The following is a 55,774-nucleotide window of genomic DNA, read 5'->3' as shown; positions in this document are numbered from 1 at the left end:
ACGCCACCTTTTTCTGCGGATCCTGCGCGATCATCCGCCGCAAGGCACTGGAACAGACCGATGGCTTCGCGGTGGAGACCGTCACCGAGGACGCCCACACCGCGCTCAAGCTGCAGCGCAAGGGCTGGAACACCGCCTTCATCGCCGCGCCCCTGGCGGCGGGACTGGCCACCGAGCGACTGTCGCTGCACATTGGCCAGCGGATGCGCTGGGCCCGGGGCATGACGCAGATCTTTCGCCGCGACAACCCCTTGCTTGGGCGCGGGCTGAAGCTGCCGCAGCGATTGTGCTACCTCAACGCCATGATGCACTTCCAGTTTCCCCTGCCGCGCATCGTGTTTCTCACCGCCCCCATGGCCTTCCTGCTGCTGGGGCAGAACATCATCGCCTCGTCCGCCGCGGCGATTCTGTCCTATGCACTGCCGCACCTGGTTCACGCGATCATCACCAACGCCCGCATCCAGGGTCGCCACCGCTACTCGTTCTGGGGCGAAATCTACGAGACCGCTCTCGCCTTCCATCTCGTGCTGCCGACCCTGGTCACGCTGTTTGCGCCAAAGCGTGGCAAGTTCAACGTGACCGACAAGGGGGGGCTGCTGGACCGCAACTTCTTCGACCATCGGATGGTTCGTCCGCACCTGCTGGTCATCGCCCTGCTGGTTCTGGCGATCATCGTGGGACTGGTCCGCCACTACTGGGTCGAGGGCATGCCCTTTGGGTCCGACGTCCTGGTGATCAACATTCTCTGGGCCTGCTTCAGCCTGGTCACCCTGTTCGCTGCGGTGGCGGTGGCCAAGGAAAAACGCCAGGTGCGCACCGCCACCCGGCTGCCGCTGAGGATGCCGGCGACGCTGTACCTCGCCAATGGGCATACCTTGCAGGGCACTACCCAGGACGTGTCCATGGCCGGCCTCAACATTGTCGCGACCGCTGGCGAAGCCGAAGTGCTCGGGCAGATCGAGGACGTCGAACTGACGGGCTGGAATGGCCGCTCGACCCTGCTCCCGGTGGAGTTCACCGGGGCCGCCGATGGCCAGATCAGGGTGCGCTTTCTGCCGCTGACCATCGCCCAGCGGCGGACGCTGGTGCGCCTGGTCATGGGACGTGCCGATGCTTGGCTGCGCCAGGGGCCGATCGAACCCGACCGCCCGCTGCTGTCGCTGTTCGGCGTATTCAGAAATGCCGCCGGGCTGTTCCGGTCGCCGCGGCGCAAGCCGGCGGTCCGCCAGCCCGCGGCTCAGCCGGCCGGGCCCGTGCTTTCCCCTGCCAACCTCGGTTTGCTGCCTGCGCTGCAGCGAGGCCGCGCGGTGCCGACGCTGCTCGGTTTGCTGTTCCTGCTCGGCGGCTGCCTGGCCTGGTCCAGCGGGGTGCTCGCCGAAGAAGCCGCAGCCCCTGCCAAGCCGGCCGTCGTCTCACCGCAGATCGAATTCCTGCAGTTCAATCAGATGGGAATGAGCGGCAGGCTGACCCTGCGCGGCGCACGCGCCGAGGCAGGGCTGCCCTTCTCGATCCGCCGCCAGCAGGTGGTCACCGAGGCCCAGCTGTTTCTGCACCTGGAACACCCGGCGCACCTGCCTGCCGGCGCGCAACTGGAGCTGCTGCTCAATGGCGAAGCCCTGAGCACACTGGAACTGGCTTCGGACACGGCGGTGAACACCCTCGTGCAGGTGCCGGTCGACCCGCGCCTGCTGCTGCCGCGCAACCGCCTCAACCTGCGTCTGGCCAGCGCCGCTGCGCGTTGCGACGACCCGGAAAACTCCGACCTGTGGGTCACCATCGGCAGCGATTCGGCATTGTCGCTGGCGCTCGACCGGCTGCAGATGCACAACGACCTGGCGATCCTTCCCGCACCCTTCTTCGACGAAGGCCAGATGAGCCCGCTGGTATTGCCCATGGTGATGCCCGCCCAACCAGGCGAGGGCGTGCTGCGCAGTGCCGTGGTGGTCGCCTCCTATTACGGCAGCATGGCACGCCAGGTTGGCGCCGATTTTCCGGTGCTGCTGGATGAACTGCCGCCGGGCAACGCGATCGTCTTCCTGCAGGGGGAGGAGCCGGTGGCCGGCATTGCGCCACCCGAGAGCGCCACTGCCAGCCTGGCCATCATCAGCAACCCGAGCGACCCGCTGGGCAAGCTGCTGTTGGTCAGCGGCGGCACGCCAGAGGAGCTCTATATCGCGGCGGCGAACCTGGTCATGAACGAGTCCGGGCTGCGCGGCCAGCGGCTGGAGGTCGGGCGTCTGGAGCCCACCCCGCGCCACCCTTACGATGCGCCCAACTGGATCGCCAACGGCCGCCCGGTGCACTTCCACGAGATGGCCGACCAGCCACTGTCCAGCGACAGCCTGACACCACCGACCATGAGCATCAGCTTTCACGCCGCGCCGGACACCTTCGCCTGGAACGGCGCCAACATCCCCATGAAGCTGCACTACAGCTTTCCCGACGCCCCCTGGATCGATGCCAGCCGCTCGCGGCTGGACATTGCCCTCAATGGCCGCTACCTGACCTCGCTACCGGTCCTCAAGCAGGGCGTGGTGGAGAAGATCCGCAATCAGCTGGGCGAGCAGACGCGCCAGGTGGAAGCGGAAATCGAGATCCCTTCCAACCTGATCGTCGGCGACAACCGTCTCGACTTCTTTTTCAACATCAAGCAACCGGAAGGGGCCGACTGCCATTTCATTCCCGCCGCCCCGACCATCAGCATGATCGACGAGGGGTCCTACATCGACTTCAGCGAGACCAAGCACTTCACCCAGCTGCCCAACCTCCCGCTGTTTGCCCGTTCGGGTTTCCCCTATACGCGCATGGCCGACCTGTCCGAAACCGCAGTGCTGCTGCCGGCGACCCCGAGCCTCAGCGAGATCCAGGCGATGCTGAACATGCTCGGGCGCTTCGGCAAGACCACCGGCTATCCGGCGCTGGGCGTGGAAGTGCTTACCGGCGAAACGCGCCTGGCCGACGTGTCCGGGCGCGACCTGCTGGTCATCAGCCACCTGGACAGCGCCCTGGCGCTGCCGGACATGCTCGGCGGCATGCCCCTGCGCCTCGAGGGTGAAGGGCTGCAAGTGGCGTCACCGCCGCCGGCGGAACTGGCCAGGACCATGATCCTGCTGGGCGACTGGAACTACCAGCTGGACGAGGCGAGCCGTTACCTCTCGGGCAACCCGGAGTTTCGCGGACTGGTCGGCCGGCAATCGCCCTACGATCCGACGCGGGTAATGGTGATGGCGCTGGCCAGCGACGAGCAGTGGCTGCCGCGGATGATCGCCAGCCTCGAGCACCCGCGCGTCCAGGCCAACATCCGCGGCGACCTGGCGTTCTTCGAGAGCGAGGAGCGCGTCCACGGCTTTCGCATCGGCGCGCTCTTCGCCCAGGGCGAGCTGCCCTGGGCCATCTATGTTCGCTGGCTGCTCAGCGAGCGCCCGCTGCTGCTGATGACCCTACTGCTGACCTCCACCCTGCTGATCGCGGCTGGCCTGTACCCGCTTCTTCGTGAACACGCCGCCCGGCGGCTGAGCTGACAAGGAATTTCCATGACCAACGGAACGATGAAGAAGTTGCCCCTGGCCCTCTACCTGATGAGCGCCGTCGCCGCACCCTCTGCGATGGCTGCGGATGTCCGCGGCACCGACCTCTCGGCCCTGCTGGAGCAGGCCGAATTCTGGGAAGCGCGCAACCGTCCGGACCTGGCGAGGGAGAGCCTCGAATGGGCGCAGACGGTGCAACCGGACAGTGAACGGGTTCTCTATCGCCTGGGCCTGGCCTCGCTGAGTGACGACGAGGCCGCCACCCGCCGGTGGCTGCAACGGCTGCGCGAGATACACCCGCAGAGCCAGGGCGTCGCCTATCTCGAACAGGCACTGGCACACCAAGGGCTGGACCGGCGGCAGGTGGAGCCGATCCGCGAGCTGGCGAGCCGCGGCGACACCGAGGAGGCCGCACAAGCCTACCGGGCACTCTTTGCCGGCAGCCTGCCGCCACCCGACCTGGCGCAGGAGTACTACCAGACCCTGGCCGGCCAGGAAAACACCTGGGACGAGGCTCGCCAAGGCCTCGAGCAACTGGTCCGGCTGCAGCCGAACAAACTCTCGACGCGGCTGGCCCTGGCGCGCACCCTCAGCTACCGCGAGTCGACCCGGCGCCAGGCCATCGACATGCTCGCCGGGCTCGACACCCAGGTGCCGGGCCTCCGGGCGGAATGGCGCCAGGCCCTGCTCTGGCTGGATGCGAGCAAGGCGGACGAGGCGCTGTTCGCCCGCTATGTCAGCGTCGCCCCGGAGGACACCGAAGTGGCCGAACGCTTCGCCGAAGCGCTGGCGGCCAAGCGCGTCTCGCCATCCGACCGCGCACGCCTGGCCGGCTATGCCGCCCTGGAGCAGGGCCGCATCGACGCCGCCATGGCCAGCTTTCTCCAGGCCGTACGGCTCGAGCCGCGTGATGCCGAAGCCTGGGGTGGCCTCGGCATTGCCAAGCTGCGCCAGCATAATTACCAAAGCGCCGAGCAGAATCTTCACCAGGCCATCACCCTGGCTCCGGCGCAGCGCACCAAATGGGCCGATGCGCTGGCTGACGCGCAATTCTTCCAGCAGATCGAACAAGTGGAACTGGCCCGCGACGATGGCCGCCTCGAAACCGCCGCGGACATGGCCCGACGTATGGCGCAGGGCCCGGCCCGCCACGTACGGACGGCCCGGCTGATGGAAGCCGAGATCCTCCTGCGCCAGGGGCAGCCTGCCGAGGCGGAGCTGCTGTTTCGCGACGTCCTGGCCAGCGCCCCGGGTGACGAGTCGGCCCTGCTCGGCCTGTACGGCAGCCTGCAGCGCCAGGCACGGCATGGCGAGGCGCAACGCCTTCTCGCCGACCACCCGCGCCTCGATCCGGCTCGCCTCGCCGAGGTCCGCACCGTCGAGGCGCTGGAGCTGAGCAACCGTGCCGACCGGCTGCGCCGCGACGGCGATCTGGACGCCGCCGCGCGGCTGCTGGGCGAGGCCGCGAGGTTGGCTCCCGACAATGCCTGGGTGCGCCTGGCCCGTGCCCGCCACTACGCCAGTCTCGACGAAACCGAACAGGCGCGCCGCCAGATCGCTCCGCTGGAGCAGGCCGCCGACGATCCCGAAGCCTGGCATGTCGCCAGCCTGTTCGCCGTCGATGAGCGTCGCTGGAAGGACGCCGACGCCCTGCTTGGCCGCATCCCAGCGACCCTGCGCGACGCCCCCGATCATCGGGCACTGGCGCAGCGGGTGGCGATTGGTCAGCGCATAGACGCAGCACTCGACAGCCGGGGCCGCGGCGACCGCCAGGCCACCCAAGAGGCGCTGAGCGCCCTGCGCCAGCTGCAACCGGACGATCTGGCCAGCCGCGGCGAAATCGCCCTGGCCCTGGCTCAACTGGGTGACGCCGAGGGCGCCCTGGTGCGGGTTCGCAGCGACCTGGAAGAGCCAGCCCCGGAGGACGCCGCCGGATTCCTACCACATCTCTCGGTGCTGGTCATGACAGGCCAGCTCAACGAAGCGAGCAGTCTGATGCACAGCATCGAGCGGGGCAGCGACCTTGCCCCCGATGGCCGCCAGGCGCTACGCGCCCTGCGTAACGGCATGGTGGTGGCACAGGCAGACCAGATGCGCAATAGCGGCGACCTGCCCGGCGCCGAGGCCGCACTCGAGGCGAGCCTGGCCGAGACGCCCGAGGACGACCTGCTGTTGCTCGCCTTGGCGCGCGTCTACGAGGCGAAGCTCAGGACCCACGACGCCGCCGGCATTTATGCCCGGGTACTGCAGCGCTCGCCAGACAACCCCGATGCCTTGCACGGTGCGGTCAACATCGCCCTGGCCAACCGCGACCCCGAGCAGGCGGCGCGCTTGCTGGCCGATTCGGGCAGCGTGCTGGACGACCGCACCAGTCTGTTCCTGTCCGCCCGGGTAGCCGAGGCGCGTGGCGAATACCGGCGCGCCATCGCCCTGCTGGAAAGCGCCCGCGACGCCCAGCAGCTCCCCCGCCCGGGCCTCTTGCCGGTCAATCTCCCGGTGGAGGAGTTGCTGCGGCACAACCTCGACCGGCAGGACACTCGCCAGCCCAGCGCCGGCGCCATGCCGGGCCTGACACCCGGCATGGCCGGCACTACCCAGGCCTCGGATCTCGGCCGGGACATCGAGCGCATGCTCGACAGCCTGCAGGAGCGCACGGCGACCCGGCTGCAGGCCGGCCTCGGTATTCGTAAGCGCTCGGGCGACAGCGGGTTGTCCGAGCTGACCGAGATCAGCGCGCCCCTGCAGGCCTCGCTGGTGCCTCTGGAACAGGGCCGCCTGGAGCTCAGCGTCACCCCGGTGCGCCTGGACGCCGGCCGTACCCGTGGCGGCGATGCCCGCCTGTATGGCAGCCAGGCCCTGCTAGCCAACCCCGAGGCGGCGGGCCGACGCTCACAGGATGATTCCGGCGTCGGCCTGGAAGTGGGTTACACCACCGACGCGTTCAGCGCCGACCTGGGCAGCACGCCACTGGGCTTCGAGAAGACCAGTGTGGTCGGCGGCCTCGAGTGGACAACGCGCGTCGACGACCGCAGCGGGCTGACCTTCGGCCTCGAGCGGCGCGCGGTCACCGACAGCCTGCTGGCCTATGCCGGCGCACGTGATCCCATCTCCGGACGCAGCTGGGGCGGTGTCACCCGCACCGGGGCAAGCCTGCAGTACGCCTGGGACAACCAGACCGCAGGCTTCTACCTCGGCGGCGGCTACAACCACTACCGCGGCGACGGAGTCGAGAACAACAGTTCCACCGGGGTCAACGCTGGCGTCTACACCCGCCCGATACGCGGCCCGCTGCATGAGCTGCAGACCGGGATCGCGGTCAGTTGGATGAGTTACGACAAGTACCAGGGCGGTTTCACCCTGGGCCACGGAGGCTATTTCAGTCCCAGCAATTTTGTCGCGGTGTCGCTGCCGATCCAGTATTCGGGCCGTTCCGACCCATGGCGGCTGAAGGCACATATTGCGCCGGGTTACCAGTCGTTCCGTGAAAGCAGCGCGGACTTCTTTCCCGGCGACGCCGCCCTGCAGGCACAACTGATGGCAGGCAACGCCATCCAGGCCCGCTACGCCTCCAACAAGGACAGCGGACTGGCGCTCGGTGCCGGGGCGAGCCTGGAGTACCGGCTCGGTAATAGTGCCCGCCTCGGTGCCGCGCTTGGCTATGACAGCTTCGGTGATTTCTCCGAACGCAGCGCGCTGCTCTACCTGGCCTACAGCCTCTGACCGCCTGGCCCGGCCACCGTCCTCGACGGTCGGCCGGGCGCTCCGCGCACCGGGCCGCTGCAGCCGGTAGGCGCTTTTGATGCTAAGCTGCGCCGCCATGAACAACTTCAATTCCCGCCCCGTCGTCCTCTGCCTGTCCGGCCACGACCCCAGTGGTGGCGCCGGCCTGCAGGCGGATATCGAAGCCCTGCTCGCCCAGGGCTGCCATGCTGCCCCCACCCTCACCGCACTCACCGTGCAGGACACCCGCGACGTGGTGGACTTCCGCGTACTCGACCGCGCGTGGGTGCTTGCCCAGGCCTACGCCGTGATCGACGACCTGCCGATTGCTGCGGTCAAGCTGGGCATGCTCGGCTCGGTGGAAATGGTCGACACCGTGGTGCAGATCATGCAGCGCCTGCCCGGTGTCCCGCTGGTCTGCGATCCTGTCCTCCGGGCGGGTGGCGGCGGCGCGCTGGGCAAGGACGATGTCGGCTACGCCATGCGCGAACGCCTGCTACCGATCGCCACCATCGCCACACCGAACCTGCCCGAGGCACGCATCCTCGCAGAGCTGCCCGAGGGCACGGCCGACGAGTGCGCCGAAAAACTCCTGCCGTTCATCGAGCACCTGCTCATCACCGGCGGCCATGGCGAAGAGCAGCAGGTTCACAACCGGCTCTACTCGCGCCAAGGCGGGCACCACGACTTCACCTGCGCGCGTCTTCCAGGCAGTTACCACGGCTCCGGCTGCACCCTGGCCAGTACCCTGGCCGGTCGCCTGGGTCATGGCGAGCCCGTGATCAGTGCCGTGCGCAGCGCACTGGACTATACCTGGCGGACCCTGCGCGATGCCGAGGCTCCTGGACGGGGCCAGTACATTCCGCGCCGCCTGCCCCTGGATCTTCCTTGAAGGGACTCCCATGAGCCGTCAGACACGTGGTCTCTACGCCATCACCGACAGCCGACTGCTGGCCGATGGTCGCCTGTTCCCCTATGTCGAGGCTGCGCTCAAGGGCGGCGCGCGCTGGCTGCAGTACCGAGACAAGTCGGGCGACGAAGCGCGCCGGCTGCGTGAGGCGCAGGTGCTTCAGGAGCTCTGCGAGCGACACGGCGCCCAACTGATCATCAACGACGACGCCGAGCTCGCCGCACGCCTGGGCGTCGGTCTGCACCTGGGACAGGAAGACGGCTCGCTGTCTGCCGCCCGCGCCCTGCTCGGCCGCCGGGCGATCATCGGCGCCACCTGCCACGCGCGGCTGGATCTGGCCGAGCAGGCGCTGCGCGAAGGCGCCAGCTACCTGGCGTTCGGCCGCTTCTTCGAGTCCCATACCAAGCCTGGCGCGCCGTCCGCCACGCCCGAACTGCTGGAGCAGGCCCGTGCCCGCTTCAACCTGCCGCTGGTGGCCATCGGCGGCGTCACCCTGGACAACGCCGGTGAGCTCATCGCCCGTGGCGCCAGCCTGGTCGCGGTGATCCACGCCCTGTTCGCGGCCGACTCCGTCGTCGAGGTGGAGCGCCGCGCGCGCGCCTTCAGCGCGCTGTTCGCTACTTCTTCGCGTTGACGGCCCGCCGGCCGTCCGGCTTTACGAGAGGCTTTTGCATGTCCCGTTCCGAAATCCTGTTCAACAGCGCCCAGAAACACATCCCCGGCGGCGTCAACTCCCCGGTCCGCGCCTTCCGCAGCGTCGGCGGCACCCCGCTGTTCTTCAAGCACGCCGAAGGTGCCTACGTCATTGACGAAGACGACAAGCGCTATGTCGACTACGTGGGCTCCTGGGGGCCGATGATCCTTGGCCACAGCCACCCCGAGGTGCTCGACGCGGTGCGCCGCCAGCTCGAGCACGGCCTATCCTATGGCGCGCCCACCGCCATGGAAACCGAGATGGCCGAGCGGGTCTGCAGCCTGGTGCCGTCCATGGAGATGGTGCGCATGGTCAGCTCCGGCACCGAAGCCACCATGAGCGCCCTCCGCCTGGCGCGTGGCTATACCGGACGCGACAGCATCATCAAATTCGAAGGCTGCTACCACGGCCACTCCGACAGCCTGCTGGTCAAGGCCGGCTCCGGCGCCCTGACCCAGGGCGTGCCGAGCTCGGCGGGGGTTCCGGCGGATTTCGCCAGGCACACCCTGACGCTGCCGTTCAACGACCTCGCCGCGGTGGAAGCGACGCTTGCCGAAGTCGGTCAGCAGGTGGCCTGCATCATCGTCGAGCCCGTGGCCGGCAACATGAACTGCGTGCCCCCGGCGCCGGGCTTTCTCGAGGGCCTGCGCGCCCAGTGCGACAAGCACGGCGTGGTCCTGATCTTCGACGAAGTGATGACCGGCTTCCGGGTGGCCCTCGGTGGTGCCCAGGCGCATTACGGCGTGACCCCCGACCTCTCCACCTTTGGCAAGATCGTCGGCGGCGGCATGCCGGTGGGCTGCTTCGGCGGCAAGCGCGCCATCATGGAATGCATCGCGCCGCTCGGCCCGGTCTACCAGGCCGGCACCCTGTCGGGCAATCCGCTGGCGATGGCGGCGGGCCTGACCACCCTCAAGCTGATCAGCCGGCCGGGTTTCCATGACGAGCTCAGCGACTACACCCGAACCATGCTCGAGGGGTTGCGCGAGCGGGCCAAGGCGGCCGGGATCCCCTTCGTCACCACCCAGGTGGGCGGCATGTTCGGTCTGTACTTCAGCGAGGCCGAGGCGATCAGCACCTTCGAGGACGTGATGGCGAGCGACGTCGAGCGTTTCAGAAAGTTTTTCCACCTCATGCTCGAAGGCGGCGTGTACCTGGCTCCCAGCGCTTTCGAAGCCGGCTTTACCTCCATCGTCCATGGCGAGACCGAACTTCGGCTCACCCTTGACGCCGCCGAGCGCGCCTTTGCCCGGCTGAAGTGAGACCACCATGGAGCTCCTGCAACAGGCACTGCTGACCCTCAGCGCGGGCGCCAGCGCGGTCTGGGTCGGCCGCTACTGGCACCACGCCGATGGGCAGACCCAGCCACCGCTGTTCTGCGCCATGCTGGCACTGCTGCTGGCCACCGGTGCCGGGGCCAGTGCCAGCGCCCAGCTCATGGGCGTCGACAGCGGGGACGCCCGGGACTGGCTGGAACGCGCCACCTATCAGCTCGGCCTGCCCCTGGCGGCAGTCGCCTGCCTGAGCCTGGCGCGTGGCTGGCGCTGGAGCCGTTCGACCTGGGGCCGCCTGGTACTGGGCCTGTGTGCCTTCTTCGAACTGGCCCGCCTGCTGGACTGGAGCACGCCCTACGCGCTCGGTCTGGGACTGGCCAGCGCGCTGGTGGTGCTCTTCGCCGGACTGCAGCGTCCCGGCGCCACCACGCTTGGCCCTGCACTGGTTGCGGCCGTGCTGCTGCTGGGCACCCTGCCCTTCGCCGGCAGCCCGCTGGCCGCCTGGCAGGCGCTCCTGCTGGCCATCGCCAGCCCGCTGCTGGCATGGCTGGTGAGCCTGCCGCCGGCGCCGCCACGCGACCAGCCTCAGGTCGGCTGACACCCGTCGGCAGAAAATTGTCCGGCGAGGCTTGCAAAGCCTTTGTCAGCCAACCGCGGCTTATCCATAATGTGACGGTCGGCGCGTTCCTGTGCCGGCCATCGTCACTGCCTGGCACTCGAGGCTACTCGATCCATGATCCGCGCCGGCCGCATGCTGTCACTCGGCTGCCTGATGCTCCTCTCCCTGTGGGCCCATGCTGGCGGCAATTCCTTGCTGATACCGGCCACTGCCCGCTGCGCGCTGAACGCCATTCCCGAGGAGCTGCCCGAAGCCGTGCGTATTTGCCAGCAGGCCGCCAGCGAGGGCGATGTGCAGGCTGCCTACGAACTCGGCGACTTCTACTACAGCGGCCAGCGCGCGCCCAAGGACCTGCCGCGTGCTCGCCACTGGTTCGAACAGGCTTCGCTCAAGGGCCATCCGCAGGCCCAGCACCAGTTGGGGGTGATGTTCTTTCGCGGTGAAAGCGTGCCGGCCAACAACGTCCAGGCCTACATCGTGCTGAAAATGGCCGCCATCAATGGCGAAGACCAGGCGCTCGACACTGCCGACCGGGTATCCGAGCAGATGCGCCGCGACGAACTGGAGATCGCCACCCAGGTGCTGGGACAGATCTTCCGCAACTTCATGATGGATCTGCAGACCGCCGGCGAGCCGCGTTAGAACAGGCAAAAGCGGGAAAGAGCGGCTAGAGGCTGGTCGGATAAAGCGATCCGAGCCTGGCCTTGACACCGCGCCCACACCCGACGCCCCCGTCCAGCCTCTAGCCTTCAGCGCTTTGTATCGGCTTTTCGACCCCTCAGCCTCTGGCGCTTTCCTCGGCTTCTAAGCGCCCTTATAATCTCCGGTCATTTTTTGAGCAATCGCCGGAACGCCATGACCCGCAAGCTTTACATCGAAACCCACGGCTGCCAGATGAACGAGTACGACAGCTCGCGCATGGTCGACCTGCTGGGCGAGGATCAGCCGCTGGAAATTACCGATGATCCGGCCGAAGCGGATGTGATTCTGCTCAATACCTGCTCGATCCGCGAAAAAGCGCAGGACAAGGTATTTTCCGCACTGGGCCGCTGGCGGCCGTTGAAGGAACGCAATCCCGAGCTGGTCATCGGCGTCGGTGGTTGCGTGGCCAGCCAGGAAGGCAGTGCGATCCGCGACCGGGCGCCCTATGTGGACGTGGTATTCGGCCCGCAGACATTGCACCGCCTGCCCGAAATGATCGACGCCGCCCGCGCGACCCGACAGCCGCAGGTGGACATCTCGTTTCCCGAGATCGAGAAATTCGACCGCCTGCCCGAACCCCGGGTGGACGGCCCCTGCGCGCAGGTCTCGGTGATGGAAGGCTGCAGCAAGTACTGCACCTTCTGCGTGGTGCCCTACACCCGCGGCGAAGAAGTGAGCCGACCTCTGGCCGATGTGCTGGCGGAGATCGTCCACCTGGCCGAACACGGCGTACGCGAGGTCACCCTGCTGGGACAGAACGTCAACGGCTATCGCGGCGACATCGGCGACGGCCGACTCGCCGACTTTGCCGAGCTGCTGTACGCCGTCGCGGCCATCGAGGGTATCGAGCGGATTCGCTACACCACCAGCCATCCGCTGGAGTTTTCCGACGCGCTGATCCAGGCCCATGCGGAGATTCCCGAGCTGGTCAAGTTCATCCACCTACCGGTGCAGTCGGGTTCCGACCGGGTGCTCGCAGCGATGAAGCGCAACCACACCGCCCTGGAGTACAAGTCGCGGATCCGCAAACTGAAAGCGGCGGTGCCGGACATCAGCGTCAGCTCCGACTTCATCGTCGGCTTTCCCGGCGAGAGCGAACAGGACTTCGAGCAGACCATGAAACTGGTGCAGGACGTCGGCTTCGACTTCTCCTACTCCTTCGTCTACAGCGCCCGTCCAGGCACGCCGGCGGCCGACCTGGCCGACGATACCCCCGAGGAGGTCAAGAAGCAGCGCCTGCAGATCCTGCAGACCCGCCTGTCCCAGCAGGGCTTCGAGATCAGCCGGCGGATGGTCGGCAGCGTGCAGCGCATCCTGGTCAGCGATTATTCGAAAAAAGACCCGGGTATGCTTCAGGGCCGCACCGAGAACAACCGTATCGTCAACTTCCGCAGCAGCAATCCGCGGCTGATCGGCCAGTTCGTCGAAGTGCATATCGACGACGCCCTGCCGCATTCATTGCGCGGTAGCCTTGTCCACACAACTGAACACTCCGAGGCGGTCTGATCCTTCCACCGTCCGGGCTTCGACCAGCGTCGGCTTTCGCGTTGCGGGAACCGGCGCTATTCTCTATTCATCTCCATAAAAACGGTCTCTCCACAACCCTTGAACGCTCCCATAGAACCGCACCGCTTTACGCTCGAACCCTTCGAAGCCCAGCGCTTCGCCAATCTCTGCGGGCAGTTCGACGAGCACCTGCGGCTGATCGAAGAGCGTCTGGCCATCGAAATCCGCAACCGCGGCAATCAGTTCGAGTTGATCGGCCCGCTTGCCGTGGCCCGCTCCGCCGAGTCCCTGCTGCGGCGCCTCTATCGTGAAACCAAGAGCAGCGAACTCTCTCCCGACACCGTACACCTCTACCTGCAGGAGTCCGGCATGGAAGAACTGGCCAACCCTGCTGCGGCGCAGCACGCGGTGACCCTGCGCACCCGCAAGGGCAACATCCGCCCCCGCGGCGCCAATCAGCAGCGTTACGTCAAGGCAATCCTCGACAACGACATCAATTTCGGCGTTGGCCCGGCGGGTACCGGCAAGACCTACCTGGCAGTGGCCTGCGCGGTGGATGCGCTGGAGCGTGAACAGGTTCGCCGCATCCTGCTGGTGCGTCCCGCAGTAGAAGCTGGCGAAAAGCTCGGCTTTCTGCCGGGCGACCTGGCACAGAAGATCGATCCCTATCTTCGCCCCCTCTACGACGCGCTCTACGAGATGCTCGGCTTCGAACACGTGGCACGGCTGATCGAAAAGCAGGTCATCGAGATCGCTCCACTGGCCTACATGCGCGGCCGCACCCTCAACAACAGCTTCATCATTCTCGACGAGAGCCAGAACACCACGCTGGAGCAGATGAAAATGTTCCTCACCCGGATCGGCTTCGGCTCCACCGCAGTCATCACCGGGGACATCACCCAGGTCGATCTGCCGCGGGGCACCAAGTCGGGCCTGGCCCATGTGATAGAGGTGTTAAGGGACGTGGAGGGCATTTCCTTCACGCACTTCCAGCCCAAGGACGTGGTACGCCATCCGCTGGTGCAACGCATCGTCGAGGCCTACGAGCGCTTCGAAGATCAGGCCGGCAAGCCCAACGGACAGCGAGGCGCCGCGGGCGATGATTGAGCTCGACCTGCAGCGCGCCAGCGAGTCCGCAGCGCCCGACGAGGCGGACTTTCGTCGATGGTGCGAACTGGCACTACGTCAGCGTAGCGCCGACTCGGAACTGACCATCCGCCTGGTCGACGAACCCGAGGCACGCGAGCTGAACCGCACCTACCGCCAGCGGGACTACGCCACCAATGTGTTGTCGTTTCCGGCGGACATCCCCGACGGACCGGATGGCCCGCTGCTGGATATCCCGCTGCTCGGCGATCTGGTGATCTGCGTACCGGTAGTCGCCCGGGAGGCGGCGGAACAGGGCAAGGCGCCCGAGGCCCACTGGGCCCACCTGGTGATCCATGGCTGCCTGCACCTGCTCGGCTATGATCACATCGATGACGCCGAGGCCGAGGAAATGGAAGATCTGGAGCGCGGCCTGCTGGCGGAGCTGGACATTGCCGACCCCTATGCCGATGACGAACACTGAGGGCTTTCGAGTCAATCGAAATGAGCGAAGACCGATCGAGTAACGGGCAAAGATCCTGGCTGGACAAGATCACCCAGGCTTTTGCCCATGAACCCCGGAATCGCCAGGAACTGCTTGAGCTCCTGCGCGACGCCCACAGCAACAAGCTGCTGGACAGCGAGGCCCTTGCCATCGTCGAGGGCGCCATCCAGGTCGCCGACCTGCAGGTGCGCGACATCATGGTGCCGCGCTCCCAGGTCATCAGCATCAAGGCCAACACCAGCCCGCGCGAGTTCCTGCCTGGCATCATCGAGGCAGCGCACTCGCGCTATCCGGTGATCGGCGAGAGCATTGACGAGGTCATCGGCGTCCTCTTGGCCAAGGATCTGCTGCCGCTCATCCTGCAGGCGGACCAGCCCGGGTTCAACCTGAAGGACCTGCTGCGACCCGCCACCTTCGTACCCGAGTCCAAGCGGCTGAACGTGCTGCTGCGGGAGTTTCGTGCCAACCACAACCACATGGCCATCGTCATCGACGAATACGGCGGCGTGGCGGGACTGGTGACCATCGAAGACGTGCTGGAGCAGATCGTCGGGGATATCGAGGACGAACACGATATCGAAGAAGACAGCTACGTTCGGCAACTGCCCAGTGGCGATTATCTGGTGAAAGGGCTGACGCCGATCGAGCACTTCAACGAGTTCTTCGACACCGGGATACCCGATAGCGAATTCGACACCGTGGCCGGGCTGGTGATGAGCACTTTCGGCCACCTGCCCAAGCGTAACGAAATCGCCGAGATAGATGGCTTTCGCCTGCGCGTGCTCAATGCCGACAGCCGGCGCGTGCACCTGCTGAGGATCACGCGGCTGGAGGGTTAGGCTGAAGCGGCGCCAACCCGCCGGGACTGCCAGCGAGCCCGGGCCGGCACGCTACTATCCTGAGCCTCCGGCCCCAAGCGCATCGAGCCGGCTCGGTGCGCCGAGGCCTGCCGCTTTTCCAGCCTCCAGCTTCCCGGTGCTCTCAACGGCCTTTTTATTCTCCCGAGTATGCAGATGAAGTTGCTGTTCAACGCCGGCTGGCCCGGCCATCTGCTGGCGCTGGTCGCCGGCGCCCTGACCACCCTGTCCCTGGCTCCCTTCGATATCTGGCCAATGGCTCTGGTGTCGGTTGGACTGTTTTACCTCGGGCAGCGCAGCCTGAGCCCGGGACAGGCGCTCCATCGCGGCTGGTGGTACGGACTCGGGCTGTTCGGTTCGGGGGTCAGCTGGGTCTATGTCAGCATTCACGACTTCGGCGCCGCACCGCCGTGGCTGGCCGGGCTGCTGACCCTTGGATTGGTTGTCGGGCTGTCGTTGCTGCCAGCCCTGCTCGGCTGGCTATGGGCCCGCTGGCTGCGTCAGAAAGAGGCGCCGCTGAGCGACGCGCTGGTCTTCGCCGCCCTGTGGCTGGCTATGGACGCCTTTCGCAGCTGGTTTCTCACCGGTTTCCCTTGGCTCTACGTCGGCTACAGCCAGCTCGACGGTCCGCTGTCGGGGCTCGCGCCGCTGGGGGCCGTCTGGCTGATCACCTTTGTCGTGGCCCTGAGCGCCGCGTTACTGGCCAACTTGCCGCGCCTGCTGGCGCACCGGCGCGGCCTTGTCGCGGCACTGGTCGTGCTCGTCGCCCCCTGGGTCGCTGGCATGGGCCTCAAGGGCTACGCCTGGACCAGCCCCCTGGGCAAACCCCTGCAGGTCGCCGCCATGCAAGGCAACATCCAGCAGAGCCTGAAATGGGAGCCTGGCCAGCTCGAACGCCAACTGGTGCTGTATCGCGATCTCACATTCCAGAGCCGTCCGGTCGACCTGTTCGTCTGGCCGGAAACCGCCCTGCCGATCGTCATGGACCGCGCCGGCGGCTACCTGGAAATGATGGACAACTTCAGCCGTGAGCGTGGCGCAGCACTGCTCACCGGAGTCCCGGTACGCCAGCCCAACGAGCGTGGCGAACTGCGCTACTACAACGGCCTGACCGTGGTCGGCGACGGCGCCGGCACCTACCTCAAGCAAAAGCTGGTGCCCTTCGGTGAATACGTGCCGCTGCAGGACCTGCTGCGCGGGCTGATCGCCTTTTTCGACCTGCCCATGTCCGACTTCGCCCGTGGCGATCAGGACCAGCCCCTGCTCATGGCCCGCGGCCACCTCATCGCACCCTTCATCTGCTACGAGGTGGTCTACCCGGAGTTTGCCGCAAGCCTGGCAGCGCAAAGCGATCTCTTGCTGACCGTCAGCAACGACGCCTGGTTCGGCCGCTCCATCGGTCCCCTGCAGCACCTGCAGATGGCCCAGATGCGCGCATTGGAAGCCGGCCGCTGGATGATCCGTGGCACCAACAACGGCATCACCGTGCTCATCGATCCCTTCGGGCGCATCACCGAAAGGGTGCCGCAGTTCGAGGAGGTGGTGATGTACGGCGAAGTCCAGCCGATGCAGGGCCTGACACCCTACCTGCGCTGGCGCTCCTGGCCGCTGATCGTCCTCTGCAGCCTGCTGCTGGGCTGGGGTATCGTCAGACACCGGGCCGTAGGTCGGATTAGCGCAGCGTAACCCCAAGCCGTAGGTCGGATTAGCGAAGCGTAATCCGACGTTCACCAAAGCCCGGGAAGACCCCCCCGCGCGTCAGGTTACGCCTGCGGCTTACCTGACCTACAAGGCCCGATAACCCCACGCGCCGTAGGTCGGATTAGCGCAGCGTAATCCGACGTTCACCAAAGCCCGGGACGACCCCGCGCGCGTCAGGTTACGCCTGCGGCTTACCTGACCTACAAGGCCCGATAACCCCACGCGCCGTAGGTCGGATTAGCGCAGCGTAATCCGACGTTCACCAAAGCCCGGGACGACCCCGCGCGTCAGGTTACGCCTGCGGCTTACCTGACCTACAAGGCCCGATAACGCCACACACCGTAGGTCGGATTAGCGCAGCGTAATCCGACGTTCTCCTTCATCGGCCTTCCCGTAAAGCACCGGATACACCAACTGACCGGCCACCTCGTTCAGCAGCATCCCGTTCTGCCAGACGGCCTTGGACTCCGGCAGCCAGCCACCCAGCGGCCTGCCGTTGGGAACGCCGATGAAACCGACCGGGGCCGCGATGACTTCCAGGCCGTTGCGCTCGAAACTCCAGCGCGAGCGCGGCATGTGTGACGCCGAGGTCACCAGCACCACGCGGCTGATGCCAGCCTGGCGCAGGATCTCGGCGCTGAAGACGGCGTTTTCCCAGGTGGTTCGGCTGCGCTCTTCGAGCCAGCGGGTCTCGACAGCAAAGTCCTGGCTCAGGGTGTCGGCGAACAACCGAGCCTCGCTTGGCGGAAGGCGGCCGAAATGCAGCCCGCCGCTGACCAGGATCGGCAAGCCCGATGCCTTGGCCAGGCGCGAGGCGTAGCGCATGCGCTCCAGGGCGATATGGCTTGGCTGATCGCTGCCCCAGGCCGCATCGGCCAGTTCCCTCCCGGCCCCGAGGATGACGATGGCCTCAGCCTGCTGAGCCAGGCCCGGCCATTTTGCGGGAGGCAGCGCCGGCTCGTGCTCCATCAGCCGCGCGGCATGTTCTACCGTGACCGGCATGGCCATGATCCACAGTCCGCCGAATCCCAGCACAAAGCACAGCGCCGCCAGGCGCGGCGCCCGGCGTCGCAGCCACCAGGCGGCGAGCAGCAGCAGAAGGAGCCCGCCGGGCGGCAGGATCAAGTGCTTCAGAATGTAGCGAAGCGGCATGGGGTCGATCCCTGACACAGAAGGTGCCCAGACTCTACCAGCTCAATGCCGCCGATAACCCCCGGGCCGCTGCCGCGCACGCATCAGCTCGGAGCCGCAACTGGGGCAACTGGCGACACCGGCATGATCAGGCAAGCGCACCTCGCAGCCACAGAGCGCGCAATCGAGCTGCATCGCGGCAGCTTTCCCACGCAGCCGCGGAGAGCGGCGCAACGGACCGCCCGGGCGCACCGACGCGCGAAGCGACTGCCGGTTCATCAGGGCATGCTCCCGGGCCGCGGCATGCCAGCCCGACAGCCACTGGGCATCCTGCGACAGGTAAGCCTGGATCAAGGCCAGCTCCGCTGGCGTCAGGCCGTGCACGTCCAGTTCGACGCGGCCATCGGCCTGCGCCAGGGCCAGGGCGACGCGCTCCAGCACCCGTTCGTACAGGTTCTCGTTGTCGGCTTGCCGGATTCGTCCCATCACCGTTCCTCCAGGTTCTGCCCGTCCTGCAAGCTTAGTCCCGCGGCCGTCGATGCGCGCCGGCCGCGACGGATGGAATTTAAACGGGCAGCGAAATTCCCCCGGCCGAGAGGCCTCATGTATGCTACGGCGTTTCCATGCGCTCGCCTCGCCTCGGCTCGCCCGCGCGCGACGGCGCCCAGTCCCCTGCCAGCACAGTAGCCATGCACGAACAGTATCTGCCCCGCGAGATCGAAGCCGCCGCCCAGGCCCATTGGGATGCGAACAAATCCTTTGAAGTGGCCGAGCAGCCCGGCAAGGACACCTTCTACTGCCTGTCGATGTTCCCCTATCCCAGCGGCAAGCTGCACATGGGGCACGTGCGCAACTACACCATCGGTGACGTGATCGCCCGCTACCAGCGCATGCAGGGCAGGAACGTGCTGCAGCCGATGGGCTGGGACGCCTTCGGCATGCCGGCGGAAAACGCGGCGATGAAGAACAAGGTCGCCCCGGCCAGGTGGACCTACGAAAACATCGACTACATGAAGACCCAGCTCAAGTCGCTGGGCCTGGCGATCGACTGGTCGCGCGAGGTCACCACCTGCAAGCCGGACTACTACCGCTGGGAGCAGTGGCTGTTCACCCGGCTGTTCGAGAAGGGCGTCATCTACCGCAAGAACGGCACGGTGAACTGGGACCCGGTGGACCAGACCGTACTGGCCAACGAGCAGGTGATCGACGGCCGCGGCTGGCGCTCCGGCGCGCTGATCGAAAAACGCGAAATCCCCATGTATTACTTCCGCATCACCGCCTACGCGGAAGAGCTGCTGGCGAGCCTCGATGACCTCGACGGCTGGCCCGAGCAGGTCAAGACCATGCAGCGCAACTGGATCGGCAAGTCCCGCGGCATGGAAATCAGCTTCCCCTACGATGCCGCCAGCATCGGTAGCGAAGGCACCATGAAGGTCTTCACTACCCGCCCCGACACCCTGATGGGCGCCACCTACGTGGCCGTGGCCGCCGAACACCCGCTGGCCGGCGTTGCCCTTGCAAGCATGGCCGCCGACAAGGCTGCCGAGCTGCAGGCGTTCATCGACGAATGCAAGCGCGGCGGTGTCGCCGAAGCCGACATCGCCACCCAGGAAAAGAAAGGTCTCGCCACGCCGCTGAAGGTCCAGCACCCACTGACCGGCGAACTGCTGCCAGTATGGGTCGCCAACTACGTGCTGATGAATTACGGCGAAGGCGCGGTGATGGCCGTCCCGGCCCATGACGAGCGCGATTTCGCCTTTGCCGAGAAGTACAGCCTGCCGATCAAGCCGGTGATTCGTACCGCCGCCGGCGACCAGACGCCCGCGCCCTGGCAGGATGCCTACGCCGAACACGGCACCCTGATCAACTCAGGCGACTTCGACGGCCTGGACTTCGACGGCGCCTTCGACGCCATTGAAGTGGCCCTGCAGCAGAAGAACCTCGGCCAGGCCCGCACCCAGTTCCGTCTGCGCGACTGGGGTATCAGCCGCCAGCGCTACTGGGGCTGCCCGATTCCGATCATCCACTGCGACAGCTGCGGCGACGTGCCGGTCCCCGAAGACCAGCTGCCGGTGGTGCTGCCCGAAGACGTGGTACCGGATGGCGCAGGCTCCCCGCTGGCGCGGATGCCCGATTTCTATGAGTGCAGCTGCCCGAAGTGCGGCGCGCCGGCCAAGCGCGAAACCGACACCATGGACACCTTCGTCGAATCGTCCTGGTACTACGCCCGCTACGCCTCGCCGCAGTACACCGGCGGCATGGTCGACCCTGCCGCGGCCAACCACTGGCTGCCGGTGGACCAGTACATCGGTGGCATCGAACACGCCATCCTGCACCTGCTCTACGCCCGCTTCTTCCACAAGCTGATGCGCGACGAGGGGCTGGTCAGCTCCAACGAGCCGTTCAAGAACCTTCTGACCCAGGGCATGGTGGTCGCCGACACCTACTACCGGACCCTGGAAAACGGCGGCAAGGACTGGTTCAACCCGGCCGACGTGGAGGTCGAACGCGACGCCAAGGCCCGCGTGGTGGGCGCCAAGCTCAAGAGCGACGGCCTGCCGGTGGAAATAGGCGGCACCGAGAAGATGTCCAAGTCGAAGAACAACGGCGTCGACCCGCAGTCGATGATCGATGCCTACGGCGCCGACACCTGCCGCCTGTTCATGATGTTCGCCTCGCCGCCGGACATGAGCCTAGAGTGGTCCGACGCCGGTGTCGAGGGCGCCAGCCGTTTCCTGCGCCGGGTCTGGCGCCTGGCCCAGAGCCACGTCTCTGCCGGCCTGCCGGGTGCGCGCGACAAGAGCGGCCTGAGCGACGCCCAGAAGGACGTGCGCCGCGCCATTCACAGCGCCATCAAGCAGGCCAGCACCGATATCGGCCAGCACCACAAGTTCAACACCGCCATCGCCCAGGTGATGACCCTGATGAACGTGCTGGAAAAGGCTTCCACCGACAGCGAACAGGACCGCCCCCTGCTGCAGGAAGGCCTGGAAACCGTCGCCCTGCTGCTGGCGCCCATCACCCCGCACATCAGTCACGAACTGTGGCAACACCTTGGCAAGAAGGGTGCGGTGATAGATGCCACCTGGCCGCGCGTCGACGAGTCGGCGTTGGTGCAGGACACCCTGACCCTGGTGGTTCAGGTCAACGGCAAGCTGCGTGGCGAGATCCAGGTGCCGGCCGAGGCATCGCGCGAGTCGATCGAGGCAGCGGCACGGGACAACGAGAACGTGCAGCGCTTTACCGAAGGCCTGAGCATCCGCAAGGTGATCGTGGTGCCGGGCAAACTGGTCAACATCGTGGCGAACTGATCCGGCAAGGGTCGAGGAAGAGGTAGCAATGATCAAGAGGAATCTGGCGGTAGTGGGCCTGGCCCTGCTGCTCAGCGCCTGCGGCTTCCAGCTGCGCGGGAACGGTGGCGGCGAGCAGTTCGCCCTGCGTGAGCTGGACGTCCAGGCGCGCAACACTTACGGAGAGCCGGTTCGCGTGCTGGAGGAGATGCTCCAGAGCGGCGGTCTGCGCCTGCATCCAGGTGCCGACTACACGCTTCATCTGGTCCGCGAGCAGTCCCGCCAGCGTACCGCCAGTTACACCAGCTCCGCGCGCACTGCCGAATACGAGATCACCAGCAGCATCGATTACCAGTTCCTCGATCGCAACAAGCTGCTGCTGCTGGAAGACCGTGTCGAGGTACAGAAGGTCTTCGTCCACGACGCCAGCAACCTGGCCGGCTCGGGCCAGGAGGTTGACCAGCTGCGCGCCGAAATGCGCCGCGAGCTGTTGCAACAGTTGGTGGTGCGCTTGCAGCGGATCACTCCCGAGCAACTCGACGGGCTGCGCCAGACCGCCGAAGCGCGCGCCCGTGCCGAAGCCGAAGCCCGTGAAGCCCTGTCTCGCGAGACCGCCGCACCGCTGCAGTCGCCTATCCAGATACCGATGCGCTAGCTGAGCCGCGACCGCGCCCGATGAAGCTCTCACCGGCCCAGCTCGGCAAGCACCTGAACGGCGCGCTGGCTCCCATCTATGCGGTCAGCGGCGATGAGCCGCTGCTCTGCCAGGAAGCCAGTGACGCCATCCGCGCTACTGCGCGGCGTCAGGGCTTCGACGAGCGCCAGGTCTTCAATGCCGACAACAGCTTCGACTGGGGGCAACTCATCGAGGCCGGCGCCAGCCTGTCGCTGTTTTCCGAAAAGCGCCTGCTGGAGCTGCGCATTCCCAATGGCAAACCGGGCGACAAGGGGGCTGCAGCCCTGCTCGGGTACCTGGCCCGTCCTGCCGAAGACACCCTGCTGCTGATCAACCTGCCCAAGCTCGACGGCAGCGCCCAGAAGAGCAAGTGGGCCAAGGGCCTGATCGACAGCCCGCAAGTCCAGTTTCTGCAGATCTGGCCCGTCGACGTGGCCCAACTGCCCCAGTGGATCAATCAGCGACTGGCCCAGGCCGGCCTGGCAGGCACGCCTGAAGCGATCGAGTTGATAGCCGCCCGCGTCGAAGGCAACCTGCTCGCTGCGGCGCAGGAGATCGAGAAGCTCAAACTGCTCGCCGAGAACGGCCAGGTCAGTGTCGATACCGTGCAGGCCGCCGTGGCCGAGAGCGCCCGCTTCGACGTGTTCGGCCTGATCGACGCGGCCCTGGCCGGTCACGCGGCCCATGCCCTGCGCTCGCTCCAGGGACTGCGCGGCGAAGGCGTGGAATCGCCGGTAATTCTCTGGGCGCTGGCCAGGGAGCTGCGCCAGCTGGCCAACCTTGCCGGACTGCAGGCCCAGGGCGTCCCGCTCGATCGGGCATTCGGACAGATGCGTCCCCCGGTCTGGGACAAGCGCCGGCCCCTGGTGAGCAAGGCCTTGCAGCGCCACGGTGTGGGCGGCTGGCAGCAGCTGCTCATCGAAGCCCAGCAGATCGACGCACAGATCAAGGGACAGGCCCCGGGTGATCCCTGGACGGGCCTGGCCAGCCTGTGCCTGCAACTCGCCGGGCAGCGCCCACCGGTCGGCGCGCGGCACAGCTAGCCATCCGCTCTTCCACGCCGCACTGGCTGGCCTTACACTCGCGCCAGGCAACGCAGGAGGAGCCAATCATGAGTCAGAAGAGGCCGAACAAGGCCAAGTCCCTGGTGGCGCAACCGCTGTTTCGCAGCCGTCAGGAAAAGCCCCGCAAAGGTAAAGGCAGCTATCGCCGCGAAGCCTCCCGGTCCCAGGATCTGGAGGCTTCGGTCCTTCTGGCGGCCTGAAACGCCAAGCCCCTCAAAGCATGTTATGGTCTGCAGCCGATACCTTTTCGAGTTGCGGTTTCATGCTCCAAACCAACCTGCCCGTTCTGCTTCGACGTGTCGCTCTCGCCGGGGCTGCCCTGACGCTGATGGCGGCCTGCGCGGCCGAGCCGCTGCAACGCAGCCTCGAGACGACGGCACAGCCGACACCTGCGGCGAGCCCAACCCCGCCCTCCGCGCCCGGCCTGCCGGCGGCGACCCAGCAGAGCTTCGATCAATGGCGCGATGGCTTTCGCGTCGAGGCGCTGGCAGCCGGCATCCTGCCGCAGGTGTTCGACCAGGCGTTCGCCGGGGTAACCCCCGACTCGTCGGTCATCGAAGCCGACCGCAGCCAGCCGGAGTTTGCCCGACCGGTGTGGGAGTACCTGGATTCGGCGCTTTCCAGCCAGCGGGTCGGCAACGGTCAGCGCCTCCTGCGCCAGCACGCCCACACCCTCGACCGCATCGAGCGCCGGTATGGCGTGGAGAGGCATGCGCTGGTTGCGATCTGGGGGCTGGAGAGCAATTTCGGACAGATCATGGGCAACAAATCGGTGATTCGCTCGCTGGCTACCTTGGCACATGAGGGTCGTCGCCCCGAATTCGCCCGCAGTCAGTTGCTCGCCGCTCTGCGCATCCTGCAGGACGGCGACATCGGCCCCGAACGCATGCGCGGCTCCTGGGCCGGCGCCATGGGCCAAACCCAATTCATCCCCACCACCTATCAGGACTACGCGGTCGATTTCGACGGCAACGGCCGACGCGACATCTGGGGCAGCGAGGCAGACGCCCTGGCGTCGGCGGCGCACTACCTGCAGCGCTCCGGCTGGCAGAGCGGCCAGCCCTGGGGATTCGAAGTCCGGGTACCCTCCGGCTTCGACTACGCCCTGGCCGACCCGAGTATCCGCAAGCCCTTGGATGAATGGCGCCAGCTCGGACTCACTGGCATCCCGGCAATGGACGGCGAGACCAGCGCCGGGATGCTGCTGCCGGCGGGTCATCGCGGGCCAGCCTTCCTGGTGCTGAACAATTTCCGCACCATCCTGCGCTACAACAACTCGTCTTCCTACGCGCTGGCCATCAGCCTGCTGGCAGAGCGCATGCAGGGCGGGGGCGAAATCGCTGGCAGTTGGCCCAAGGGGGAACGCCCGCTGTCCCGCAGCGAGCGCATCGAACTGCAGGAGCGCCTGACTCGGCAGGGCTTCGAATTGGGCGCCGCCGACAGCATCATCGGCGCCAACACCCGCAAGGCGATCCGCGACTACCAGCGGCGCCTCGGCTGGCCTGCCGATGGTTACCCCACCCACCAGCTGCTCGAACGGCTGCGCCAGGAGCCCCTCGCTGAGCAGTCGGCGCGGCTCTAGCCGATACGATTGAGCGGGACCTGCGGCCCCGGGTCAGGTTGCGCAGGTCGGCATAGCGGGCGGGCTTGCCGCAAGTAGAAGGGCCAGAGAGTACCCGGGGGCAGGCCACAGGGCACCGGCCCGCCCTGAGTGGCTTCACACGGGTTCGTGATGAGGGGTGCGGTAGATCAGATCGCACAGGTACTTGGGCAGCGGATCGATGATGATTTCCTGACCCTGATACATCCCTTCGGCCTCACGGGCCGAGAACACGCCCTGAAGCATTTCGCTCCGCCCCTCGCGGGCAGCATAGTCGATGATCTGATCGCCCACCTCGACCCAGAAGTGCGGTTTCAACACTCTGTCGCCCAGACGAACCTGGCCGAGCATCGCGCGGTGAGGAATCCGATTCCAGCTGAGGCGGGTCACGACCAGGCGGCTGGCCGCATCGGAAGGATAAGGGGAATCAACGAGATCGGTAAGCAGGTCACGCAATACACAAGCGTTCATGGAGCAACGGACCCTCTTAGGTAGTCAGCTAAGCATTTAAGCAACTATATACCTTGGTCTAATGGATTGTAATGGCGCAATTTGCTTGCCATGCATGATCGAGGACTTAGGCCGCCGGTCGGTTCGTCCGTCCAGCGCTGTGCTGGTTGAAGCGCGCAGGGACGGTCGCTCGGCTGAGCCCATCACAATCCTCGGGCTGGAATGCCGGCTCGGCCCCCTGAAATGCAAACGCCCCGACCTGGGGTCGGGGCGTTTGCATTAGGCTGCCATGGCGTTCGCCCAGCCAGTTGCAGACCGCTGGTTCAACGCGGCTGGCTCAGCTCAGCTTGGCACCATGAACCTGCTGATCGGCGTGGTAGGACGAGCGCACCAGCGGACCGGACGCGACATTCTTGAAGCCCATCTTCCGGCCCTCTTCAGCGAACCAGGCGAAGGTGTCCGGATGCACGAAGCGCTGCACCGGCAGGTGGCTGCGCGAGGGCTGCAGATACTGACCCAGGGTCAGCATGTCGATCTCGTGCTCGCGCATGCGCTGCATCACCTCGATGACCTCCTCGTCGGTTTCCCCCAGCCCGAGCATCAGGCCGGACTTGGTCGGCACATGGGAAACGCGCTTCTTGAACTGCTCCAGCAGGTCCAGCGACCATTCGAAATCGGAGCCCGGCCGCGCCGCCTTGTACAACCGCGGAACGGTTTCCAGGTTGTGGTTGAACACATCCGGCGGCTCTGCAGCGGTGATGTCGAGCGCGATTTCCATGCGCCCACGGTAGTCGGGCACCAGGGTCTCCAGCTGCACGCCAGGGCTCAGCGCGCGAATCTCGCGCAGACACTCGGCGAAGTGCCCGGCGCCACCGTCGCGCAGGTCATCGCGGTCGACCGAGGTGATGACCACGTATTTCAGGCGCAGGTCGGCGATGGCCACCGCCAGGTTCCTGGGCTCATCCGCGTCCAGCGGCTTGGGCCGACCGTGACCGACGTCGCAGAACGGGCAACGGCGGGTGCAGATGTCACCCATGATCATGAAGGTCGCCGTACCGCCAGAGAAGCACTCGCCAAGGTTGGGGCAGGAGGCTTCCTCGCAGACACTGTGCAGCTTGTGCTTGCGCAGCAGCTGCTTGATGCGGTCGACTTCGGGCGAGACAGGGATGCGTACCCGTATCCAGTCCGGCTTCTGCGGCAGCTCTTCGGTCGGGATGATCTTAACCGGGATGCGCGCGACCTTTTCAGCACCGCGCAATTTGACACCGGCTTCGACCTTGGCCGGACGCTTGCCTACCGTTTCAGTGCTCATTCGCTTGGATTCCGCCCGTCAGGGTCTTCTGTTCCGTATAGCCGATACGCTCGACCAGCCGCTGGCGCAGCCGGTCGCGTACTTCGTTGAAGTCTACAGGGCCAACGAGGTCGCGCAACTGCGTCATGGCGAGACCGGCGTGGCCGCAGGGGTTGATCTGCCGAAACGGCGCCAGGTCCATATCCAGGTTCAACGCCAGACCGTGAAAGGAGCGGCCGTGGCGAATGCGCAGGCCGAGCGAAGCGATCTTCGCGGCCTCGACATAGACGCCTGGCGCATCGGCCCGGGCGCTGGCCTGCACGCCGTAGTCGGCAAGCAAGTCGATGAGGCCCTGCTCGATCAGGCTGACCAGTTCGCGCACGCCGATACCCAGGCGGCGCACGTCCAGCAGCAGGTAGACCACCAACTGGCCGGGGCCGTGGTAGGTCACCTGCCCCCCGCGATCAGCCTGGACCACCGGGATATCGCCCGGAAACAGCAGATGCTCGGCCTTGCCCGCCTGGCCCTGGGTGAATACCGGGTTATGCTGCAGGAACCAGATCTCGTCCGGGGTCTCGGCGCCGCGCTCGTTGGTGAAGCGCTGCATGGCCTGCCAGGCCGGTTCGTAGTCCAGCAGGCCCAGTTCGCGGATCGAGACGCAACCGGTCATCTACAGCACCATGTGCACGCGGCCGGTGGCACGCAGGTCCTGGTGGATGGCTTGCAGCTGCTCCACGCCGGTGGCAGTGATCTGCACCTGTACCGACAGGTAGCGGCCGTTGCGGCTGTCACGCACCACCAGAGTCGAGCTGTCGAAGCCCGGGGCATGACGCTCGACGATCTCCACCACCAGCTCGGTAAAGCCGTCGCCTGCGTCGCCGATCACCTTGACGGGGTAGCGTTCGCAGGGAAACTCGATTTTCGGGGCATCAGTCATAGGGGTCACCAGGGGCGCGGGGCGCCCCACTCCATCAGTTGAACAGGCCGAAGATGAACAGCCGCAGGCTGTCCCACAGACGACGGAAGATGCCGCCTTCCTCGACCGGGGTCAGGGCGATCAGATCGCTGGCATGAACCACCTCCTCACCCAGCTTGACTTCGACCCGGCCAACCACGTCGCCCGATTCCACCGGTGCGATCAGTTGGGAATCGAACACCATCTCGGCCTGCAGCTTGGCCACCTGGCCACGCGGCAGGGTCAGGATCAGGTCACGTGCGAGACCCGCCGAGACCTGCTCGGCCTCGCCCTTCCAGACCCTCGTCTGGCCCAGCTCGGTGCCCTTGCGGTAGAAGGTGCGGCTCTCGAAGAAGCGGAAGCCGTAGGTCAGCAGTTTCTGGGTCTCGGCGGCGCGCACCTGCTCGCTGCTGGTGCCGAATACGGAGCTGATCAGCCGCATGCCTTCGCGCTCGGCGGAGGCCACCAGGCAATAGCCGGCTTCCTCGGTGTGGCCGGTCTTCAGGCCGTCGACGGTGTTGTCGCGCCACAGCAGCAGGTTGCGGTTGGGCTGCTTGATGTTGTTCCAGACGAATTCCTTCTGCGCATACAGGGCGTAGTGCTCGGGGTCGTCATGGATGATCGCGCGAGCCAGCCTGGCCATGTCGTAGGCCGACGAGTAATGGTCGGGATGCGGCAGGCCGGTGGAGTTCACGAAATGGGTATTGGTCAGGCCCAGCCGTTGCGCGGTGGCGTTCATCATGTCGGCAAAGGCGTCCTCGCTACCGGCGATGTGCTCGGCCAGGGCGACGCTGGCGTCATTGCCGGACTGGATGATGACGCCGCGCAGCAGGTCACCGACCGACACCTGGGTGTGGACCTGAATGAACATCCGCGAGCCGCCGGTGCGCCACGCCTTTTCACTGACGGTGACCATGTCCTCCTCGCTGATGCGCCCCCGATTCACCTCCAGGGTGGCGATGTAGGCGGTCATCAGCTTGGTCAGGCTGGCCGGGGGCAGGCGTTCATGGGCGTTTTCCTCGACGAGGATTTCACCGCTGGACGCCTCGATCAGCACGAAGGATTTGGCAGCCAGCTGAGGCGCGGCCGGGATGGCGTTGGTGGCCGCCGAGGCCAAGGGACTGGCCACGAGCAGAACGAGGAGGACCAGACGTTGTACAGCGTGGGAAATGTTCATCGTTTTCCGGGACTAGAGTGGCAATGGACTAATCGGGCATTACACGGCGCGGGTTACCCAATTGGGCGAGCCGGAGGCTGTCCTCGAGACGCGAGGCTTCGGCCGCCGACTTGATCGGACCCAGGCGTACCCGGTGCAGGACCTGCTGGTTGTGAACCACAGAACTGATGAAGACCGGCGCATCGACGACGCCGCCCAGCTTGTCCTTGAGCAGTTCGGCGGCATCGGGGTTGGCGAAGGCGCCCACCTGCAGGAACACGCCCTGGGCGGCGCCCAGCGGGCCGCTGCCTGACACCTGCGCCGGCACCACCGCGCCGGCATGCTGCTGGGCTGGTGGCGTGTATTCCTGCGGGGTGACACTGGCTGGCTGGCCGGCTGCCACCTGCCTGGGTTGCGCCATGACCTTGGGCACCGGTCGTCCCTGGTCGGCCCACCAGCGCTCGGGATCGATGGCTTCCACTTTGACCCGCGCCACGCCGCGTTCGGCGAAGTCGAGTTTCTTGGCGGCAGCAAAGGACAGGTCGATGATGCGGTCGGAGTAGAAAGGACCCCGGTCGTTCACCCGCAGGATCACCACCTTGTTGTTCTCGAGGTTGGTGACCCTTACGTAGCTTGGCAGCGGCAGGGTCTTGTGTGCCGCGGTCATGCCGTAGAGGTCGTACTCCTCGCCGTTGGCGGTGGCCTGACCATGGAACTTGGTGCCGTACCAGGACGCGGTGCCCACGGAGCTGTAGCCGCGAGCATCCGGGATCGGGTAGTAATCCTTGCCAAGCACCCGGTAGGGGCTGGCCTTGTACGGCCCGTAGTGCGGGGTGGGCACGGCGTCGGGAATCTGCGAGACGTCGACATCCCACCAGGGTGCGCCGTCCTGGTTGGGACGCGGATAGGGTTTGACCGCGGCAGCACCGGTTGCCGCCGGGGCCTCGGGCGCACGCTTGCCGGCGCAACCGGCGAGCAGCACCAGGGCGCCGCAGAGTGTCAGCAGCGCGGCATGGCGAGCGATCATGGCTGCCCCCGCGCGATGGCCAGCTTCTCTGCCAACTGTTGCACCGCCATGGCGTACATAACGCTGCGGTTGTAGCGCGTGATGACGTAGAAGTTGGGCAGCCCGACCCAGTACTCGTCGCCTTCGGCGCCGGCGAGGCGGAACGCCGTGACGCGGGTGTCGTCGGCCAGGGGCGCCTCGGGCGCCCAGCCCAGTTCGCGCAGCTCGGCGGCGTTCTTTACCGATTCGAGACCTTCGGTCAGGCCTTCCTCGGCGCGCGGGCCAGAGACCTGGGCGGGGGTCACCACGCCTTCGCCGCTCCGCCAGCCATGCTGCTTGAAGTAGCTGGCGACACTGCCGATGGCATCCACCGGGTTGGTCCAGATGTCGATACGGCCGTCGCCGTCGAAATCCACCGCGTAGGCGCGAAAGCTCCCCGGCATGAACTGCGGCAGCCCCATGGCACCGGCATAGGAGCCCTTGAGGCTGAGTGGGTCGACCTGCTGTTCGCGGGTCAGCAACAGGAACTCCTTGAGTTGCTGGCGGAAAAACGGCTGCCGCGGCGGATAGTCGAAGCCGAGCGTGGAGAGCGCATCGATCACCCGATGGCTACCGGTGTTGCGCCCGTAGAAGGTTTCCACGCCAATGATCGCCACGATCACCTCCGGGGGCACACCGTATTCGCGGTCGGCGCGCTCGAGTGCCTCCTCGTACTGGCGCCAGAAGTCCACCCCCTGGGCGACTCGCGAATCCGTGATGAAGATCGGCCGGTACTCGCTCCACGGCCGAACCCGCTCGGCCGGCCGTGAAATGGCATCGAGGATGCCCTGCTTGCGCTCGGCCTCGCGGAACAGTGCCTTGAGCTGCTCGCCGGCAAAGCCGTATTCGAGCGTCATTTCCTCGACGAAGGCATCGACCACCGGACCCTCGTAAGCAGCCAGCGCCGGCTGCGCGCCCGCGAGCATGCCGGCAAGACCCAATCCGTGCAGAACCCGTTTCATCCAGTTACGTCCAGATCCATTCAAGGCAGTCATCTCAAACCTGCGTGATCCACTTGCGATGGGTGTGGATCGACATCAAAACCCCGAACCCTGACATCAGGGTCACCAGCGACGTGCCGCCATAACTCATGAAAGGCAGGGGCACTCCTACCACCGGCAAAAGGCCGCTGACCATGCCGATGTTGACGAATACGTAGACGAAGAATGTCAGCACCACGCCGCCGGCAAGCAACTTGCCGAACAATGTCTGTGCCTGCGCGGTGATGGTCAGGCCGCGGGCAATGAGCAGTCCATAGAGCAGCAGCAGCAGGCAGACGCCGACCAGGCCGAACTCTTCGGCCAGAACGGCAATGATAAAGTCCGTGTGGCTTTCGGGCAAAAAATCCAGGTGGGACTGGGTGCCCTGCAGCCAGCCCTTGCCGAACACGCCACCCGAACCGATGGCGGCCTTGGACTGGATGATGTTCCAGCCCGTTCCGAGCGGATCGCTCTCCGGGTCGAGAAAGGTCAGGACCCGCTGCTTCTGGTACTGCAGCAGCACGAAATACCACATCGCGACCGCGATCGGCACTACCGCCGCCACCGCACCCAGGATCCAGCGCCAGCGCAGCCCGCCGATGAACAGCACGAAGGCGCCCGACGCCAGCACCAGCAGCGAGGTGCCGAGATCCGGCTGGCGCACGATCAGCATGAACGGCAGCGCGATCAGACCCAGCGCCGCCAGCGTGTGCATGAGCCCGGGCGGCAGGCTGCGCCGGGACAGGTACCAGGCGATGGTGGCCGGCATCACCAGCTTCATGATCTCCGAGGGCTGGAAGCGGATCACCCCGGGAATGTTGATCCAGCGCGTGGCGCCCATGGCGTTGTGTCCGGCCACCTCCACCACGACCAGCAGGGCGACGCCACCCAGGTAGGCCACCGGGACCCAGCGCGCCATGAAACGCGGCTCCAGCTGGGCGATGACCAGCATGACGACGAAGCCGATGCCAAAGGAAATGCCCTGGCGGGTGACCATGTGCCAGTCCTTGCCGCTGGCCGAGTAGAGCACGGTGAGTCCCACCGAGCAGAGCATCAGCAACAGCAACAGGGTCTGCCCGTCGACGTGGATCCGCTGCAGGAAACTGATCCGGCGACGGAAGACATCCTGGTCGGACAAGGTCCGATCGAAGGTCGCGGTCATCGCTGGGACACCTCGGTAGCGGCCCCGGGCGTGGCGTACTCGGCCCTGAGCTGGCCGCTTTCGTCGAGCAGCCAGGCATCCATGACCTTCTTCACCACCGGGGCGGCGACGCCCGAGCCGGACTCGCCGTTCTCCACCATCACCGCCACCACGATCTGCGGGTTTTCCGCCGGCGCGAAACCGACGAACAGGGCGTGATCGCGATGCCGCTCGTTGAGCCGGCCGCTGTCGTACTTCTCGCCCTGCTTGATGCCCACCACCTGCGCCGTACCGCTCTTGCCGGCGATACGGTAGACCGAGGTGTCACCCACCTTCTTGGCGGTGCCACGAGGGTGGTGCAGAACCGATTCCATGCCTTGCTGGGCATAGTCCCAGAAGCGCGGATCGCGCAGCTCGATGTCCTCGAAGGGCTCGTGGTCGTCACGCGGATTGTCGCCGATGCGCTGGGCCAGGTGCGGGCGGATCCACTTGCCGCGCGTGGCCATCAGGGCAGTGGCCTGGGCCAGTTGCAGCGGGGTGGTCTGCATGTAGCCCTGGCCGATGCCGAGAATCACCGTCTCCCCCGGGTACCAGGGCTGGTTGAAGCGGGCGCGCTTCCACTGCCGCGACGGCATCAGCCCGGCCGACTCCTCGTTCAGGTCGATCGCCACGCGGCGGCCGAGACCGAACTGCGTCATGTACTCGTGCATGCGGTCGATACCCATCTTGTGGGCCATGTCGTAGAAGAAGGTGTCATTGGAACGGTAGATCGCCATCTCCATGTCCACCCAACCGTCGCCGCTGCGGTTCCAGTTGCGGTACTTGTGCTGCACGTTGGGCAACTGATAGAAGCCCGGGTCATATACCCGACTGGCTGGACTGATCACCCCGGATTCGAGTCCGGCCACAGCCATCATGGGCTTGATGGTCGAGCCAGGCGGGTAGAGGCCGCGAAGGACACGGTTGTACAGCGGGCGGTCGATGGAGTCGCGCAGGTCGGCGTAGGCCTTGAAGCCGATGCCGGTGACGAACAGGTTCGGGTCGAAACTGGGCTGGCTGACCATCGCCAGCAATTCGCCGGTCGCAGGCTGCAGCGCCACCACGGCGCCACGACGTCCGTCCAGCGCGCGCTCGGCGGCATCCTGCAGGTCCAGGTCGAGGCTCAGCACCAGGTCCTGGCCCGGCACCGGGTCGGTGCGCTTGAGCACCCGAAGCACCCGGCCACGGGCGTTGGTTTCCACCTCTTCGTAGCCGACCTTGCCGTGCAGCGCGTCTTCGTAGAATTTCTCGATGCCGGTCTTGCCGATGTGGTGGGTGCCAGCGTAGTCCACCGGATCGATGGTCCTGAGCTCCTGCTCGTTGATTCGCCCGACATAGCCCACCGAATGGGCGAAGTGCTCGGCGTGGGGATAGTGACGCACCAGCTGCGCGGCCACTTCCACGCCGGGCAGGCGGAACTGGTTGACCGCCACCTGGGCGATCTGCTCTTCATTCAATTCGAACAGGATGGGCACCGGCTCGAAGGGACGGCGGCCCTGCAGCACCCGCCTTTCGAACTGCTGGCGATCCTCCGGCGGCAGCGCCAGCACTTCCACCAGGGCATCGAGCACCGCGCGCCAGTCCCCGGCGCGTTCACGGGTCACGGTAAGGCTGAAACTCGGCCGGTTGTCGGCCAGGATGCGCCCCTTGCGGTCGTAGATCAGCCCTCGCGTAGGCGGGATCGGCTGCACATGGACGCGATTGTTCTCCGACAGCGTCGAGTGGTACTCGTACTGCACCACCTGCAGGTAGTAGAGACGCGCCACCAGCAGGCCGATCAGCAGCAGGACCAGCACGCCGCCCACGATCACCCGCAGACGCACTTGACGGGCGTCTTTCTCGTGATCTTTCAGCGGAATGGGCTGCGGCATCGAGCGGTACTACTTGTGATAAGGATGACCCGAAAGCACCGTCCAGGCCCGGTAGATCTGCTCACCGATGAGAATGCGCACCAGCGGATGCGGCAAGGTCAAGGGCGACAGCGACCAGCGTTGCTCACTGCGTGCGCACACTTCCGGCGCCAGGCCCTCCGGGCCGCCCACCATCAGATTCACCGTGCGTGCGTCGAGCCGCCAGCGCTCCAGTTCGGTGGCCAGCTGCTCGGTGCTCCACGGGCGTCCTTGGACCTCGAGCGTGACGATCCTTTCGCCAGGCTGGACGCGCGCCAGCATGGCCTCGCCTTCCTGGCGAATCAAGCGTGTTACGTCGGCATTCTTGCCACGAGTTTGTAACGGGATTTCCACCAGTTCCAGGGGCAGCTCCGGCGGCAGGCGCTTGACGTACTCCTGCCAGCCATCCTCGACCCAGCGCGGCATCCGCGAGCCGACCGCGACAAGCTTGAGTCGCACGCCCTACTCCACGCCCGAACCCGGCTCGTGCTGCGCGCGGCTCTGCTCGGCGCCCTGCCAGAGACGTTCGAGGTCGTAGAACTGGCGGGTCGCCACCTGCATCACATGGACCACCACGTCGCCCAGGTCGAGCAGCGCCCACTCGCCCCCGTCGAGCCCTTCGCTGCCGATGGGCCGAACGCCCTGCTCCTTGGTCTTTTCCAGGACATTCTGGGCGAGCGACTTGACGTGACGGCTGGAGGAGCCGCTGGCGATCACCATGAAATCGGTGACGCTGGTCTTGCCGCGGACATCGATGGTGGTGATGTCCTGTCCCTTGAGCTCTTCCAGGGCGTCGGTCGCGACCTGAACCAGTACTTCGTTTTGCATGTGTGTCTACTAACCTCAGTCTGTCGCCCGGTAAAGTCCGTGCGCATTGATATAGGCCAAAACGGCATCCGGCACCAGGAAACGCACCGAGCGCCCTGCGGCCAGCAGTTGGCGGATCTGGGTGGCCGAAACCGCCAGCGGTGACTGCCAGATGAAGGCAATCTGCCCGCCCGGCCCGCTGAGGGCCATGGGATCGGCTTCACTGCGCGCCGCCAGCAGGTCGCGCAATGTCTCCGGTGCTTCGCTGTCGGCGTCCGGCCGCTGCAGCACCAGGATATGGCAATGGTCCAGTAGCTCGGTCCAGCGGTGCCAGCCGGGCAGCCCACAGAAGGCGTCCCAGCCCAGCAGCATGAACAGTTGCGCCTCGGCCCCGAGCTCGCTACGCAGCGATTGGAGGGTGTCGAGGCTGTAGGAAGGTTTGTCCCGCGCCAGCTCGCGTGCGTCCACGCTCAGCGGCGCCAGGTCACCGACTGCGCAGCGCACCATCGCCAGGCGGTGCTCGGCCGAACTGTTGGGCGTTTCCCGGTGCGGCGGTCGCGCACTGGGAATCAAGCGCAGCTCGTCCAGCCCCATCACCTCGGCCACCTCCAGCGCCGCGCGCAGATGACCGATATGGACCGGATCGAAGGTGCCGCCGAGCATGCCGATACGCAGGGGGCGGGTCATCAGGTACGCACGTGGCCGTCGCCGAAGACTACATACTTCTCGCTGGTCAATCCTTCAAGCCCGACCGGACCACGGGCATGCAGCTTGTCGGTGGAGATGCCGATCTCGGCCCCCAGCCCATACTCGAAGCCATCGGCGAAGCGGGTCGAGGCGTTGACCATCACCGAGGCCGAATCGACCTCGGTGAGAAAGCGTCGGGCATCGGTGAAGTTCTCGGTGACGATGCTGTCGGTGTGCCCGGAGCCGTAGCGGTTGATGTGGGCGATGGCCTCGTCCAGCGACGCCACCAGGCGGATCGACAGGATCGGCGCGTTGTACTCGGTGGCCCAGTCCTCCTCGCTGGCCACCAGCACGCCCTCGCCCAGCAGTTCGCGGGTAGCCGGGCAGCCGCGCAACTCCACGCCCTTGTCGCGGTAGATGGCCGCCAGCGGCGGCAGCACGGCCGCCGCCCTGGCCTCGTGCACCAACAGGGTTTCCATGGTGTTGCAGGGAGCGAAGCGCTGGGTCTTGGCGTTGTCGGCCACGCGAATGGCCTTGTCCACGTCGGCAGCGCTGTCGACATAGACGTGGCAGATGCCGTCCAGGTGCTTGATCACCGGTACCTTCGCGTCGCGGCTGATGCGCTCGATCAGGCTCTTGCCGCCCCGCGGGACGATCACGTCGACGAATTCGGGCATGCTGATCAGCGCGCCGACGGCGGCTCGGTCGGTGGTCTGCACCACCTGCACCGCAGCGGCCGGCAGACCGGCCTCGGCCAGGCCGCGGGCGATGCACTCGGCGATGGCCTTGTTGGAGTGGATTGCCTCGGAGCCGCCGCGCAGGATGGTGGCGTTGCCGGACTTCAGGCACAGGCTGGCGGCATCGATGGTCACATTCGGCCGCGACTCGTAGATGATGCCGATCACCCCCAGCGGCACGCGCATCTTGCCCACCTGGATGCCCGAGGGCATGTAGCGCATGTCGCGGATGGCGCCGATGGGGTCGGGCAGCGCGGCGACCTGGCGCAGGCCCTCGATCATCTCGTCGATGCGCGCCGGAGTCAGTGCCAGACGGTCGAGCATGGCCTCGTCGAGGCCGTTGGCGCGGCCGCCAGCAAGGTCCAGCTCGTTGGCCATGACCAGTTCGTCACGGGCCGCATCGAGCGCGGCGGCAGCGGCCTGCAGGGCGCGGTTCTTCTGCGCGGAGCTGGCGCGAGCGAGCACCCGCGAAGCTTCGCGCGCGGCCTGGCCCAGGCGGGCCATGTAGTCAAGCACGGACTCGGTCATCGGTTAGCGACCCTGCATTGGGAAAAGCGGATGATTATAGCAGTCCCGGCATCGGCGCACAGTTGTCAACGGAACTATAGCGCCCGGCGGAAGGATCAAAAGCTGCAAGCCCAGCGTGGGCGCCGACAATCCATATCAACGCCGGCACGATAATCCCCGCCGACCCCGCCTAGACTCTCCTGTAGCCCCCCGAACGGCCGTAAGGACCCCTGATGACCGACTGGCTAGCCGCCATTACCGCCTGGTTGAACAACAACCCCCAATACCTGGGCGTCGCCCTGCTGCTGGCCTGTTTCGCCGAGTGCCTGGCCGTCGTCGGCCTGCTGGTGCCGGGTACCCTGATCGTGCTGGCCCTGGCGGTGCTTGCCGGCAGTGGCGTGCTCAGCCTCGGAGAGACACTGATGCTGGCCTATCTCGGCGGACTGGCTGGTGACCTGGTGTCCTATGCCCTGGGCCGCCGCTACCACCAGAACATTCGCCGCCTCAAGGGCCTGCGCGACCACCCCGAGTGGCTGCTGCGGGCCGAGCTGTATTTTCGCCGCTACGGGGTGGCGAGCCTGCTGGTGGGCCGCTTCATCGGCCCCCTGCGGCCCATGCTGCCGATGACCGCCGGCATGCTCGACATGCCGTTCCCGCGTTTTCTGCTGGTGTCGCTACTGGCCTCGGCCGGCTGGACGCTGGCCTATCTACTGCCCGGCTGGACCACCGGCGCCGCCCTGCGCCTGCCGCTGCCGGAGGGTTTCTGGCCGGAAGCCGCAGTGGTCGCCGGCTCGCTTGCGGTGCTGGTGGGCGGCAGCTTCTACGCCAGCCTGCGCGGCCTGCGCCTGACCAGCCCGCTGGTCGCCGGGCTCTGCGCGCTGGGTCTGCTCAGCCTGTTCCTGGGCTGGCCACGGATGGTGGAATTCGACCAGGGTCTGATGCAGGTGATCCAGCAGGAGCGCAACTCAGGCTGGGACCAGACCATGATCTTTCTCACCCGCCTCGGCGACCGCGACATCCAGGCCGCTGCCGGAGCGCTGCTGTGCCTGGTACTGCTGGCCTGGCGTCAGTGGCGGCAGGCGCTGTTCGCCGGACTGGCGCTGACCTCGACCGCCGTGGCAGTCACCGCGCTGAAACAGACTTTCGCCCGGACCCGCCCAGACGTGTTGCTGGAACCCCTGACCAGCTACAGCTTTCCCAGCGGCCACACCTCGGCCTCGTTCGCTTTTTTCCTGGTGCTGGGGGTCTTGGCCGGACGTGGCCAGCTGGTGCGCATGCGCATGACCTGGATGCTGATCACCTGCCTGCCAGCCAGCCTGATCGCCGCTTCGCGGGTGTTTCTCGGCGTGCACTGGCCCACCGATGTGATCGCTGGCGCCCTGCTCGCGGCGAGCTGCTGCGCGGCCTGCCTGGCGCTGACGCAGTGGCGCCGCCCGTTGCAGCCGCTGAGGGCGCGGCCCTGGCTGTCCATCCTGCCGCTGTGCCTGGGCCTGCTGGTGGCCTATGCGATCTGGGCGCTCCCCGCCGGCGGCGAACTCTACCGTTACCGCTGAGCTTCAGTCGACGGGGGCGCCATCCTGCATCTGCTCGAGCAGTTCCTGGATCAGCGCGAGACGCGCTTCGGCCAGGTCGGTTTGCAGCAGAAGCAGTTTCTGCTCCGGCTTGAAGGGCAACAGGTAGGCCAGGCGATAGGCCAGGTCACTCAGGCCGCTGGCGGCGCCGCGCATGCCCAGCGCCTCGACCATCGGGTGTTCGCCCAGCGCCTCGAGCAGCGCGACCAGGTCCGGGTAGTCTTCGCCCAGCGACGGGTTCTCCGGCTCCGGCAGCCAGTCCACCTCGGCCAGGGTCAGCTGGTCCGGCTGCACCCCCGACTCCATTACACTGAAGCGGCGCCCACCTTCCACGCGAATCCCCAGCAACCCGTTCGGCCGCTGTTCCCAGTCGCGGATCAGGGCTTCGCAGCCGATCGCGGCGAAGGCGCTGGCCGCCGGCCCGACCTCGAGCCCCTCTACGATGCGCACCACCCCGAAGCCTTCACCCGCTTTCATGCAGCGCGCCACCATGTCCAGGTAGCGCGGCTCGAAGATCTGCAGATCAAGCATGCAGCCGGGATAGAGCAGGGTATTGAGCGGAAACAACGGCAGATTCATCGAGCCTCCAGTCAGCCTGTCAAGGACACCGCCAGGGGGAGCAGCACCGCTGTCATCACGCCCATCAGGCTCATCGCCACGGCGGCGAAGGCCCCGCATTCATCGCTTTCCTGCAGTGCCTGGGCCGTGCCCACGGCATGTGCCGTGAGGCCCAGCGTGATGCCGCGGGCGGCAGGATGTTCGACGCCCATCCAGTTCATAAGTGCCGGTCCGAACATGCCCCCCAGCACCCCGGTGACCAACACGAAGACCGCCGCCAGCGCGGCGACACCGCCAATCTGCTCGGCCACCAGCATGGCGATGGGCGAGGTCACCGATTTGGGTGCCAGGGTCGCCAGCATCAGCTCGCTGGCGCCGAACGCCCAGGCCAGGGCGACACCGAGCGCCGTGGTGACCGGCCCGACGATGAGCAGGGTCAGCATGATCGGACCAAACAGCCGGCGAATCCGCTTCATGTTGAGGTACAAGGGCACCGCCAGGGCCACCGTGGCCGGCCCGAGCAGCACGCTCAGCAGCCAGGCCCCCTCGCGGTACTGGGCATAGGACACCCCACTGACCAGCAGCACCCCGATCACCAGCAGCATCGAACCGAGCACCGGCTGCAGGAAAATCCACCGGGTGCGCTGATAGGCGGCCATCGCCAGCTGGAACGCGGCCATGGTGATGCCCAGCGCAAACAAGGGATGCTCCGGAATCGATTGCAGCGCCGCCTGCCAGTCCAGACTCATGTATCACCCCCGCGCCGCGCCTGGCGGCGGATCAGGAACTGCATCAGCCAGGCGCTCAGCACCAGCGACAACAGCAGCGACAGCACCAGCGCGCCGACCAGGGGCCAGAATTGCTGGAGAATCTCATGGGTATAGGCCATCACGCCCACCGCAGGCGGCACCAGCAGCAGCGGCAGGTAGCGAAGCAGCGAACGCGCCGCTTCATCCAGCGGCTCGCCAACCCGACCCCGACAGAAGAGAAACACGAACAGCAGCACCAGGCCCACAATCGGCCCCGGCAGCATCGGCACCAGCAGGACGCTGATCGCCGTGCCCAGCAGCTGGAACATTACCAGCCAGGTCAGACCGCGCAACAGCATGGGGAGCCTCCGGCAAAGTACCGATTATAAACCAGCCCGCGCAGCCCGGCCGATGCCTGTGCGATGCGGCATACTGTACCCCCCAGCCCAGGACCCCGTCGTATGCGCTTGCTGCCCGTTTTCGCGCTCTTGCTGCTCACCGCCTGTGACAACAGCGGCCCGGCCACCACCCCTGACGCGGTCCTGCCCGATGGGGGGCACTTCCGCGGCGAGCAGGCCGAGGGGCGTCCGCATGGTCAGGGCCGCATCAGCTACCCCAGCGGGGGCTTCTACGAGGGCCAGTTCCATGACGGCCGCTTCGCCGGCCACGGGGTCTGGCAGGGCGCCAGCGGTGATCGCTACGAGGGCGAGTTCCGTGATGGCCTGTTCCACGGCCTGGGGCATTACCAATATGCCGACGGCGCCCGGTATCGGGGTGAGTTTCGCCTTGGCCGGATGCACGGCGTCGGGGTATTCGAGCAGGAAGGCCTGACCTACCGCGGCGCCCTCGAAGACGATCGCTATCACGGCGAGGGCGTGCTCGAATTGCCCGGCGAACGCTTCAGCGGCACCTTCCGTGCCGGCCAGCTCGAAGGCCTGGGCGAATACCGAAACGACGACGGCGACCACTATGCGGGCGAGTTCGCCGCCAGCCAGTTCCACGGGCAGGGTCGCTACCGGACCGCCTTTGGTGAACAGTGGAGCGGTCAGTTCGCCGCCGGCGAGCCCAACGGGCCAGGCGAGCACCTGGCCGCCGATGGCAGTCGCTACCAGGGCGAGCTGCGCCAGTGGCGTTACCAGGGCCAGGGCAGGCTCGAGCGGGCCGACGGCAGCGTCTACACCGGGCAGTTCAGCGATGGCCGCTTCGCCGGCGAAGGTGAACAGGTACTGGCCGATGGCACCCGCCGCGCCGGCATCTGGCGCCAGGGACGGCTGCTCGCCGCGCCGGATGGCCGCCCCCTCGCCGACCCGTTGGACCTGGCCCTGCTCGAACAGGGCCGACTGCTTGCCGATACCCTCGCCGCCCTGCCCCCCTCGACATCGGCCGCCGAACTCTACAGCCTGATCGTCGCGGGCGACGGTCGGCAGAGCGTGTTTCTCCGCGAGGCCGACTTTGTCGGCCAGTTGCTCGCCGAACGCTTTGCCGCCCACGGCCAGATCAGCCTGGTCAACCACCGCGACCACCTGAAGGACCGGCCCATGGCGACGCGCGAGTCGCTGTCGCGGGCAATCCAGGCGCTGGCGGCGAACAGCGGCGAGGAAGACCTGATCCTGCTCTATCTCACCAGCCACGGCTCCGCTGACCACGAACTGATCCTGCACCAGCCCGGTCTCAGCCTCGCCGACCTGCCGGCCGGCGAGCTGGCCTGGCTGCTCGAGCCGCTGGCCGAGCGCAACAAGATCGTCATTGTCTCGGCATGCTACTCGGGGGGGTTCATCCCCGTACTGGCCGACCCGCGAACCCTGGTGATCACCGCGGCGCGCGCCGACCGCACCTCCTTCGGCTGTTCGGAAACCAGCGATTTCACCTATTTTGGCCGAGCCTTGTTCGCCGAGGCCCTGCAGGAAACCCGAGACCTCGGCGAGGCCTTCGGACGGGCCCGCGAGCAAGTCGCCCTTCGCGAGGAGGCCGATGCGTTCGAAGCCTCCGAGCCCCAGATGTCCGAGGCGCCGCTCGTGCTCGAGCATTGGCGCAGGATCCTGAACACAGAGCAAAGAGAGACCCCATGACAGCCAAGCGCATTCTGCTTGCCGGCGCCACCGGCCTGACCGGCGAACACTTGCTGGACCGGATCCTCAGCGAACCCCTGGTCGAATGCCTGCACGCGCCCACCCGCCGGCCGCTGGCCGAACACCCCCGGCTGGTCAACCCGGTGGGAGAATTGCGGACCCTGCTGCCACAGCTGGACGATCCGGTGGATACGGCGTTCTGCTGCCTCGGCACCACCCTCAAACAGGCAGGCTCCAAGGAGAATTTTCGGGCGATCGATCTCGACCTGGTGGTCGCCTTCGCCGAACGCGCACGGGCATTGGGCGCTCGTCACCTGCTGGCGATCAGTTCGCTGGGCGCGGACCCGCAGAGTTCGTTCTTCTACCTTCAGGTGAAGGGCGAGCTCGAAGCGGCGCTGCAGGCCCAGGGCTGGCCCCAACTGACCCTGGCCCGGCCCTCGCAACTGATCGGCCCGCGCCTGGAAAACCGCCCCGGCGAACGCCTGGTCGCCCCGCTTTCCCAATTGCTGCCAGGCAAGTACCACGGCATCGAAGCCTCGACCCTGGCCCGCGCGCTCTGGCGCCTGGCGCTGGAAGAGGGCGAAGGCGCGCGAGTGGCGGAGTCGGACGAACTGCGCCGGCTGGGCAAGTAGCGGCCAGCCTCAGAACCGGATGAAGTGCTCGCGATAATGGCGCAGCTCGGCGATCGAGTCGCGGATGTCGTCCAGCGCGAGGTGGGTCGCACTCTTCTTGAAGCCGTCGCGAACCGTCGGCGCCCAGCGGGCGGCCAGCTCCTTCAACGTCGAGACGTCCAGGTTGCGGTAGTGGAAATAGGCCTCGAGCTGTGGCATGTGCCGGTAGAGGAAGCGACGATCCTGGCAGATGCTGTTGCCACAGATCGGCGAATTGCGCTCGGGCACCCACTGGCGGATGAACGCCAGGGTCATGGCCTCGGCCTCGGCGGCATCGATACGGCTCTCGCGGACCCGCTGGGTCAGGCCCGAACCGCCGTGCTGACGGGTGTTCCACTCGTCCATGCCGGCAAGGATCTCGTCGCTCTGGTGGACCGCGATCACCGGTCCTTCGGCCAGGGTGTTGAGCTCGCTGTCGGTAATGATGGTCGCCATCTCGATGATGACGTCGGTATCGGGATCCAGCCCGGTCATTTCCAGATCGATCCAGATCAGGTTCTGTGAATTCTGCATGGCGACTCCTCGGCTCAGGCGCGCATTCTAGCCCGATCGTGCCGTGGCGTCAGTTGGCCGGTCGCCACAGCAAGAGCCGCGACTGGCGCCAATCGTCCAGCTCGACAACTTCCTCGGGTTCGACCCCGGGCACCGCGAAGCTGTTGCTGATCAGCAGCGCCCCGGGCCTCATTTCTTCCCGCGCCTGCATCCACAGCCGCGGCATGGGCGCCGGCGAGAGAAAGCAATAGACCACATCGTAGCCGCCCAGATGAACCTGCCAGAGGCTGACGAAGCGCACCCGGCAATTGCGCCGGCCGAGGCAGCGCAGCCAGGAGAGTGCAAAGGTCAGCGGCGCGGTTTCGACCCCGACGAAGTGCGCCTGCGGATAGGCGCGCGACAACCGCACCAGCGTGCCCGCCAGACCGCTGCCCAGATCGATGAAGCGAAAGTCCTCCGGCAGCCCGGCCAGGCGCTCGCGCAGCCGTTGCTCGGTGGCGCGACCGGTGAGGTAGAGCGGCACCCGCTCGGCGAAGGCGTTCCAGTTGAGCAGCAACAGGATCAGAAAGCCGCCGAGCGGCAGCCAGGGCGGGATCGTCTGCCAGAACAGGCAAGCCAACAGCGGCATGAACAGCAGGTTGATCGGCAGCCACCAGCGTGACAGCCCGAGCGCCTGACCCAACGCGGCGGCCATCGCGCCCTGCAGCCAGGCGGCGCCAAGCATGCCCGGGCCCCACCCGGCCAGACGCGCCAGCAGCCACAGCACGACGCCACAGGCCGCGACGCCCAGCAACTGGGCCAGCAACGCCAGCACGGCGGGATAACGAGTCATCGCAACGCGCAACATGATCATCCGGCAAAATCCGCAGTGTAACCGAGCCACAGCGCCTTACAGAGCCCCGTCGCGGGCATGCTAGACTCGCCTCCCACCACGACCGAAGCACACAAAAATGGCCAAACGCCAGCTCAACCGCCGGCAAAGCTGGCGCATCGAGAAGATCCAGCAGGAACGCGCCTCGCGTGCGGCACGACGCGAATCCAAGGCGCTCGATGAGCTGGAGGGCGGTGATCTCGGCCCGGAACAGACGGGCCTGGTGATCGCCCACTTCGGCGTGCAGGTGGAAGTCGAAGCCCTGATCGGCGAACAGGCCGGTCAGGTGTTCCGTTGCCACCTGCGGGCCAACCTGCCGCCCCTGGTGACCGGCGACCAAGTGGTCTGGCGGCCGGGCAACCAGGGCATCGGCGTGATCGTCGCGCAGTTGCCCCGCCACACCGAACTCTGTCGCCCGGACCCGCGCGGCCAGCTCAAGCCGGTGGCGGCCAACGTCGACCTCATCGTCATCGTCTTCGCCCCGCTGCCCGAGCCGCATGCCAACCTCATCGACCGCTACCTGGTGGCCGCCGAACACGCAGGCATCCAGCCGCAGCTCCTGCTGAACAAGGCGGACCTGATCGACGCACAGAACGAGACCGCGCTCAATGCCCTGCTGGAGGTCTACCGCAGCCTTGGCTACCCACTGCTGGAGGTCTCGGCGCACCAGGGCGATGGCATGGCCGAGTTGCAACGGCGCCTGGACGGCAAGACCGCCGTGTTCGTCGGCCAGTCGGGGGTGGGCAAGTCATCGCTGGTCAACAGCCTGCTGCCGGGCATCGATACCCGGGTCGGCGCGCTGTCGGAACTGACCGGCAAGGGCACCCACACCACCACCACCGCAAGGCTGTTTCACTTTCCCGGCGGCGGACAGCTGATCGACTCCCCTGGGATCCGCGAATTCGGGCTCGGGCATGTCAGTCGCGATGACGTCGAGGCCGGCTTCATCGAATTTCGCGACCTGCTCGGACGCTGCCGCTTCCGTGATTGCAAGCACGACCGCGAGCCCGGCTGTGCCCTGCTTGAAGCCCTCGACCAGGGGCGGATCCAGCCCCAGCGAATGGATAGCTACCGCCACATCCTGCGCAGTTTGCCCGAAACGGACTATTGAACACCGGCTTCCCGGCGCTGATCGCCCCCGGCAACAGCCCTTGCCTGCAGCCGTTGCACAAAGTGGCCGCTCCCACCCGAAGTTCTACAAGTCGTCGGACCGCGTCGAGATATCTAACGAGGCAGTACAACTCTTGTAAGACTTGAACAACTTTCCCGGCGTGTCTGTTTTATGAAATACCGTTCGGGCATGAAACCAATGCTTGCTCACCTGATCTACCTTCCATATATTCGAACTACAGACATATGGAGGTCAGCAACATGTCCCGCCTTGCGGAATTCAGGAAGCTCGAAGAACAACTCGCCGCGCAGCTGCAGGAGCTTGAGAAACTCAAGAATGACGAAGGACTGAAGCGCGAGATCGAGTTCGAGCAGAAACTTCGCGACCTCATGCTGCAGTATGAACAGGACCTGGGGGGTATCATCGACATCCTTGAGCCAAAGCCCCGCCAGGCCGCGCCCAAGGCTGCCGCGCAGCCTGCTGCGACCCGTCGAGCCCGGCAGGTCAAGGTCTACAAGAATCCGGAAACCGGCGAAGTGGTCGAAACCAAGGGTGGCAACCACAAGGTACTCAAGGCCTGGAAGGAAAAGTACGGCGCCGAGGCCGTCGACAGTTGGGTACAGTAAGCACAAGACTCCCCCAGAGGCGCCGAAAGGCGCCTTTTCCATAACTGCCGCAACCACCGCCACCCTCCCTCTCACACGCCAGGCCTGCTTCTGCACCGACAACTTGCCGGCAACTTTCATTCCTGCCGCCAGATCTTAGAAACAAGCGAAGGCGAGCCCTGCCACCTGCTACGAGAAGTTTCCTGTGGCTCTTCGAAGCCTGCCGGGAAGATGGCCACCCCTATTGCATAGTTTCGTCAAGCGGGTCAGCGCAACATTCGAAACCGACTCCAGTGCTATAAGCGCATGACCCCATGCGACCGACCGAACTGCCGGGTGGTGGCGGTGGTGCCACCGGCCTCCGGCGTGACTGCTTCCCACCCACGTCGGTTTACGGCTATGGCTGACTCGACCTACGGCAAGCTGTGGCAGGGCGGGCTGGCAAACCCCGAGCATTGGCCAGTCGGCCAAACGCTACCCATTCATCGGTTTAGGTTTTCCGGCTCCCAGGTTCGGCAAGATAATGGCAATATGCCGATACAACGCGATGGATGCGCTGCCAGCTACTGTCGCCGCCACCCGATCCCGGCACGGCATCCGAGACCGCCCCATGTCTTCGCCCGCGCAACGCTCCCACGTCGAAGCACTGCTGCGCCACCCGCTGGCGCCGCTCCGTGGCGACTTGCGCAAGGCTTATGACGCGTACCAGCTCAAGCACTATTGGCGGTTCCTGCTGCTGGTCAACATCCTGGCCCACCTGGCCTTCCTGTCGTACGGCTTTGCCGACGCCCTGGTGCTACCTGACCTGCGCTGGCGATCGCTGATCGCGCGTGCCGCCTTTCTCAGCCTGCTCTTTCCAGCGGTCATGCTGATCTTCTGGCGCTGCCGCAATGCTCAGTTACTGGATCTGGTCCTGCCGTCCTGCATCGTGTTTTCGGCCATGTTCTGGTTCGGGCTGCTGGCGACCACCGAATACCCCACCGGCAACTACCTCTACGCCTCCCTGGTGTTCATCGTGCTCGCCAACCTCTGCGTGCAGGTGCGCTTCCTGCCCTCGCTTGTGACGTCGCTGCTGATCACCCTGGTGGTGCTGGTCGGCGGCGCCTGGCTGAACCGTGGGGTCGAAGGAGCCATGAAGATCTTCATCCTCGTGTACTTTCCAGTGCTCTTCTTCAGCCTGTTCATCAGTTGGAGCACCACCCTGGACCGGCGCCGGACCTTTTTGCGCTCGGTACTCGACGACATGAACCGAGACGCGCTGTCCCAGGCAAACGAGCGCCTGCAGGAGCTGGCCCACACCGACGCCCTCACCGGCCTGCACAATCGCCGCCACTTCGAGGAATCCGCGCGGCAGGAAATCTCCCGTGCCCGGCGGCATCGGCAGCCGCTGTGCATGCTGGCCATGGACGTCGACCATTTCAAGCTCATCAACGACGGTCACGGACATGACGTGGGCGACAGGGTATTGCAGGTATTGAGCGTGACGGCACGTTCGCAGCTGCGCGAGATCGACGAACTGGCGCGCTTCGGCGGCGAGGAATTCGTCGTGCTCTTGCCCAATACCCCACGGGAACAGGCACAGCAGGTGGCCGAACGCCTGCGCCTGGCCATGGCCGAGCGCGTGGTCGAGGCCGGCAATGGCCAGACGTTGCGCTGCACCGTGTCCATCGGCATCGTCCAGCTGAACGACGACACCCCCGACCTGCACGCCCTGCTCAAGGCCGCCGACCGTGCGCTGTACCAGGCCAAGGAGTCCGGCCGCAACCGCACTTGCGTGGCTTAGCCCAGCGCCCGTGCCAGTCGCCAGGCCGCCTTGCCAGAAGCGGATGACGCTTTGCCGATATCGGCTATTTCCCCCTGATGCCCATGCCTAGAGTGACCTGAACAAAGACCAACCGGTTTGATCAGGAAACGAGCATGTCCAGCCTTAACCTGCGTGTCGACCGCATCGACAGCCTGACGCCCCGTATCCGCCGGCTGCTGCTGGTGAGCGAAGACGGTTCCGCGCTGCCCTCCTTTGCCCCCGGCGCCCACCTCGAACTGCATGTGCCCGGCGAGCGGCCGTTGCTGCGCGCCTATTCGTTGGTGAATCTCTCCGGCAGGGAGTTCTACGAGATCGCCGTGCAGCTCGAGGAAAGGGGCAGCGGCGGTTCGCGCTGGGTCCACGGCCTGGAACCCGGCCAGCGGCTGACCGCCGAGGCGCCACGCAACCACTTCCCACTGTCCGAAGTGGGCGATCACGCACTGCTGATCGCCGGCGGCATCGGCATCACCCCGATTCTCGGCATGGCCCGGGCCCTGCGCCAGGCAGGCCGCAACTTCGCCCTGCACTACGCCGGCCGCGAAGCCTCTCGGATGGCCTATCTCGACGAGGTGCGCGCAATGCCCGAGGCGCGCACCTGGATCAGCGCCGTGCCGGCCAGCGGCCGCATGCCCCTGGCTGCGGTACTGGCCGAGCCGGTCGCCGGCCGCCACCTCTATGTCTGTGGCCCCAGGGGGCTGATCACCGAGGTCCTGGACACCGCCCGCCGCATCGGCTGGGACGAGGATCAGCTGCACAGTGAACTCTTCGCCGGCAGCCTGGAGATCGAGGGTGAAACCGCCTTCGAGGCCGAGCTGCGCGCCAGTGGCGTGACCCTGCAGGTGCCCGCCGGGCAGAACCTGCTGGAGGTGATGATCGAGGCCGGCCTCGATCCGCTGTTCGATTGCCGCCGCGGCGACTGCGGCGTCTGCGTGACCCAGGTGCTCGAAGGCGAAGCCGAGCACCGCGACATCTGCCTGTCCGAGCGCGACCGCGCCTCGGGGAGTTTCTGCACCTGCGTGTCCCGCGCCCGCGGCGGCCGCCTGGTGCTCGATCTGTGACGAGGGAAGAACCGATGATTCCATCGAACCAAGACATCGCCGCGCTGGTGCGGGGCGACAGCGTGCACAAGAGCGTCTACACCGACCCGGTGCTGTTCCAGCTGGAAATGGAACGCATCTATGGCCAGGCGTGGATTTACGTTGGCCATGACAGCCAAGTGAAGAACGTCGGCGACTACCACACCACCCGCCTCGGCGATCAGGACGTGATCATGGTCCGCGGCGCCAACAAGCAGGTCAACGTGCTCTACAACCGCTGCCCGCACAAGGGCGCCAAGCTGGTGGCCGATGGCGACGGCAACGTCGGCAAGTTCTTCCGCTGCCCCTACCACGCCTGGACCTTCAGGCTCGACGGCGAACACCTTTCGGCACCGCTGAAAAGCGGCTTCGAAGGCACCTGCTACGACCCCAGGCACCCGGACTTCCAGATGGTCAGCGTGGCCCGGGTGGAAAGCTACCGGGGCTTCGTCTTTGCCAGCCAGGCCGCCCACGGCCCGGACCTGAAGACATTCCTCGGTGGAGTGATCAGCTCCATCGACAACCTCTGCGACCGCTCGCCGGTGGGCGAAGTGGAAGTCGCCGGCGGGGTGTTCCGGGTCATGCAGCGTTCCAACTGGAAGGTGTTCTACGAGAATCTGCACGACACCATGCACGCCCGGGTGACCCATGAGTCGTCCTTCGAGGCTGCCCGCAGCGAAGCCAGCGCCATCGGCGAAATGCCCTTCGAACTGCTGATCATGGACGGCAACGGCGAGCCCTACGACTTCTGGGAAAAGCTCGAACTGCGCGCCTACCACAACGGCCATGGCTACATGGAAGGCATCTTCGACCCGGCCGCCGCCACTCGCGACCCGGTGTCGCGCGCGCATTTCCAGGCTCTCAGCGAGGCCCATGGCGAAGACCGTGCCCGGGAAATCCTCGGCATGAACCGCCACAACACGGTGATCTACGGCAGCGGCTCGCCGCATACGGTGTTCCAGCAGTTCCGGGTGATCCGCCCGGTCTCGGTGGACCGCACCCTGGTGGAGATCCAGACCTTCCGCCTCAAGGGTGCCCCCGACGAGGTGTTCGACCGCGCCCTCACCTACGCCAATGTGATCAACTCACCCTCCTCCAACGTGATGCCCGACGACGTGGAAGTCTATGCCCGCTGCCAGGAAGGCAACCTGACCCGCGGCGGTGACTGGATCAGCATGCACCGCTACGCCGGCAGCGACACCGAACTGCCCGATGGTGCGGTCTCCACCAACGGCACCAGTGAACTGCCGATGCGCAACCAGTTCGCCGCCTGGAAGCATTTCATGACCGCCACCCTGATCGCCAAGGAGAGCACCCATGCAGCCTGATCGCCGCTTCGACGTCAGCACCCGCGACCTGCAACCGATCCAGACCAGCCATGAACTGCTGAAGGACGTGGAGCAGTTCATTTTTCGCGAGGCCCGTCTGCTGGACGAGCGCCGTTTCTGGGAATGGGACGCGCTGTTCACCGACGAAGGCATGTACTGGGTGCCCCAGGCCCACGAACAGGACAACCCCTTCGAGCACATCTCGCTGTTCTGGGAAGGCCGCATGCTGCGCGAGGTGCGCATCCGCCGGGTGGAGAACGCCCGCAACTGGTCGCAGCAACCGGTGACCCGCACCGCACATCTGGTGGGCAACGTGGCCATCGAGGGCCGCGACGCGGTGGGCCATCTGGTGGTGAGCGCCACCTTCCAGGTCAGCGAATGGCGCCTGGACCAGCGCCAGCTGGCCGGCCGCTACACCTACAAGCTGGCCGAACAACCCGGTGGCGGCTGGAAGATCGCGCTCAAGCGGGTCGACCTGATCAACTGCAACGACATCTTCGCCAACCTGGAGGTGTTCGTCTGATGAGCCGGCCCGCCGTCCTCGCCCTGCACTACCAGAACGATGTGCTGCACCCGGACGGGCGCATCCGCGTGGGCCTGGCTGCCGAGGACCCGGCCCGCCAGCGCGTGCTGGACGCCGCCGCGGCACTGCTCGGTGGCGCACGGCAACGCGGCTGGCCAATCATCCATGTCCGGGTGGCCTATCGCCCGGACTATGCCGACCTGATCCAGAACGCGCCGATCCTCAAGGCCGTGGCCGCCATCGGCGCGGTGCAGGAAGGCAGCTGGGGCGCGGAGTTCTACGAACCGCTGGCCCCTAAAGCGGAGAGCCCCGACGAGTACGTGGTCAAGCATTCGCGGATCAACGCCTTCTACGGCACGCCGCTGGACATCCTGCTGCGCGCCCTGAAGGCCGAGCGGTTGCTGATCGCCGGGGTGGCCACCCATTCGGTGGTGGAAAGCACCGTGCGCCATGCGGTGGATTGCGGCTTCGAGGTCACCGTCGCCGCCGATGCCTGCGCCTCGGCCAGCCCCGCCGCCCATCACGCCTCGCTGGATAGCATGCGCCTGATCGCCGAGATCGGCGACGTGCGCAGCGCCCTGGAGACCCTGCAATGAATGACTTCTACAGCCTGGCCGGCAAGGTCGCCATCGTCACCGGCAGTACCCAGGGCCTGGGCACCGACATCGCCCGCCGACTGCTGGCCGCTGGCGCCCGGGTGATGCTGCTCGGCCGCAACCGCGAGACCGGCATGGCCCTGGCCGCCGAGCTCGGCGAGGGTTGCCGCTTCTGCCCATGCAACGTCGAGCTGGACGAGGACATCGAGCAGTGCATCGAGGAAACCCTGGCGGCGTTCGGACGGCTGGACATCCTGGTCAACAATGCCTGTATCTATGAGGATCAGGGGCTCGCCTCCAGCCGCGAGCAGTGGTTCCAGACCCTCAACGTCAACCTGATCTCGGCGGCCATCTTTACCCAGAAGGCTTGTGCGCAGATGCCCAGGGGCGGCACCGTGATCAACATCGGCAGCACTGGCGGCAAGTTCGGCGCCGCCGGCCGGGCGATCTACCCTGCCTCCAAGGCCGGCCTGATCCAGCTGACCAAGAGCTTCGCGGTCACCCTGGCAGAACAGGGTATCCGCGTGGTCTGTGTCTCACCGGCCTGGACCTGGTCGCCCTCGGTGGCCCGGTTTTCCGGCGGCGACCAGGCCCTGGCCGATCGCGTGGGCGCCCACTTCCATCCGCTCGGCCGGGTCGGCCGCGGTGAAGAGATCGGCAACGCGGTGTGCTTTCTGTGCAGCGAGGCCGCGTCCTGGATCACCGGGGTCGACATCCCGGTGGATGGCGGCTTCTCGATACTCGGACCGGACCAGGGCATCGCTCCGCGCATCTGGTTCGAGCGGCTCGGCAACGATCAGTGACAGACAACCTTCCAAGCGGTTCTAGACAGTCCCAGGAGATGATGATGAGCAAGATGATCGACATCCGCGCCACCGATGGCAGCGGCAGCTTCTCCGGTTACCTGGCGCTGCCAGCCAGCGGGCGCGGCCCCGGCGTGGTGATCGGCCAGGAAATCTTCGGCATCAATGCCAACATGCGCGCCGTCGCCGACCTCTATGCCGAGGAAGGCTACGTAGCCCTGGTGCCCGACCTGTTCTGGCGCCTGGAGCCTGGCATCGAACTGGGCTACAGCGAACAGGACTTCGCCAAGGCCATCGACCTGTTCCAACGCATGGACGTGGACAAGGCGGTGGAAGACATCGACGCCAGCTTCACTGCCCTGCGCGGCCTGCCTGAAGTGGAAGACGCGGGCCTCGGCTATGTGGGCTTCTGCATGGGCGGCAAGCTGGCCTACCTCACCGCCACCCGCACCAAGGCCGCCACCTCGGTGGGCTATTACGGCATGGGCATCGACCAGTACCTGGATGAGGCAGATAACATCAAGGGCCGGCTGGTGCTGCATTTCGCCGAGCAGGATGGGTACTGCGACGCCGACACCCGGGCGCGGATCAGCGAGGCCCTGGGCGGACGGCCGGGGATCGAGCTCTACACCTATCCGGGCGTCGACCATGCCTTTGCCCGGGTCGGCGGCATGCACTACGACAAGCCCGCCGCGCTGATGGCCCATGAGCGGACCATCGCCGCGCTGAAGCGTGAAATCGGTCCGGACCACGACCTCTCCGCGCTCTGGGAAAAGCACATCGAACATGAGTTCGCCACCCGCGACGTGCCCGCCACCATGGCCACCATGGTCGCCGAGCCCTACGTCAACCACATTCCCACCATGACCGGCGGGGTCGGCTACAAGGAACTGAGCCGCTTCTATCAACACCATTTCGTCCATGGCAATCCGCCGGACATGAAACTGGTGCCCATCTCGCGCACCGTGGGCTCCTCGCAAGTGGTCGACGAGTTCGTCATGTGCTTCACCCACAGCACCGAGATCGACTGGATGCTGCCGGGTGTCGCGCCCACCGGGAAATACGTGGAAATCCCGATGCTCGGGGTGGTCAAGTTCCGCGGGGACAAGCTCTACCACGAGCACATCTACTGGGACCAGGCCAGTGTGCTGGTGCAGATCGGCCTGCTGGACCCCACCGGGCTGCCGGTGGCCGGGGTCGAAACGGCCAGGAAGCTGCTGGACGAGACGCTGCCCTCCAACACCCTGATGGCACGCTGGCAGAGCAGCGAAGGAAACTGATCCTCCCGCGTCTGCCGGAGCACAGGCGCTCCTCTGCAACGGAGGAACGCCGGTGCTCATCGACCGTTGATCGAGACGGCGCAACCCCTCTGGCCCGGTGCTGCCAATAACGGGGTAGCCATCAGAATCGGGATATCGCCATGCAAACGACCAAGCTTGCTGCATTCGTATTCACCGGCCTGCTCGCTTCCTCCGCGTTCGCGGCGGAAGGCACCGGGACCACCGGCAACACCACTGGCACCGACACCACCACCCCCACCTACCAGGGCGAGCCCACCGCCGACACCGATACCGGCATCAGCACCGGTATGCAGCACGAGTCCGAAGGTAGCGATGACCAGGATTCCCATGGAGACCACGGCAGTACCGGTAGCGACCGCGCCGGCCCCGCAGGCACCCAGGGCGGCACCCCGGGCGCCGGACCAGGCGCCGGCGGAGCGGGCGGTGCGGGCGGCGGCAGCTGAGGCGCCGTAGCTTCGGCAGGCATTCCACAGGCCGGGTCCGCCGAGGCGAACCCGACCACACCGCTCAGGTCTCCCGCGGCAACTCCCCGAAGCGCTCTCGGTAATACCCGGCGAAGCGGCCCAGATGGGTGAACCCGTAATCCAGAGCCACCTCGGTCACGCTCAGGTCCCGCGAGGCGAGCAGGCGTTCGCGGGCGGCGTCGAGGCGCAAGTTGCGCAGCCGTTCCATCGGCGACTGGCCATGGCAACGCTGACAGAGGTTGCTCAGGCTGCGCACGCTCATGCCACATGCGGCGGCCAGCTCGCGCAAGGAGACGGCTGCGGTCAGCTGCGCCTGTATCACCGTTTCCACTTTATCCACCTGGCGGCGTAGCTGTCGCTCCGCCAGCGAGCGGGACACCACCGGCCCCTTGCCCACCCGGGGCATGGCTGGCTGATGGGTGAGCAAGAACATCGACAGACTCTCTTCCAGATGACGCCGCCAAAGCGGATTTTCCTCGTCCCCGGTGCCGGGCAGCTGGTCCAGCAGTTCCCCCAGCAGACGCAGCCCGCGGGCGCCCTGGCGGCCTTCGAGCTGAAACAGCGGTGGCAGGTCGACGTCAGCCGTCAGGGCGCCTTCATCCAGCAGTCGGGCGCGGGCCGGTTGCAGCAGGCTGCGCGGTACCTTGACCAACAACTGCTCGCAACCACGACGCCACACCAGCCGCGCCTCGTGCCTCGGTGCCAGGACGCTGAGCTGGCCCGGCCGGGCCTCCAGCGCGACCCCGTCACAGAGCAGCGAGGCGCTGCCGCGCAGGGGCAGCTGCATGAGCACGAAGTCGTTGAAGGGCTGCGGGCGCACTTCCACCTCGGCCCCGTAGCGCAGCACGAACAGGTCGCAGCGGCCGATGGCGGCGCGAAAGAACGCAGTGTCCACCGCGCCCTGGCGCCAGCTCAGGTCATGCTCGACCAGCTCCCGAGCCAGCAGCTGATGGCTTTCGGCTCGGCAGCGGCTGGTGAACACCGGTTCGCGGCACAGCCCGGACAGGTCCAGGCCCGCCGCCGTGAGGCTCTGCATGGCAGTCATGGCAGATCCTCCGCTCAGAAGGCGCGATTGCGACGGGCTTCGTTACGCTGCAAGGTCGTGCTCGGGGTTTCGTCGAACAGCTTGCGGTACTCGGTGGAAAAGCGACCCAGATGGGTGAAGCCCCAGCCCATGGCGATTTCGGAGATATTGCGGGCCGAGCGGTCTTCGAGGATTTCCTGGCGCACCGCCGTCAGCCGATACTTTTTCAGGTAAGCCATGGGCGCCATCCCGAAGTGCCGCTTGAAGCCCTCGAACAGCTTGAAGCGTGAGATGCCGGCGGCGATCTCGATGTCTTCCAGGTGCAGTTCTTCCCGCGCATGGGCGTGGATGAACTCCTGGGCGCGGATCAGGTAATGGGGCAACCTCACCTGGCAGGTGCGGTTCAGCTCGGCGCTGTAGTTGTTGGGCTGCGCGAGGATCAGGCCCTTGATCAGCAGGGTCTCCATGTCGGTCGAGAGCATCGGCTGGCTGAACAGCTCGCCGGTGTGCTGCATTTCCATCAGGAAGTGCTTGACCATCCGCCACCAGGCCCCGCTAGGACCGTTGACCGCATCCATCCGCGTCTCGAAATGCAGCGGCTGGTCCGCCGAACGATGCAGCATGCTCTCGAGTGTGCTGCGCATTGCCCGCCGCGAGATGGCCACCTGCAGCTTGCGGCACTCGCCGGTCATGGCCAGCTCCTGGCTCTCGTGCGGCGAGACGATCACCCCGTTGTCCTGATCCGAGTACACCAGCTCGCCCTTCCGGCGATGTTCCTGCTCGCCCTGCAGTGGCAGGCTGAGGCTGTAGCTGTTGAGGTAGTTGGCATCCTCGATGCCGACGGTGACGTCGGTGCCATATTCGATATAGCCGAGTGTGGACGAGCGCAACACCCGGCCCATGTGACGAAAGTGGATGTGGCTCGGCGCGCTGACCTTGAGCCGGTGTGGTCCGCAAATGTTCTGCATCCACGAGTGCGCCCCCGTCAGGTCATGGTGGTCGGCATGGATATCGTGATACCCGATCTGGCTGTTCGCATTCATGAGAGTTGTACCTGCAAGGCTAAGAACGGTCGCGCTCTGACGGCACGTGACAACTGACGAGGCAATCGCCATACCATCGTGCCGCAGCGCTCGTTTTTCGGATAGCGAAGCTGCATTAAGCGGATAAGAACCTCCGATTGCCCTTCACCCGACGCCTGCTGGCGAGCGACTCGGAGGTTTTACCCGTCCCGGCCACCGGCCCTGGGGTAACCGAAGGTAACGGAAGCGGCAATGGGCGCTACGAAACGGGGCCAAAAGGGTGCAGCGCGCCCGTTTCCGGGCGGCTCCGACCCATCCACTTTGCGGATAGCGAAGCCTGAAAAAGCGGATATCACGCCCCGGCACGGGCAGGTCTAATCGAGCCGCCCAGACCTGACTGGCGGAGACGCCGGCCGTCGTTCCGACCCCAAGGCGCCTTCCCATGTCCACTACCGCAATACCCACGGCTACCGACCAGGCCGGCCCGATCATCTTTCGCACCGACCTCGACGGCGTGCTGAACCTGTGCAACGACGCCCTGGTCGAGGCCAGCGGCTTCAACCGCAGCGCCCTGCTCGGCCAGCCCTGCT

General features: G+C 66.2%; 53 protein-coding genes (2 of these 53 running past the window's edge). 31 read left to right on the top strand and 22 right to left on the bottom strand.

Going from position 1 to position 55,774, the window contains the following annotated elements:
- The 12 genes from bcsA to lnt form a co-directional block, all read left to right on the top strand.
- On the top strand, positions 1–3,521 hold the 3' portion of the coding sequence (bcsA, locus tag ACFOMF_RS12810) for a UDP-forming cellulose synthase catalytic subunit (protein ID WP_386365401.1). Its footprint begins 871 nt before the window's first position; only the last 3,521 of its 4,392 coding nucleotides appear in the window; its start codon lies beyond the left edge, outside the window; the stop codon is at positions 3,519–3,521.
- 12 nt (positions 3,522–3,533) lie between these two features.
- Positions 3,534–7,247 carry a cellulose biosynthesis protein BcsC gene (locus tag ACFOMF_RS12805; protein ID WP_386365399.1) on the top strand — a complete coding sequence of 1,238 codons (3,714 nt, stop codon included), beginning with the start codon at positions 3,534–3,536 and terminating at the stop codon, positions 7,245–7,247.
- Positions 7,248–7,344: 97 nt separating this feature from the next.
- Positions 7,345–8,139: a bifunctional hydroxymethylpyrimidine kinase/phosphomethylpyrimidine kinase gene (locus ACFOMF_RS12800; RefSeq protein WP_386365397.1), complete on the top strand. Its 795-nt coding sequence runs from the start codon at positions 7,345–7,347 to the stop codon at positions 8,137–8,139.
- A 10-nt stretch (positions 8,140–8,149) separates the two neighbouring features.
- Positions 8,150–8,791 carry a thiamine phosphate synthase gene (gene thiE, locus ACFOMF_RS12795; RefSeq protein WP_386365395.1) on the top strand — a complete coding sequence of 214 codons (642 nt, stop codon included), beginning with the start codon at positions 8,150–8,152 and terminating at the stop codon, positions 8,789–8,791.
- A 38-nt stretch (positions 8,792–8,829) separates the two neighbouring features.
- Positions 8,830–10,113 carry a glutamate-1-semialdehyde 2,1-aminomutase gene (gene hemL / locus ACFOMF_RS12790; protein ID WP_386365393.1) on the top strand — a complete coding sequence of 428 codons (1,284 nt, stop codon included), beginning with the start codon at positions 8,830–8,832 and terminating at the stop codon, positions 10,111–10,113.
- 7 nt (positions 10,114–10,120) lie between these two features.
- Positions 10,121–10,723 carry a hypothetical protein gene (locus tag ACFOMF_RS12785; protein WP_386365391.1) on the top strand — a complete coding sequence of 201 codons (603 nt, stop codon included), beginning with the start codon at positions 10,121–10,123 and terminating at the stop codon, positions 10,721–10,723.
- A gap of 135 nt (positions 10,724–10,858) precedes the next feature.
- Positions 10,859–11,386, top strand: a complete 528-nt coding sequence (locus ACFOMF_RS12780) for a tetratricopeptide repeat protein (protein ID WP_386365389.1) — start codon at positions 10,859–10,861, stop codon at positions 11,384–11,386.
- Between the two features lie 213 nt (positions 11,387–11,599).
- Positions 11,600–12,952: a tRNA (N6-isopentenyl adenosine(37)-C2)-methylthiotransferase MiaB gene (gene miaB / locus ACFOMF_RS12775; protein WP_386365388.1), complete on the top strand. Its 1,353-nt coding sequence runs from the start codon at positions 11,600–11,602 to the stop codon at positions 12,950–12,952.
- A gap of 99 nt (positions 12,953–13,051) precedes the next feature.
- The gene (locus tag ACFOMF_RS12770; RefSeq protein WP_386365386.1) at positions 13,052–14,059 is read left to right on the top strand and encodes a PhoH family protein; all 1,008 of its coding nucleotides are present in this window, start codon (positions 13,052–13,054) and stop codon (positions 14,057–14,059) included.
- Positions 14,052–14,522 (top strand): rRNA maturation RNase YbeY, encoded by a 471-nt coding sequence (gene ybeY, locus ACFOMF_RS12765; protein WP_386365384.1) that lies wholly within the window; start codon positions 14,052–14,054, stop codon positions 14,520–14,522. Before ACFOMF_RS12770 ends, ybeY begins: the two co-directional genes overlap by 8 nt.
- A 20-nt stretch (positions 14,523–14,542) precedes the next feature.
- Positions 14,543–15,382, top strand: coding sequence for an HlyC/CorC family transporter (locus ACFOMF_RS12760; RefSeq protein ID WP_386365382.1), 840 nt, complete (start codon positions 14,543–14,545; stop codon positions 15,380–15,382).
- A 174-nt stretch (positions 15,383–15,556) separates the two neighbouring features.
- Positions 15,557–17,086 carry an apolipoprotein N-acyltransferase gene (gene lnt, locus ACFOMF_RS12755; protein WP_386365380.1) on the top strand — a complete coding sequence of 510 codons (1,530 nt, stop codon included), beginning with the start codon at positions 15,557–15,559 and terminating at the stop codon, positions 17,084–17,086.
- Between the two features lie 366 nt (positions 17,087–17,452).
- On the opposite strand, the gene ACFOMF_RS12750 is transcribed toward lnt, so the two are convergent.
- Both ACFOMF_RS12750 and ACFOMF_RS12745 read right to left on the bottom strand, forming a co-directional pair.
- Positions 17,453–18,253 carry a YdcF family protein gene (locus tag ACFOMF_RS12750; protein ID WP_386365378.1) on the bottom strand — a complete coding sequence of 267 codons (801 nt, stop codon included), beginning with the start codon at positions 18,251–18,253 and terminating at the stop codon, positions 17,453–17,455.
- 42 nt (positions 18,254–18,295) lie between these two features.
- Entirely contained in the window at positions 18,296–18,718 is a 423-nt protein-coding gene (locus ACFOMF_RS12745; RefSeq protein WP_386365376.1) for a hypothetical protein, read from the bottom strand.
- Between the two features lie 203 nt (positions 18,719–18,921).
- On the opposite strand from ACFOMF_RS12745, the gene leuS reads away from it, so the two are divergent.
- The 5 genes from leuS (at position 18,922) to ACFOMF_RS12720 (ending at position 24,844) form a co-directional block, all read left to right on the top strand.
- Positions 18,922–21,543, top strand: a complete 2,622-nt coding sequence (gene leuS / locus ACFOMF_RS12740) for a leucine--tRNA ligase (protein ID WP_386365837.1) — start codon at positions 18,922–18,924, stop codon at positions 21,541–21,543.
- Between the two features lie 28 nt (positions 21,544–21,571).
- On the top strand, positions 21,572–22,177 hold the full coding sequence (locus ACFOMF_RS12735; RefSeq protein WP_386365374.1) for an LPS-assembly lipoprotein LptE: 606 nt from the start codon (positions 21,572–21,574) through the stop codon (positions 22,175–22,177).
- A 20-nt stretch (positions 22,178–22,197) separates the two neighbouring features.
- On the top strand, positions 22,198–23,241 hold the full coding sequence (gene holA / locus ACFOMF_RS12730; RefSeq protein WP_386365372.1) for a DNA polymerase III subunit delta: 1,044 nt from the start codon (positions 22,198–22,200) through the stop codon (positions 23,239–23,241).
- 68 nt (positions 23,242–23,309) lie between these two features.
- Entirely contained in the window at positions 23,310–23,462 is a 153-nt protein-coding gene (gene arfA / locus ACFOMF_RS12725) for an alternative ribosome rescue factor ArfA (RefSeq protein ID WP_386365369.1), read from the top strand.
- Positions 23,463–23,524: 62 nt separating this feature from the next.
- Positions 23,525–24,844: a lytic murein transglycosylase gene (locus ACFOMF_RS12720; RefSeq protein WP_386365367.1), complete on the top strand. Its 1,320-nt coding sequence runs from the start codon at positions 23,525–23,527 to the stop codon at positions 24,842–24,844.
- A 135-nt stretch (positions 24,845–24,979) separates the two neighbouring features.
- Here ACFOMF_RS12720 and ACFOMF_RS12715 read toward each other — a convergent pair whose 3' ends face one another.
- The 13 genes from ACFOMF_RS12715 to ACFOMF_RS12655 all read right to left on the bottom strand — a co-directional run bounded on the left by ACFOMF_RS12715 (position 24,980) and on the right by ACFOMF_RS12655 (position 36,567).
- Complete coding sequence (locus ACFOMF_RS12715; RefSeq protein ID WP_386365365.1) at positions 24,980–25,333, bottom strand: hypothetical protein; 354 nt, start codon at positions 25,331–25,333, stop codon at positions 24,980–24,982.
- 316 nt (positions 25,334–25,649) lie between these two features.
- Complete coding sequence (gene lipA, locus ACFOMF_RS12710; RefSeq protein WP_386365363.1) at positions 25,650–26,624, bottom strand: lipoyl synthase; 975 nt, start codon at positions 26,622–26,624, stop codon at positions 25,650–25,652.
- Complete coding sequence (gene lipB / locus ACFOMF_RS12705) at positions 26,614–27,273, bottom strand: lipoyl(octanoyl) transferase LipB (protein WP_386365360.1); 660 nt, start codon at positions 27,271–27,273, stop codon at positions 26,614–26,616. The genes lipA and lipB overlap by 11 nt, the downstream gene beginning before the upstream one ends.
- Complete coding sequence (locus ACFOMF_RS12700) at positions 27,274–27,540, bottom strand: DUF493 domain-containing protein (protein WP_386365358.1); 267 nt, start codon at positions 27,538–27,540, stop codon at positions 27,274–27,276.
- 34 nt (positions 27,541–27,574) lie between these two features.
- On the bottom strand, positions 27,575–28,735 hold the full coding sequence (locus tag ACFOMF_RS12695; protein WP_386365356.1) for a D-alanyl-D-alanine carboxypeptidase family protein: 1,161 nt from the start codon (positions 28,733–28,735) through the stop codon (positions 27,575–27,577).
- A gap of 28 nt (positions 28,736–28,763) precedes the next feature.
- Positions 28,764–29,741: a septal ring lytic transglycosylase RlpA family protein gene (locus ACFOMF_RS12690; RefSeq protein WP_386365354.1), complete on the bottom strand. Its 978-nt coding sequence runs from the start codon at positions 29,739–29,741 to the stop codon at positions 28,764–28,766.
- Positions 29,738–30,721 carry a lytic murein transglycosylase B gene (mltB, locus tag ACFOMF_RS12685; protein ID WP_386365352.1) on the bottom strand — a complete coding sequence of 328 codons (984 nt, stop codon included), beginning with the start codon at positions 30,719–30,721 and terminating at the stop codon, positions 29,738–29,740. Before mltB ends, ACFOMF_RS12690 begins: the two co-directional genes overlap by 4 nt.
- A gap of 34 nt (positions 30,722–30,755) precedes the next feature.
- Positions 30,756–31,901 carry a rod shape-determining protein RodA gene (rodA, locus tag ACFOMF_RS12680; RefSeq protein WP_386365350.1) on the bottom strand — a complete coding sequence of 382 codons (1,146 nt, stop codon included), beginning with the start codon at positions 31,899–31,901 and terminating at the stop codon, positions 30,756–30,758.
- Complete coding sequence (gene mrdA / locus ACFOMF_RS12675; RefSeq protein ID WP_386365348.1) at positions 31,898–33,790, bottom strand: penicillin-binding protein 2; 1,893 nt, start codon at positions 33,788–33,790, stop codon at positions 31,898–31,900. Before mrdA ends, rodA begins: the two co-directional genes overlap by 4 nt.
- 9 nt (positions 33,791–33,799) lie before the next feature.
- Positions 33,800–34,267 (bottom strand): 23S rRNA (pseudouridine(1915)-N(3))-methyltransferase RlmH, encoded by a 468-nt coding sequence (rlmH, locus tag ACFOMF_RS12670; RefSeq protein ID WP_386365346.1) that lies wholly within the window; start codon positions 34,265–34,267, stop codon positions 33,800–33,802.
- 3 nt (positions 34,268–34,270) lie between these two features.
- Positions 34,271–34,636, bottom strand: coding sequence for a ribosome silencing factor (rsfS, locus tag ACFOMF_RS12665; RefSeq protein WP_386365345.1), 366 nt, complete (start codon positions 34,634–34,636; stop codon positions 34,271–34,273).
- Between the two features lie 15 nt (positions 34,637–34,651).
- Positions 34,652–35,302 carry a nicotinate-nucleotide adenylyltransferase gene (gene nadD / locus ACFOMF_RS12660; RefSeq protein ID WP_386365343.1) on the bottom strand — a complete coding sequence of 217 codons (651 nt, stop codon included), beginning with the start codon at positions 35,300–35,302 and terminating at the stop codon, positions 34,652–34,654.
- On the bottom strand, positions 35,302–36,567 hold the full coding sequence (locus tag ACFOMF_RS12655; protein WP_386365341.1) for a glutamate-5-semialdehyde dehydrogenase: 1,266 nt from the start codon (positions 36,565–36,567) through the stop codon (positions 35,302–35,304). Before ACFOMF_RS12655 ends, nadD begins: the two co-directional genes overlap by 1 nt.
- A 212-nt stretch (positions 36,568–36,779) precedes the next feature.
- Between ACFOMF_RS12655 and ACFOMF_RS12650 the strand changes: the two genes are divergently transcribed.
- Positions 36,780–38,099, top strand: coding sequence for a bifunctional DedA family/phosphatase PAP2 family protein (locus ACFOMF_RS12650; RefSeq protein ID WP_386365339.1), 1,320 nt, complete (start codon positions 36,780–36,782; stop codon positions 38,097–38,099).
- 3 nt (positions 38,100–38,102) lie between these two features.
- Here ACFOMF_RS12650 and ACFOMF_RS12645 read toward each other — a convergent pair whose 3' ends face one another.
- Genes ACFOMF_RS12645 through ACFOMF_RS12635 form a run of 3 tightly spaced genes read right to left on the bottom strand, consistent with a single transcriptional unit; the run spans position 38,103 to position 39,783 of the window.
- Positions 38,103–38,696, bottom strand: coding sequence for an LON peptidase substrate-binding domain-containing protein (locus tag ACFOMF_RS12645; RefSeq protein WP_386365337.1), 594 nt, complete (start codon positions 38,694–38,696; stop codon positions 38,103–38,105).
- 11 nt (positions 38,697–38,707) lie between these two features.
- The gene (locus tag ACFOMF_RS12640) at positions 38,708–39,424 is read right to left on the bottom strand and encodes an LrgB family protein (RefSeq protein ID WP_386365334.1); all 717 of its coding nucleotides are present in this window, start codon (positions 39,422–39,424) and stop codon (positions 38,708–38,710) included.
- The gene (locus ACFOMF_RS12635; protein WP_386365332.1) at positions 39,421–39,783 is read right to left on the bottom strand and encodes a CidA/LrgA family protein; all 363 of its coding nucleotides are present in this window, start codon (positions 39,781–39,783) and stop codon (positions 39,421–39,423) included. The genes ACFOMF_RS12640 and ACFOMF_RS12635 overlap by 4 nt, the downstream gene beginning before the upstream one ends.
- Positions 39,784–39,885: 102 nt before the next feature.
- Here ACFOMF_RS12635 and ACFOMF_RS12630 point away from each other — a divergent pair, with 102 nt between their 5' ends.
- Entirely contained in the window at positions 39,886–41,493 is a 1,608-nt protein-coding gene (locus tag ACFOMF_RS12630; RefSeq protein ID WP_386365329.1) for a C13 family peptidase, read from the top strand.
- Positions 41,490–42,125: an oxidoreductase gene (locus ACFOMF_RS12625; protein ID WP_386365327.1), complete on the top strand. Its 636-nt coding sequence runs from the start codon at positions 41,490–41,492 to the stop codon at positions 42,123–42,125. The genes ACFOMF_RS12630 and ACFOMF_RS12625 overlap by 4 nt, the downstream gene beginning before the upstream one ends.
- Before the next feature lie 9 nt (positions 42,126–42,134).
- Here ACFOMF_RS12625 and orn read toward each other — a convergent pair whose 3' ends face one another.
- Both orn and ACFOMF_RS12615 read right to left on the bottom strand, forming a co-directional pair.
- Complete coding sequence (gene orn / locus ACFOMF_RS12620) at positions 42,135–42,677, bottom strand: oligoribonuclease (RefSeq protein WP_386365325.1); 543 nt, start codon at positions 42,675–42,677, stop codon at positions 42,135–42,137.
- 49 nt (positions 42,678–42,726) lie between these two features.
- Positions 42,727–43,503, bottom strand: coding sequence for a class I SAM-dependent methyltransferase (locus ACFOMF_RS12615; RefSeq protein WP_386365835.1), 777 nt, complete (start codon positions 43,501–43,503; stop codon positions 42,727–42,729).
- Between the two features lie 103 nt (positions 43,504–43,606).
- Here ACFOMF_RS12615 and rsgA point away from each other — a divergent pair, with 103 nt between their 5' ends.
- The 10 genes from rsgA (at position 43,607) to ACFOMF_RS12565 (ending at position 53,117) form a co-directional block, all read left to right on the top strand.
- On the top strand, positions 43,607–44,638 hold the full coding sequence (rsgA, locus tag ACFOMF_RS12610; RefSeq protein WP_386365323.1) for a small ribosomal subunit biogenesis GTPase RsgA: 1,032 nt from the start codon (positions 43,607–43,609) through the stop codon (positions 44,636–44,638).
- Between the two features lie 260 nt (positions 44,639–44,898).
- Positions 44,899–45,264, top strand: coding sequence for a histone-like nucleoid-structuring protein, MvaT/MvaU family (locus ACFOMF_RS12605; protein ID WP_386365320.1), 366 nt, complete (start codon positions 44,899–44,901; stop codon positions 45,262–45,264).
- Positions 45,265–45,853: 589 nt separating this feature from the next.
- Positions 45,854–47,026 carry a GGDEF domain-containing protein gene (locus tag ACFOMF_RS12600; protein WP_386365317.1) on the top strand — a complete coding sequence of 391 codons (1,173 nt, stop codon included), beginning with the start codon at positions 45,854–45,856 and terminating at the stop codon, positions 47,024–47,026.
- Between the two features lie 134 nt (positions 47,027–47,160).
- Positions 47,161–48,105, top strand: a complete 945-nt coding sequence (locus ACFOMF_RS12595) for a PDR/VanB family oxidoreductase (protein ID WP_386365315.1) — start codon at positions 47,161–47,163, stop codon at positions 48,103–48,105.
- Between the two features lie 14 nt (positions 48,106–48,119).
- A complete protein-coding gene (locus tag ACFOMF_RS12590; RefSeq protein ID WP_386365313.1) occupies positions 48,120–49,451 on the top strand; it encodes an aromatic ring-hydroxylating dioxygenase subunit alpha in 1,332 nt (443 codons plus the stop codon).
- On the top strand, positions 49,441–49,974 hold the full coding sequence (locus ACFOMF_RS12585) for an aromatic-ring-hydroxylating dioxygenase subunit beta (RefSeq protein ID WP_386365311.1): 534 nt from the start codon (positions 49,441–49,443) through the stop codon (positions 49,972–49,974). The genes ACFOMF_RS12590 and ACFOMF_RS12585 overlap by 11 nt, the downstream gene beginning before the upstream one ends.
- The gene (locus ACFOMF_RS12580) at positions 49,974–50,570 is read left to right on the top strand and encodes a cysteine hydrolase family protein (RefSeq protein ID WP_386365308.1); all 597 of its coding nucleotides are present in this window, start codon (positions 49,974–49,976) and stop codon (positions 50,568–50,570) included. Before ACFOMF_RS12585 ends, ACFOMF_RS12580 begins: the two co-directional genes overlap by 1 nt.
- Positions 50,567–51,373, top strand: a complete 807-nt coding sequence (locus tag ACFOMF_RS12575) for an SDR family oxidoreductase (RefSeq protein ID WP_386365306.1) — start codon at positions 50,567–50,569, stop codon at positions 51,371–51,373. Before ACFOMF_RS12580 ends, ACFOMF_RS12575 begins: the two co-directional genes overlap by 4 nt.
- A 44-nt stretch (positions 51,374–51,417) precedes the next feature.
- A complete protein-coding gene (locus ACFOMF_RS12570) occupies positions 51,418–52,653 on the top strand; it encodes a dienelactone hydrolase family protein (RefSeq protein WP_386365304.1) in 1,236 nt (411 codons plus the stop codon).
- A gap of 140 nt (positions 52,654–52,793) precedes the next feature.
- Positions 52,794–53,117 (top strand): hypothetical protein, encoded by a 324-nt coding sequence (locus tag ACFOMF_RS12565; RefSeq protein WP_386365302.1) that lies wholly within the window; start codon positions 52,794–52,796, stop codon positions 53,115–53,117.
- A gap of 64 nt (positions 53,118–53,181) precedes the next feature.
- Here the strand turns inward: ACFOMF_RS12565 and ACFOMF_RS12560 are convergent, their stop codons facing one another.
- Positions 53,182–54,183, bottom strand: coding sequence for an AraC family transcriptional regulator (locus ACFOMF_RS12560; protein ID WP_386365300.1), 1,002 nt, complete (start codon positions 54,181–54,183; stop codon positions 53,182–53,184).
- Positions 54,184–54,197: 14 nt separating this feature from the next.
- Positions 54,198–55,205, bottom strand: a complete 1,008-nt coding sequence (locus ACFOMF_RS12555; RefSeq protein WP_386365298.1) for an AraC family transcriptional regulator — start codon at positions 55,203–55,205, stop codon at positions 54,198–54,200.
- A 421-nt stretch (positions 55,206–55,626) separates the two neighbouring features.
- Here ACFOMF_RS12555 and ACFOMF_RS12550 point away from each other — a divergent pair, with 421 nt between their 5' ends.
- Positions 55,627–55,774 carry the start of a methyl-accepting chemotaxis protein gene (locus tag ACFOMF_RS12550; protein ID WP_386365296.1) on the top strand. The gene runs 1,400 nt beyond the window's last position, so 148 of the gene's 1,548 nt are visible here — the first part of the coding sequence; the start codon lies at positions 55,627–55,629; its stop codon lies beyond the right edge, outside the window.

It is taken from the genome of Stutzerimonas tarimensis, from assembly GCF_042648805.1.
In the GTDB taxonomy this organism is placed as follows: domain Bacteria; phylum Pseudomonadota; class Gammaproteobacteria; order Pseudomonadales; family Pseudomonadaceae; genus Azomonas; species Azomonas tarimensis.
This window is presented reverse-complemented; position numbering and strand designations above follow the sequence as displayed.

What these genes read in the sequence shown, in the direction of transcription:
- ACFOMF_RS12585 (WP_386365311.1), top strand. Translation starts at nt 49,441, where the DNA reads ATGCAGCCTGATCGCCGCTTCGACGTCAGCACCCGCGACCTGCAACCG.
- ACFOMF_RS12760 (WP_386365382.1), top strand. Translation starts at nt 14,543, where the DNA reads ATGAGCGAAGACCGATCGAGTAACGGGCAAAGATCCTGGCTGGACAAG.
- ACFOMF_RS12590 (WP_386365313.1), top strand. Translation starts at nt 48,120, where the DNA reads ATGATTCCATCGAACCAAGACATCGCCGCGCTGGTGCGGGGCGACAGC.
- ACFOMF_RS12655 (WP_386365341.1), bottom strand. Translation starts at nt 36,567, where the DNA reads ATGACCGAGTCCGTGCTTGACTACATGGCCCGCCTGGGCCAGGCCGCG.
- ACFOMF_RS12695 (WP_386365356.1), bottom strand. Translation starts at nt 28,735, where the DNA reads ATGAACATTTCCCACGCTGTACAACGTCTGGTCCTCCTCGTTCTGCTC.
- ACFOMF_RS12700 (WP_386365358.1), bottom strand. Translation starts at nt 27,540, where the DNA reads ATGACTGATGCCCCGAAAATCGAGTTTCCCTGCGAACGCTACCCCGTC.
- holA (WP_386365372.1), top strand. Translation starts at nt 22,198, where the DNA reads ATGAAGCTCTCACCGGCCCAGCTCGGCAAGCACCTGAACGGCGCGCTG.
- rodA (WP_386365350.1), bottom strand. Translation starts at nt 31,901, where the DNA reads ATGACCGCGACCTTCGATCGGACCTTGTCCGACCAGGATGTCTTCCGT.
- arfA (WP_386365369.1), top strand. Translation starts at nt 23,310, where the DNA reads ATGAGTCAGAAGAGGCCGAACAAGGCCAAGTCCCTGGTGGCGCAACCG.
- ACFOMF_RS12555 (WP_386365298.1), bottom strand. Translation starts at nt 55,205, where the DNA reads ATGAATGCGAACAGCCAGATCGGGTATCACGATATCCATGCCGACCAC.
- ACFOMF_RS12645 (WP_386365337.1), bottom strand. Translation starts at nt 38,696, where the DNA reads ATGAATCTGCCGTTGTTTCCGCTCAATACCCTGCTCTATCCCGGCTGC.
- ACFOMF_RS12580 (WP_386365308.1), top strand. Translation starts at nt 49,974, where the DNA reads ATGAGCCGGCCCGCCGTCCTCGCCCTGCACTACCAGAACGATGTGCTG.
- leuS (WP_386365837.1), top strand. Translation starts at nt 18,922, where the DNA reads ATGCACGAACAGTATCTGCCCCGCGAGATCGAAGCCGCCGCCCAGGCC.
- ACFOMF_RS12615 (WP_386365835.1), bottom strand. Translation starts at nt 43,503, where the DNA reads ATGTTGCGCGTTGCGATGACTCGTTATCCCGCCGTGCTGGCGTTGCTG.
- mrdA (WP_386365348.1), bottom strand. Translation starts at nt 33,790, where the DNA reads ATGCCGCAGCCCATTCCGCTGAAAGATCACGAGAAAGACGCCCGTCAA.
- hemL (WP_386365393.1), top strand. Translation starts at nt 8,830, where the DNA reads ATGTCCCGTTCCGAAATCCTGTTCAACAGCGCCCAGAAACACATCCCC.
- ACFOMF_RS12720 (WP_386365367.1), top strand. Translation starts at nt 23,525, where the DNA reads ATGCTCCAAACCAACCTGCCCGTTCTGCTTCGACGTGTCGCTCTCGCC.
- ACFOMF_RS12715 (WP_386365365.1), bottom strand. Translation starts at nt 25,333, where the DNA reads ATGAACGCTTGTGTATTGCGTGACCTGCTTACCGATCTCGTTGATTCC.
- ACFOMF_RS12600 (WP_386365317.1), top strand. Translation starts at nt 45,854, where the DNA reads ATGTCTTCGCCCGCGCAACGCTCCCACGTCGAAGCACTGCTGCGCCAC.
- lipB (WP_386365360.1), bottom strand. Translation starts at nt 27,273, where the DNA reads ATGACCGGTTGCGTCTCGATCCGCGAACTGGGCCTGCTGGACTACGAA.
- ACFOMF_RS12575 (WP_386365306.1), top strand. Translation starts at nt 50,567, where the DNA reads ATGAATGACTTCTACAGCCTGGCCGGCAAGGTCGCCATCGTCACCGGC.
- ACFOMF_RS12735 (WP_386365374.1), top strand. Translation starts at nt 21,572, where the DNA reads ATGATCAAGAGGAATCTGGCGGTAGTGGGCCTGGCCCTGCTGCTCAGC.
- miaB (WP_386365388.1), top strand. Translation starts at nt 11,600, where the DNA reads ATGACCCGCAAGCTTTACATCGAAACCCACGGCTGCCAGATGAACGAG.
- thiE (WP_386365395.1), top strand. Translation starts at nt 8,150, where the DNA reads ATGAGCCGTCAGACACGTGGTCTCTACGCCATCACCGACAGCCGACTG.
- ACFOMF_RS12565 (WP_386365302.1), top strand. Translation starts at nt 52,794, where the DNA reads ATGCAAACGACCAAGCTTGCTGCATTCGTATTCACCGGCCTGCTCGCT.
- ACFOMF_RS12605 (WP_386365320.1), top strand. Translation starts at nt 44,899, where the DNA reads ATGTCCCGCCTTGCGGAATTCAGGAAGCTCGAAGAACAACTCGCCGCG.
- ACFOMF_RS12570 (WP_386365304.1), top strand. Translation starts at nt 51,418, where the DNA reads ATGAGCAAGATGATCGACATCCGCGCCACCGATGGCAGCGGCAGCTTC.
- ACFOMF_RS12785 (WP_386365391.1), top strand. Translation starts at nt 10,121, where the DNA reads ATGGAGCTCCTGCAACAGGCACTGCTGACCCTCAGCGCGGGCGCCAGC.
- nadD (WP_386365343.1), bottom strand. Translation starts at nt 35,302, where the DNA reads ATGACCCGCCCCCTGCGTATCGGCATGCTCGGCGGCACCTTCGATCCG.
- rsfS (WP_386365345.1), bottom strand. Translation starts at nt 34,636, where the DNA reads ATGCAAAACGAAGTACTGGTTCAGGTCGCGACCGACGCCCTGGAAGAG.
- ACFOMF_RS12650 (WP_386365339.1), top strand. Translation starts at nt 36,780, where the DNA reads ATGACCGACTGGCTAGCCGCCATTACCGCCTGGTTGAACAACAACCCC.
- ACFOMF_RS12625 (WP_386365327.1), top strand. Translation starts at nt 41,490, where the DNA reads ATGACAGCCAAGCGCATTCTGCTTGCCGGCGCCACCGGCCTGACCGGC.
- ACFOMF_RS12800 (WP_386365397.1), top strand. Translation starts at nt 7,345, where the DNA reads ATGAACAACTTCAATTCCCGCCCCGTCGTCCTCTGCCTGTCCGGCCAC.
- ACFOMF_RS12745 (WP_386365376.1), bottom strand. Translation starts at nt 18,718, where the DNA reads ATGGGACGAATCCGGCAAGCCGACAACGAGAACCTGTACGAACGGGTG.
- lipA (WP_386365363.1), bottom strand. Translation starts at nt 26,624, where the DNA reads ATGAGCACTGAAACGGTAGGCAAGCGTCCGGCCAAGGTCGAAGCCGGT.
- orn (WP_386365325.1), bottom strand. Translation starts at nt 42,677, where the DNA reads ATGCAGAATTCACAGAACCTGATCTGGATCGATCTGGAAATGACCGGG.
- ACFOMF_RS12560 (WP_386365300.1), bottom strand. Translation starts at nt 54,183, where the DNA reads ATGACTGCCATGCAGAGCCTCACGGCGGCGGGCCTGGACCTGTCCGGG.
- ACFOMF_RS12630 (WP_386365329.1), top strand. Translation starts at nt 39,886, where the DNA reads ATGCGCTTGCTGCCCGTTTTCGCGCTCTTGCTGCTCACCGCCTGTGAC.
- ACFOMF_RS12595 (WP_386365315.1), top strand. Translation starts at nt 47,161, where the DNA reads ATGTCCAGCCTTAACCTGCGTGTCGACCGCATCGACAGCCTGACGCCC.
- ACFOMF_RS12690 (WP_386365354.1), bottom strand. Translation starts at nt 29,741, where the DNA reads ATGATCGCTCGCCATGCCGCGCTGCTGACACTCTGCGGCGCCCTGGTG.
- ACFOMF_RS12780 (WP_386365389.1), top strand. Translation starts at nt 10,859, where the DNA reads ATGATCCGCGCCGGCCGCATGCTGTCACTCGGCTGCCTGATGCTCCTC.
- ACFOMF_RS12750 (WP_386365378.1), bottom strand. Translation starts at nt 18,253, where the DNA reads ATGCCGCTTCGCTACATTCTGAAGCACTTGATCCTGCCGCCCGGCGGG.
- lnt (WP_386365380.1), top strand. Translation starts at nt 15,557, where the DNA reads ATGAAGTTGCTGTTCAACGCCGGCTGGCCCGGCCATCTGCTGGCGCTG.
- mltB (WP_386365352.1), bottom strand. Translation starts at nt 30,721, where the DNA reads ATGAAACGGGTTCTGCACGGATTGGGTCTTGCCGGCATGCTCGCGGGC.
- ybeY (WP_386365384.1), top strand. Translation starts at nt 14,052, where the DNA reads ATGATTGAGCTCGACCTGCAGCGCGCCAGCGAGTCCGCAGCGCCCGAC.
- ACFOMF_RS12635 (WP_386365332.1), bottom strand. Translation starts at nt 39,783, where the DNA reads ATGCTGTTGCGCGGTCTGACCTGGCTGGTAATGTTCCAGCTGCTGGGC.
- ACFOMF_RS12640 (WP_386365334.1), bottom strand. Translation starts at nt 39,424, where the DNA reads ATGAGTCTGGACTGGCAGGCGGCGCTGCAATCGATTCCGGAGCATCCC.
- rsgA (WP_386365323.1), top strand. Translation starts at nt 43,607, where the DNA reads ATGGCCAAACGCCAGCTCAACCGCCGGCAAAGCTGGCGCATCGAGAAG.
- ACFOMF_RS12805 (WP_386365399.1), top strand. Translation starts at nt 3,534, where the DNA reads ATGACCAACGGAACGATGAAGAAGTTGCCCCTGGCCCTCTACCTGATG.